A 56,020-nucleotide genomic window follows, 5' to 3' on the forward strand; every position below is an offset into this window, starting at 1 on the left:
CCCCCATCCCCTCCCGCCTGTGGGAGGGGTGCGTTACCGGACGACGTTCGGATTGCCGCCGAAATCGATTCCTACGGCTTCACCAAAGCACGCCCCTCCCGCAGGCGGGAGGGATGGGGGAGGGATAGGTGTCTCACCGAGCCCCCGATCACCAACTCAAAACGCCACCCGCGTCGCCTCCCCCGGCACATCGGTGAACAAGGCGGGTTCGGTCCCGGTCATCCACACCTGCCCCCGCCCCGCCAGCCGCTCGAACAGCGCCGCGCGACGCGACGGGTCGAGATGCGCCGCCACCTCGTCCAGCAACAGCACGGGCGGCACCTTGCGCCGTTCGGTGACGAGGTCGGCATGGGCCAGCACGATCCCCAGCAGCAACGCCTTCTGCTCCCCGGTCGAACAGAGCGCGGCGGCCTGCCCCTTGGCGACATGGGTGACACGCAGGTCGGCACGGTGCGGCCCCACCAACGTCCGCCCCGCCGCCGCATCGCGCCTGCGCCCCATCGCCAGCGCATGGGCGAAGCCCCCCGCTTCCACCGCCTCCCCCTCCAGCGCCAGCGACGCACGCGCGAACACGCTCTCCGGCGCGTCGGCCAGCCGCTGGTCGAGCGCCGCCACCGCCGCCACACGCGCGGCATCGATCGCCGCACCATGCTCGACCATCCGCGCCTCCAAGGCGCTCAGCCAGTCGGGATCGACCGGCTCTTCGCTGGCGAGCAGCCGGTTGCGCTCGCGCATCGCCGCGTCATAGCGGGTCGCGTGCATCCCGTGCGCGGGGGCGAGCGCCATCACCAGCCGATCGAGGAACCGCCGCCGCTCGGACGCGGGCTCGACGAACAGCCGGTCCATCGCGGGGGTTAGCCACAGGACCGACAGCCAGTCGGCCAGCGCATTGGCGCTCGCGCCCGCGCCTTGCACCCGCACCACCCGCCGCTCCGGTGCGGAGGCAAGCGCGCCGGTCGCGATCTCGACCTCGCCATCCAGCGTGGCGGCGACCCCGAACCCGCCCTTGCCCCCCTGCCGCGCCATCGCCGAAAGCGCCGCGCGGCGCAGGCCCCGGCCCGGGGCGAGCAACGACACCGCCTCCAGAACATTGGTCTTCCCCGCGCCATTCTCGCCGGTCAGCACGACGAACCCCGCGCTCGGAAAGAGCGCGAGGTCGGCGTGATTGCGGAAATCGGTGAGGACAAGGCGGGTGAGCATTGCATCCGCCTTAGAACATCCTCCCCGGTACGGGGAGGGGGACCGCCGCGAAGCGGTGGTGGAGGGGGGGGTAGCCGCAAGGGACGTCCTATGCGGAAGCCCCCCTCCGTCAAGCCTTCGGCCTGCCACCTCCCCGTGCCGGGGAGGATGGGAATTACACCCGCATCGGCATCAGTACGTAGAGCGCGGGCGCCTTGTCATTCTCGCGGATCAGGGTCGGCGCGGCGGCGTCGGCCAGGTGGACTTCCACCAGGTCGCTGTCGATCTGCCCCAGGATGTCGAGCAGATAGCGGCTGTTGAACCCGATCTCGAAGCCCAGCGAGGTGTATTCGCCCGGCACCTCTTCCGACGCCGTGCCGTTTTCGGGGCTGGTCACCGACAGGGTGATCCGGTCGCGGTCCAGCGCCATCTTCACCGCGCGGGTCTTTTCCGTCGCGATGGTCGAGACGCGGTCGACGCCCTGCATGAACGCCTTGGGGTCCAGCTTCAGGATCTTGTCGTTCGCGGTCGGGATGACGCGGCTATAGTCCGGGAAGGTGCCGTCGATCAGCTTGGAGGTCAGGATCGCCTGGCCCAGATCGAAGCGGATCTTGGTCCCCGACAGCGACACGCCGACCGAGCCGTCCACCTCATCGAGCAGCTTGCGCAGTTCCGCGACGCACTTACGCGGCACGATCACGTCGGGCATCTCCTCGGCACCGTTCGGGCGCTCGATGGTGACGCGCGCCAGGCGGTGGCCGTCGGTGGCGGCGGCCTTCAGCACGGGCGCGCCATTATCCTCGGCCACGTGCAGGAAGATGCCGTTGAGGTAATAGCGCGTCTCTTCGGTCGAGATGGCGAAGCGCGTCTTGTCGATGATCTGCTTCAGCAGTTCGACCGGCAGTTCGAACTGGGTGGGCAGTTCCCCTTCCGCGATCACCGGGAAATCGTCGCGCGGCAGGGTGCCGAGCGAGAAGCGCGCGCGGCCCGCCACGATGGTCATGCGCCCCTCGGCGGCGGTCAACTGGACCTGCGCCCCCTCGGGCAGCTTGCGCGCGATATCGAACAGCGTGTGCGCCGACACGGTGGTCGAGCCCGGCTGGTCGACCGCGGCGGCAACGCTGTCGTTGATTTGCAGGTCCAGATCGGTCGCCATCATCCGCAACTGGCCCTCGGCCGTTGCCTCCAGCAGCACGTTGGAGAGGATCGGAATCGTGTTCCGCCGCTCCACCACCGACTGGACATGGCTCAACCCCTTGAGCAGCGTTGCGCGTTCGATCGTCGCCTTCATTTCCTGATCCCCCGCCGGAACGACCGCATGGCCGGAGTCCGATAGTGATAAATGGCCTTGGTTCCTACCCGCCAAGAAGGGGCCGAAGCAAGGCTTCGACCCCTCCATCACTGGTAGTAAAACCACCGTTAATGTGGAAAAGAATTCCGGCTCAGAAGCGCAGGCCCAGTCCGGCGAGTAGCTGGTGCCGGTTCGGGTTGATGCCGACGCCGTCCATTTCGTCATAGTGCGAATAGCGATATTCGCCCTTTACGAAGGTGTTGGGGCTGATCGCATATTCCAGACCGGCACCCAGGCGATAGCCGCCGACTTCCTGGTCGTTGGACGTGGTGACGCCCGCCGTGGTGTAGCGCGCATCGAACTTGGCGTTGGTGTAGCCCGCCTTCAGATAGCCCATGGCGACCGGCGAGATGACATAGCCGACCCGCGCACCGGCATAGAGATCGCGGCCCGCGCCCAGGCGAAATTCGTCACCGGGGACGCGAATGCCGTTGCTGCGCGTGTCGGAACTGGAACCGGTGATCTCGCCTTCCGCGCCCAGGATGACGGGTCCGGCGGCGATGTCGTACCCGATGCCCGCACCATAGAGCACACCGTCGCTCGAGCTCTTGTCCTGGCCCTGGCGATCGTTGAGGCTGTCATAGCCGATCAGGCCTTCGACGCGGAAACCCGTAAAGGGCTGGCCCGTGGTCGTCTGGGCGGCGGCGGGCACCGCGGCGGCGAGAGCGGCCGAGGTCGCCAGGGCGGCGAGCATGAGCTTACGCATAACTTACTCCGTTACTGTACAGGCCGCCGTTACGATGGCGGTCGCAGGCTCAATGGCGGGAAAGCGCGGCCGTTGCATGAACCTCAGCTAAACAGGAAAAAGCGTTGCATCCGCGCAACAGCCGCGACAGGGATAGGGCCATGCCGATGCACGCACCCCCGCCCCCGCAGCCGGACCATGTGCGCCGAGGCCGCGACTTCATCGCCCGGCATGGCGAGACGGTGTTCAACCGGATCGGCAGGATCCAGGGGGACCGCACCGATCTCCACACCCCGCTGACCCGGCGCGGCTTCGCCCAGGCGGAGGTATTGGGCGAAGTGCTGCGGCACCATCTCGGCGAATCGCCCGCATTGACGTTATGGTCCTCACCCACCGGCCGCGCGCTCCAGACGCTGGCGGTGATCGCCGAGCATCTGGGGCTCGACTGGCATAGGACGACCCATGATTCGCGGCTGATCGAACTCGGATTCGGCAGTTGGGGCGGACAGGTCTTCGCCGACCTCGCCGCCATCCATGGGCCCATCGTCCATCCGCACGGCATGGCGGTCGGCGCACCCGATGGTGAAAGCTATGCCGCGATGGCGGCCCGGTTGCGCGGGTGGATGGCGGATACGCATGACCATGACGGCGACCGGCTGATCCTGATGCATGGCCTGTCCAGCCGGGTGCTGCGCGGGTTGATGCTGGGCTTGGCGGACGATCCGCTGTGCGGCGTGCCGGTGGCCGAGCGCTTGCCGCAAGGGTCGATCGTGATGATCGAGGCGGGCCGCGAGACGCTGATCCACCGGGCCTCGGCATGAGGCGGCTGGCGCTGGTCCTGGCTTTGATGGCCACGCCCGTGATCGCGCGCGAGACGATCGGAATCTACAAGGGCTGGGGCGCGTTTCGCGATCCCGACCGCTGCTATGCCATCGCCAAGCCGGTGCTGGCGAACGGACGGACGGACGGTTTCGCCAGCGTCGGCACCTGGCCCGCCCGCCGCCTGCGCGAATCCTTTCACCTGCATCTCAGTGCGCCGCGCGACCGGGCCGCGTCGGTCACCCTTGCGATCGGCGAACGCCGCTTTCCGCTGGTGGGCGGGGAACGGGATGTCTGGCCGCCCGATGCCGCGACCGACCATGCGCTGGTCACGGCGATGCGTTCGGGCCGGAGCATGAGCGTATCGGCGGTCGATCCCCGCCACCGCCCCTTTGCCGACACCTATGCGCTGGCGGGCGCGGCGGCGGCGATCGATGCGGCGACCCTGGCGTGCGTGGCGGGCTGACGCCCATTCCTCCCCGGCACGGGGAGGATAGAAATCGTCGCGATTTTGCGCTATGGGCACGCGATGCAGACAGTTTCGGCCGCCCCCATGCCCATCCCCGGGCACATCGATCCCGTGCCCGTGCCGCGTGGCGTGCAACCGCGCCCCGATGGCCGGGTGGACCTGATCGGCCTGACCAAGGAGCAGTTGCGCGAGGCGCTATTGTCGGCGGGCATGGAGTTGAAGCAGGCCAAGCTGCGTTCCAAGCAGATCTGGCACTGGCTCTATAATCGCGGCGCGACCCGCTTCGCCGACATGACCGACATCGCCAAGGCGCAGCATCCCTGGCTGGAGGAACGCTTCGTCATCGGCCGTCCCGAGGTGGTCGAGGCGCAGGTGTCGAGCGACGGCACGCGCAAATGGCTGCTCCGCTCGCCCGACGGGCAGGATTACGAGATGGTGTTCATCCCCGACGCCGATCGGGGGACGCTGTGCGTGTCGAGCCAGGTCGGCTGCACGCTGAACTGCCGCTTCTGCCACACCGGCACGATGCGGCTGGTCCGCAACCTGACCGCGGGCGAGATCGTCGGCCAGGTCATGCTGGCGCGCGATTCGCTCGGCGAATGGCCCAGCCAGCCCGAGGGGCGGATGCTGACCAATATCGTCATGATGGGCATGGGCGAGCCGCTCTATAATTTCGACGCGGTGCGCGATGCGCTGAAGCTGGTGATGGACGGCGACGGCCTGGCACTGTCCAAGCGTCGCATCACCCTGTCGACCAGCGGCGTCGTCCCGATGATGGCGCGCGCGGGCGCGGAGATCGGCGTGAACCTGGCGGTGTCGCTCCACGCCGTGACCAAGGACGTGCGCGACGAACTGGTCCCGCTCAACAAGAAATACGGCATCGAGGAGTTGTTGCAGGCCTGCGCCGATTATCCGGGCGCGAACAACGCCCGGCGCATCACCTTCGAATATGTGATGCTGAAGGACAAGAACGACTCGGACGCCGATGCGCACGAACTCGTTCGCCTGCTGCGGCATTACGACCTGCCCGCCAAGGTGAACCTGATCCCGTTCAACCCCTGGCCCGGCGCCGATTACGAATGCTCGACCCCGGAGCGGATTCGTCGCTTCTCCGACATCGTGTTCGAGGGCGGCATCTCCGCGCCCGTCCGCACTCCGCGCGGTCGGGATATCGACGCCGCCTGCGGCCAGTTGAAGACCGCCGCCGAGAAGAAGAGCCGCGCGCAACTGGACCGCGAGGCGGAGGAGAAGTTCGCGGCTTTGGGGTGAGGCCCCTCCACCATCGCTGACGCGATGGTCCCCCTCCCCAAGCCGAGCCTGGGGAGGATTTAAAGAAGACCGTCATTCCTCCCCAAGGTCGGCTTGGGGAGGGGGACCGCCCGGCGAAGCCGGGTGGTGGAGGGGCACCCCTACCCACTTGCCCCCCGCCCCCGCCTGGGGCACGGAAACGCGTAACCATGCGTTACCGCCCGCAATGATCGACTGGACCTTCCTCGCCCTCGCTGCCGCCGGGGGTTTTCTCGGCGGCGCGATGAACGCGCTGGCGGGCGGGGGCAGCTTCTCGACCATGCCGACGCTGATCGCGCTGGGCCTGCCCTCCACCGTCGCCAACGCCACCTCGAACGTCGCGCTCCAGCCCGCCGCGATGGCGAGCGCCTGGGCCTATCGTCATGGGCTGGAGCCGGTGATGGGCGTGACGATGCGGCGGATGGTCGCTATCACGATGATCGGCGCGTTCCTGGGCAGCGCCCTCCTCTTCTTCACATCGCCGCGCGCCTTCGACCTGATCGTGCCCTGGCTCCTCTTGACCGCGACGCTGGCGATCGCGGGCGGACGCCATGCCTCGGACTGGCTGGCCCGCATCGCCCGGCCGGGGCCCCGCGCACTGATGGCGGCGCAGGGGGTGCTGGGCGTCTATGGCGGCTATTTCGGCGGCGGCATCGGCATGATGCTGACCGCCGCCTGGGGCTTGCTCTCGGGCCGCGATCCGGCGCAGCTTGCCGCCCCGCGCACGCTGATGCTGGCCACCGCCAATGCCGCGGCGACCCTGGTCTTCATCGCCACGGGCATGGTCGCCTGGGCGCAGTGCCTGCCGATGCTGGCGGGCGGCATAGTCGGCGGATGGAGCGGCGCGCTGGTCGGGCGCAAGCTGCCCGCCGGATTGATCCGGGGCTGGACGCTGCTGCTGACCACGGTGACGACGGCGGTGTTCTTCTACCGGGGCTATGCGTGACGCAGCCGAACGACCGCCGCCGAAGGGCGTCTCAATCCGGCCGCCGCATCTCGAATCGCGCCGCCTCGGTCACTTCGAAATAATCCACCGGTCCGCCACCGCGCAGGATGGGGCGGGCGCGGGCGGTCTGGTAGATACCGTCCGTGATCATCTCGGCGGCGATGTGGATGCCGACCGCCTCGCCGATGACCAGCAACTGGTCGAGTTCGCGGCCTTCCTTGGTCTCCAGCCGGATCAACTGGGTCAGGCGGCATTCGAACGACACCGGGCTGTCGGCGACGCGCGGCGCGGCGACCAGGCGACCGTCCTCCGCCGTCACCCCCGCGAGGGCGAATTCGTCGATCTCCGCCCCCACGGCGGCGGCACTGGCGTTCATCGATTCGGCCAGGGCCATGGTCGCGAGGTTCCAGGTGAAGACCTTGGTCTCCGCGATATTGGCGACCGAGTCCTTCCACCCTTGCGACGAAAAGCCGATCAGCGGCGGGCGGTAGTTGAAGACGTTGAAAAAGCTGTAAGGTGCCAGATTGTTGACGCCCGCGCTCGACCGGCTGCCGATCCAGCCGATGGGCCGGGGCGCGACGATCGCGTTCAGGGGATCGTGCGCCAGCCCATGGCCGTTGACGGGTTCGTAGAAATGCCAGTTCTGGGTCATGCCTGGGGATCACCGAAAGGGAGTGTGGATGGAAGCGCCAACGCCGCAAGAGCCTCAAAGGCCCCGATCGCCGATGGTCATTCGCCGTCACGGCGTGGTGACGCGGGTCTGGCACTGGGTCAATGCGGTGGCGGTGCTGATCCTGCTCGGCTCGGGCCTGGGCATCTCGAACGCGCATCCCCGGCTCTATTGGGGACGCTATGGGGCCAATTTCGATCCGGCCTGGGCGACCCTTCCCCATTTCCCCGCATGGATCACGATCCCGGCCCGCTACAATCTCGCCATTTCACGCCGCTGGCATCTGTTCTTCGCGCTGGTGCTGGGGTTCGGACTGCTCGCCTATATGATCGGCGGCCTGCTGACCCGGCATTTCCAGCGCGACCTGCGGATTCGCGGGCGTGAGCTTCGCCCCGCCATGCTGTGGGGGGATTTCCGGCGGCATCTGGCCTTCCGCTTCCATGACGAGCATGATCCGCGCCGCTACAACCTGTTCCAGAAGCTGAGTTATGTGCTGGTCCTGTTCGTCGCGCTGCCTCTGGCGATCCTGACGGGGATCGCGCTGTCGCCGGGCATGAACGCCGCCTGGCCCTGGGTGCTGGAGATATTGGGCGGGCGGCAATCGGCGCGGTCGATCCATTTCATCACCGCCAGCGCGCTGGCCTTGTTCACCATCGTCCATCTCGTGCTGGTCATCCTGGCGGGCGCGGGCAACGAAATGCGGTCGATGATCACCGGCCGCTGGAGGATTCCCGAATGATCGGCCGCCGCGCCATCCTGACCGGCGGGGCCGGGCTGCTCCTCGCGGGGTGCGATCGGATCGTCGAACAACCGACCGCGCGCAAGATCCTGTTCGCGGGCGAGGATATGCAGAAGGGGCTGCAACGCGCGCTGACCAATCGCGGCGCGCTGGCCCCCGAATATCGCCGCGACCAGATGTCGCCCTATTTCCGCACCAACGGCACGCGCGATCCGGGTACGCCCGCATATGCCGCTCTGCTCGCCAACCGGTTCGAGGATTGGCGACTGAAGATCGGGGGGCTGGTCGGCAATCCCCTGTCCCTCTCGCTCAGGCAGATCGGCGCGTTTCCCGCGCGTCGCCAGATCACCCGCCACGACTGTGTCGAGGGGTGGAGCGCGATCGGCGAGTGGATGGGCCCGATGCTGGGCAATGTCCTGAAGGCCGCGCATATCCGCGACCGGGCCCGCTATGTGGTCTTCACCTGCGCCGATTTGTACGGTGGCCAGCCCTATTATGAATCGCTCGACCTGATCGACGCCTTCCACCCCCAGACGATCCTTGCCTGGGGCATGAACGGGCGGATGCTGGATGTCGGCCACGGCGCGCCGCTCCGCCTGCGGGTCGAGCGGCAACTGGGCTACAAGCACGCGAAATATCTGATGCGGATCGACGCGGTCGAAAGTTTGGCCAACATAGGTTTAGGCAAGGGCGGATACTGGGAAGATCACGTCGATTATGACTGGTATGCCGGGATTTAAGACACTAGTCGGTGCCATATGGCGCTGATCGATCTCTTTCTGTCGCGCGCGGTCCGCAAGGGCCGCCTGACCCTCACCCATCATGACGGCAAGGTCCGCGAGTTCGGGACGCCCGAACCCGGCTATCCCGATGTCGCGATCCGCTTCACCGATTCGAGGGTCGCGGGGCAGATCGTCCGCAACCCGGCGCTGGCGGCGGGCGAATCCTTCATGGACGGCCGCCTGGTGGTCGAGAAGGGCGATGTCCGCGACCTGGTCGAACTGCTGACCGCCAATGACAAATGGGAAGCGGGCCGGGCGAACCTGAACCCGTCGCGCTTCGTCCGGGCGGCGGGCGCGATCAAGCACCGGATCGACCGGATCAACATGGAGCGGCGGTCGAAGAAGAACGTCGCGCACCATTACGACCTGTCCGCCACGCTGTACGAACTCTTCCTCGATACCGACAAGCAATATAGCTGCGCCTATTTCACCGATCCCGCCAACGATCTGGAGCGGGCGCAACGCGACAAGAAGGCCCATATCGCCGCCAAGCTGGCGATCGAACCGGGGATGCGGGTGCTCGATATCGGCTGCGGCTGGGGCGGCATGGCGCTCTACCTGCACCAGATGTGCGGCGCGGAAGTGCTGGGCGTCACCCTGTCCGAAGAGCAGTTGAAGGTCGCGCGCGCCCGTGCCGAGGCTTTGGGCGTGTCGGACAAGGTGAAGTTCGAGCTGATCGACTATCGCCGGGTGGAGGGGCGGTTCGACCGCATCGTCTCGGTCGGCATGTTCGAGCATGTCGGGCCGCCGCAATACCGGACCTTCTTCCGCAAGTGCCGCGACCTGCTGACCGAGGACGGCGTGATGCTGCTCCACACCATCGGGCGGCTGAACGGGCCGGGCGTCACCGACGACTGGACGACGAAATATATCTTCCCCGGCGGCTACAACCCCGCTCTGTCGGAGATCGTGCGGGCGCAGGAGGGCTTGCGCATGTTCCTGACCGATGTGGAGGTGCTGCGCTGCCATTATGGCTGGACGCTGGATATCTGGTACGACCGGACCGTGGCGGCGAAGGACAAGATCGTCGCGCTCTATGACGAGCGCTTCTATCGCATGTGGCTCTTCTATCTCGCGGGCGCGGGGGCGGCGTTCCGCAATGGCGGCCTGTGCAACTATCAGGTGCAACTGACGCGCGGCCGCCTGTCGGTGCCGGTCACGCGGGATTATATGTACGAAGGCGAACGCGCGCTGCGGGACCGGTAAGTCCTCCCCTGCAAGGGGAGGGGGACCGCCGCGAAGCGGTGGTGGAGGGGGGCTTCCTCATAGGATGTCCCTGGTGGCGAGCCCCCTCCACCAGCTTCGCTGGTCCCCCTCCCCGTGCCGGGGAGGATCGGTCAGGCTCGGAGCCGCCGGATATCCAGCACATCGACCCCGGCGAGCGTCACCGGGCCGAAGCGGCCATCGACTTCCGCGACGATCCCCTCGGCGGTCGAGCGCACGCGGGTCCAGGGGATTTCGCGCACCGCCATGCGGCGGCCCTGGAGCTTGATCGCCGCGACGCGACCGTCCTGCGCCACCGCCAGCGCGCCCTGGCCATCGGCACCGACCACCGCGCCGGATACCGCAAAGCCCTCCAGCGCGGCTTCGGCCGCCGCCGCGACATCCTCCGGCGCGCCGAGGCGGCGGTTGCGGCGGCGGCGGACCAGCCAGCCGATCCCGACTCCGCCCAGCACCGTTCCGGCCCCCAGACCGGCCAGCGCCCAGCCCATCACGGCGCCGGTGATCGGCAGGATCATCCCGCCGCGCCCGACAGGGCTTCGAGCGTCGGCCGAAGACCGGACAGGTCGTACCCCGCCCCCTCGGCCTGCATCACGATCAGGGTCGGGTTGCGCCCCGCCTTGGCTGCCGCCAGCGCCCACAGGTTGCAGCTTCGCGTGCCCGACCGGCAATAGGCGAGCACCGGCCCCTTGGCCTCGACCAGCGCCTGGGTCATCTGGTCGACCATCTCGTGGCTGAACCCGCCCGGCGTCACGGGGATCGCGGTATAGGCCAGCCCCTGATCCTCCGCCGCCGCGCGGATCGAGTCGCCATTGGGCTGCCCCGGCTCCTCGCCATCGGGGCGGTTGTTGACGATGGCGGTATAGCCCGCCGCCTTGATCGCCGCGACATCCTCGGGGCGGATCTGGGGGGCGACGGCGACGCTTTCATTGAGTGGGCGGATCATGCGACTCACCTATTCAAAGGGCCGTTTCACCGCAACCGGTGCCGAGCCATCTTCGTCAGGAAAAGACGCATCAATCGGTGCTTGGCTCCGATGGCATGGGAACATCCCGCGCTCCCCCACGTCTGATCCGCAATGGATTTTCGCAGGAGCCGGGCGCCATGTCGCTGATCGATCGTCGCCAGGGGCTGTGGGGCCTGGCCGCGCTGGGCGCCGCCGCCGCCGTACCGCTCGCCTGGCGCCGGGCCCAGGCCGCCGCCGCCGGCCCCACGACGCTGGCGGTCGTGGAAAAGGGCGCCGGGCGCGTCGCCTTCTACAGCGTGCCCGAAGGGCGGCGGCTCGGCACCATCCCGCTCGGCGCGCAACCGCATGAGATGGTCGCCGATCCCGCCCGCCGCTTCGCCTATATCGGGGGATATGGCGTCCAGGGCTGGCAGTTCGCGGGCGAGGGCGGGCATCAACTCTGGGTGATCGATCTCGTCGAACGACGGCTGGTGCGGACCATCGACATGGCACCGCATCGCCGCTGGCACGGCATGCGGATGGATGCGCGAGGCCGCCTCTATGCGCTGTCCGAGAGCGACAGCCTGCTGGCGCGATTCGATACGCCCGCCACCGCCGAAACCCCCGACCGCATGATCCCGGTCGGCGGCGCGCGCAGCCATTATTTCGTGGTGAAGGCCGATGGCACCCGCGCCTATGTCGCCGACACGATGAGCGGCATGGTCATCATGGTGGACCCCGACGATGCCAGCTTCGCACCCGTCAAACAGCATATCGGCACCGCGCCCGAGGGTCTGGCGCTCAGCCCCGACGAGCGCACCCTGTACGTGATCGACCGTCCGGCGGGCGTGCTCCACGCGCTGGACGCGATTACGCTGCGCCCCCGTGCCCGCACGACGCTGCGTGGCGAGGCGGTGCGGGTGATCGTCCAGGCCGATGGCCGCCTGATCGTGTCCAACCCGGCGGACAAGAGCCTGACCCGCCATTCGCCCGCCACGCTGAAGGAGGAAGCCAGGCTTCCCCTGCCCGCCGCCGCACCGGGGCTGAACCTGTCGGCGGGAGGGTCCATCCTCTATGCCGCGCTGGACGACGACCGCATCGCGATCGTCGATCTGGCGACCTGGCGGATCGTCGGCGGCTTCGCGACCGGCGACGCGCCGGATACCGCCGTGCTTCTGTAATGGCACCGGCCCTTTGCCTTCGCGCCGCTTTACGGTAGCGGTAAGGCGATGGCTGCCAAAATCTCCTGCGATGTCGCGATCATTGGTGCAGGCCTGGCCGGCGGCCTGATCGCGCTGGCGCTCAAGGCGCGGCATCCCTCGCTCGACGTGCGGCTGGTCGATGCGGGCGAGACGATCGGCGGCAACCATCTCTGGTCCTTTTTCGGCAGCGATGTGGCCACGGCCGATCGCTGGATCGTCGAGCGGCTCGTGGCGCATGGCTGGCGCTGCTATGACGTGGCCTTTCCGGCGCATGCGCGGACACTGAACCAGACCTATTATTCGATCGAAAGCCACCGACTGGACGCCGAGGTCCGCCGCGTGCTGCCGCCCGAAGCCCTGATGCTGGGCCGCAAGGTGCTGTCGGTGACCGCGACTGCCGCCGTCTTCGCCGATGGCGACCGGGTGGAGGCGACCGGCGTGATCGACGCGCGCGGCGCGGGCGACCTGTCCTCGCTGTCCTGCGGATGGCAGAAATTCGTCGGCCAGGAACTCCGCCTGACCCACCCGCATGGCAGCGAGCGGCCGGTGGTGATGGACGCCACCGTCAAGCAGATCGATGGCTATCGCTTCGTCTATACCCTGCCCTTCGCCGAGGATCGGATTTTCGTCGAGGACACCTATTATTCGACCTCGTCCGAGCTCAATCGTCGCGCCATCGTCCAGCGGATCGAACGCTATGCCGAGGCGCGGGGCTGGGAGACGGTGGAGGTAGTGCGCGAGGAAGCGGGCGTGCTGCCCGTCGCGATGGGCGGCGACTTCGACAATTACTGGCGCAGCGGCGGGGCCAGGACGCCCAAGGCCGGGATGCGCGCCGGGCTGTTCCACCCGACCACCGGCTATTCGCTGCCCGATGCGATCCGTATGGCGGCGATGCTGGCCGAGCGGCGCGATTTCGCCGGGGCGGACCTGCACGACGCGACCTATCGCATGGCGCGCGCCGCCTGGGACGCGCGAAGCTTTTACCGGATGCTCGACACGATGTTGTTCAAGGCGGCGGAGCCGGATGAGCGATACCGCGTTCTGGAGCGTTTCTATCGACTTCCGCCCGACCTGATCGGGCGATTCTATGCGGGGCAATCGACCATGGCCGACAAGGCACGAATATTGACCGGACGGCCGCCGGTGCCGATCCTGCGCGCCATCGCCGCGCTGCGGGGTCGGTCATGAAGAGCGCGGTCGTCATCGGATCGGGCTTTGGCGGGCTGGCGCTGGCCATCCGCCTGCAATCGGCGGGCGTGCAGACGACCATCGTCGAGGCACGCGATAAGCCCGGCGGGCGCGCTTATTATTGGGAACGCGACGGCTTCACCTTCGACGCCGGCCCCACCGTCATCACCGATCCGGCCTGTCTGGAGGAACTCTGGGGCCTGACCGGTCGGTCGATGTCGGAGGATGTGAAGCTCGACCCCGTCAGCCCCTTCTACCGGCTCAACTGGGTCGACGGCACCAATTTCGATTACAGCAACGACGACACCCAGCTCCGGTCCGAGATCGCCAAGCTGAACCCCGACGATATCGCGGGCTATGGCAAATTCCTCGACTATGCGGCGGGCGTGTATCGCGAGGGCTATGAGAAGCTCGGCCATGTCGCGTTTCTCGATTTCGCCTCGATGATCAAGGCCGCGCCGTCGCTGATGAAGTATCAGGCGTGGAACTCGGTCTACGCCATGGTGTCGAAATTCGTGAAGTCGGAAAAGCTGCGCCAGGCGCTGTCCTTCCACACGCTGCTGGTCGGCGGCAATCCGATGACGACCAGCGCCATCTATGCGCTGATCCACAAGCTGGAGCGGGACGGCGGCGTCTGGTTCGCGCGCGGCGGCACCAATCGCCTGGTGGCGGGCATGGTCGCGCAGTTCGAGCGGATCGGCGGCGTCCTCCGCCTCGGCGATCCCGTTACGCGGATCGAGACGCTGGGCGACCGCGCGACCGGCGTGGTCACGAAGAGCGGCCTGACCATCCAGGCGGATGCCGTCGCGACCAATGCCGACATCATGCACAGCTATCGCGACCTGCTGGCCGACAATCGCTCGGCCCGGCGGACGGTCAACTCGCTGGAGCGCAAGCGTTATTCGCCGTCGCTGTTCGTCGTGCATTTCGGGATCAAGGGCGCGTGGCCGGGTATCCCGCACCACATGATCCTGTTCGGCCCCCGCTATAAGGGCCTGCTGACCGACATTTACGACACCGGCGTGCTGTCGGAGGATTTCTCGCTCTACCTCCACCACCCGACCATCACCGATCCGAGCCTGGCGCCCGAGGGACATTCGACCTTCTATGCGCTGGCCCCCGTCCCGCACATGGGCAAGTTCCCGATGGACTGGGACGAGGTCGGGCCGATCCTGGAGAAGCGCATCCTTGACGAGGTGGGCCGCCGCCTGATCCCCGATATCCATGAGCGGATCGTGACCAAATTCCACTATGCGCCCTCGGACTTCGCGACCGATCTGAACGCGCATATGGGCTCGGCCTTCTCGCTGGAGCCGATCCTGACCCAAAGCGCCTATTTCCGGGTCCACAATCGCGACGATTCGATCCCGAACCTGTATTTCGTCGGCGCAGGCACGCATCCCGGTGCGGGTATTCCGGGCGTGGTGGGCAGCGCGAAAGCCACGGCGGCACTGATGCTGGAGAGGAAGTAGGCCCCCTGCTCCGTTCAGCCTGAGCGAAGTCGAAGGCCAAGGGATGACCTTTCCCCGTGTCCCATGGGCGAGCCCGTCGCGTGGCCTTCGACTTCGCTCAGGCTGAACGGGGGGGATAGGAAGTTGGCACCGTCCCACGGATCGATCCGGGTGTTCCCACCATGCCTCGGCGTCTATCACGGCGTTGGACTCAAGATGATCCTGGGCTGGACCGCCGTGGCGCGGATCGCATTCGGTTCGGCAAATCCGGTTGCGCTGCCGCTGACGCCCTTTGCTCGGCGGAGGATCACGCCAGCAGCGCGTCTTCCTCTTCCGCCTGCTCCACCTCGGCGGCCTGGCGGGCCCACATCTCGGCATAGAGGCCGCCTTTGGCCAGCAATTCGCCATGGGTGCCGCGCTCCGCCACCCGGCCGTCGTCGAGGACGACGATCTGGTCGGCATGGACGATGGTCGACAGCCGGTGCGCGATGACCAGCGTGGTCCGCCCGCGCTCGATCGCCTGGAGCGTCGCCAGGATATCCGCCTCGGTTCGGCTGTCGAGCGCGCTGGTCGCTTCGTCCAGGATCAGGATCGGCGGGTTCTTGAGCAGGGTGCGCGCGATGGCGACCCGCTGCTTCTCGCCGCCCGACAGCTTCAGCCCGCGCTCGCCGACGCGGGTGGCATAGCCCTGGGGCTGGCGTTCGATGAAGTCGGCGATCGCCGCGCCCTTCGCCGCCCGTTCGACCTCGGCCTGGTCCGCGCCCTCGCGGCCATAGGCGATGTTGTAGCCGATCGTGTCGTTGAACAGCACCGTGTCCTGCGGCACGATGCCGATGGCCGCCCGCAAGCTGTCCTGCGCCACGTCGGACACCGGCTGGCCATCGATGGTGATCGCGCCCTCGCTCACGTCGTAGAAGCGGAAGAGCAACCGCGCGAGCGTCGACTTGCCCGCGCCCGAAGGCCCCACCACCGCACAGGTCGTGCCCGCCGGAATGTCGAGGGTCAGCCCCTTCAGGATGGTCCGCTCCGGGTCGTAACCGAACACGACATGGTCGAACCGGACATGCCCGCCCGTCACCCGCAGCGGCGGGGCGCCGGGGGCGTCCACCACTTCGGCGGGCGTGTCGATCAGGTCGAACATCGCGCCCATGTCGATCACCCCCTGGCGGATGGTGCGATAGACCATGCCCAGCAGGTCGAGCGGCCGGAAAAGCTGCGACAACAGGGTGGAGACGAACACCACGTCGCCGGGCGAGGCCGCGCCCCGGCTCCATTCGCGCGCGACCCAGGCCATGGCGAAACCCAGCATCAGGCTGGTGATCGCCGCCTGCCCGACATTGAGCCAGGCGAGCGAGTTTTCCGACTTGGTCGCCGCGCGGGCATAGGCGGCGACGCCATTCTCATAGCGCCGGGCTTCCCGTTCCTCGGCGTTGAAATATTTGACCGTCTCGAAATTCAACAGCGAGTCGACCGCGTGCGCCACTGCGCCGGTGTCGAGATCGTTCATCCGGTTGCGCAGCGCATTGCGCCAATCGGTCACCTTGCGGGTGAAGATGATGTAAAGGACTACCATCACCAGCGTGGTGACGACCAGCACCGGCCCGAAGCTGCGCCCGAAGATAGTCAGGACCAGCGCCAGTTCCAGCACCGTCGGCGCGATGTTGAAGAGCAGGAAATAGAGCATCGTGTCGATGCTCTTGGTCCCGCGCTCGACCACCTTGGTCACCGCCCCCGTGCGCCGCTCCAGATGGAAGCGCAGCGACAGGCGGTGAAGATGACGGAACACGTCCGCCGACAGCCGCCGGGTCGCGTCCTGCCCGACCGTCTCGAACACCGCATTGCGCAGATTGTCGAACAGCGTCGTCCCGAACCGCGCCGCCGCATAGCCGATGACCAGCAGGACGACGAGCATCACCGCGCTGCGGTCGCCCCCCGCCATCCGGTCGATCGCAAATTTCAGCGTATAGGCCGCGCCCAATACCTGAATCAGCTTGGACACCACGACCAGCGCCATCGCCGCCACGATCCGCACGCGCAAGGCAGGGGCTCCGGCGGGCCAGAGATAGGGGAGGAAACGGCGAAGCGTCGGGATCAGCGGCCGGTCAGGCGTACCGGCGGTGGAGTCGAGTGGCGGCATGTCCCCCCCATGTCGGCGGATCGGGGGCGAAGTTCAATGGGGGAGCGTTTGCGGGCCGTATCGCTTGCGGCCCTGCCCTCCCCCAGCCCCTCCCGCCTGCGGGAGGGGAGTTTTGTGGGAATTATGGTGATCGTTTGCCTCTGGCCGCTCCCCTCCCGCAAGCGGGAGGGGCTGGGGGAGGGTTCTCGCCACAAGCGACACCCTCCCGAGTTCACCCCCTTACAACCCCTTCACATACTCCGCGCCATGCTTCAGCTGCGCGGTCGAGCCCTTTAGCGTGTCGCCGATCGGCTCCGCCCGCCCGCCAAGGCAGGGCGCGAGGAAATTCTCGGCCACCGCGTTGAAGGCGATGTTGTTGGCGGGCCGCGCAAAGCCGTGGCCTTCGTCGGGGAACAGGACATAGGTGACGGGGATGTTCTTCGCCGCCATCGCCGCGACGATCTGGTCGCTTTCCGCCACATTGACGCGCGGGTCATTGGCCCCCTGCCCGATCAGCAACGGCTTCTTGATCCGGTCGACGAAGGTCAGCGGCGAACGCTCCTTGAGCAGCGCGCGGCCCTCTTCGGTCGTGGGGTCGCCCATCCGCTTGTAGAATTGCTGCTTGCCCGCTTCCCAATAGGGCGGGATCGTCTTGAGCAGAGTGAACAGGTTGGACGGCCCGACGATGTCGACGCCGCACGCGAATTTGTCGGGCGTGAAGGTCAGCCCCGCCAGCGTCGCATAGCCGCCGTACGAGCCGCCCATGATCGCCACCTTGTCGGGCGTGGTGACGCCCTGCTTCACCGCCCAGTCGACCGCGTCGATCAGGTCGTCATGCATCTTGCGGCCCCATTGCAGGTCGCCCGCCGAGATGAAAGTCTTCCCGAAACCGGTCGAGCCGCGATAATTGACCGACAGCACCGCATAGCCGCGATTGGCGAGCCACTGGTGATAGCTGTTATAGCCGAACCCGTCGCGCGCCCAGGGTCCACCATGGACGAACAACACCATCGGCACCGGCCCGGTCACGCCCTTGGGCCTGGTCAGATAAGACACCAAAGTCAGCCCGTCGCGCGCGGGGATTTCCACCGCCTCCATGGGCACGAGCGGCGCATCGGCCAGTTCGGGGCGGCTGACGTAAAGCTGGGTCAGCTTTTTGCCCTTGCGATCGTATAGCCAGGTGGAGGCGGGTGCGGTGACGGGATCGAATGTCACCAGCCATTTGTCATCGGCATCGGTGCGCGACCCGATCGAGAATTCGCCCTTGTTCTGCGCCTTCAGGAAAGCGAGGTCCGCCTTCACCGCGTCACCGACCGGCACATAGTCGCGCTTGAGGTAATTGACCGAATAGGCTTCGACACGCCCGGTCTTGGGATTGAACAGCCCGCCGCCGACATCGGCCTTGGGGCTTTCGCCGATCACCGCCATCTTGCCGCTGCCCATGTCCTGCGCCATCAGCGCGGCGGTGTTCCGGCCCCGGCTGTCCATCCAGTAAAGCGTCTTGCCGTCCACCGTGAAGCCGAGCGGCGAGGTGGTCAGCGAATCGTCCAGCCCGAACTGCACGACCGGCGTCGCCTCGACGGTGGTGCCGTTGACGCGGTAATAGTCCGAACCGCCATCGGGCCGCGCCTTGGCCGCCATCCGCAAGCGCAACTGGTCGTCGGCGAGGAACCCGGCATAGCCGTCATTCTGCATCACCTTGGTCAGCGCGCCGGTGGTCAGGTTCAACTCGTACACGTCATGCCAGCGCGGATCGCGATTGTTGACGCCGACCAGGATGCGGTCCTTGATCGTCTCGCTGGTGCCGATGATTTCGACGCGGGTCTTCTCGAACGGGGTCAGCGCCTTTTGCGCGCCGGTCGCGACGTTGACGCCGTAGAGCAGGAAATTCTCGTCGCCGCCCTTGTCGTTGACGAACAGGATCGACTTGGAGTCCGGGGACCAGAAGGTCTGGCGGATCGGTCGCGCCTTCTCGGCGGTCAGCGGCCTGGCCTGATCGGGCGTCGCGATCGGCGCGACCCAGACGTTGAGCACTCCGTCGCGCGGCGCGATATAGCTGATCCATTGGCCGTCCGGGGAAAGCTGTCCGCCGATGCGGGTCGGATTCCCGAACAGCTTGGTCCTTTCGATCAGCGGCACGTCCGCCGCCATCGCCGATTGCGCCACCATCAGCGCGGCCCCCGCCGCGAGCAAAGCCTTGAACCCCATCTCATGCTCCCATCATGAACTGTGTTGGTGGAGCATGACAGTCCCATCTCTACCCGGCAAGCGCAAAATCGGAACAACCCGCCGCACCCTTGCGTTCTGGAAAACAAGTGGAGGCGGTTAAATGGAACCGATTTTCTATGTGATGGCGATCCTCGGCTGCGGCGATGGCAGCGTCGATTGCACCGAAGCGCGGATGGTCCCCGCCCGGTACGAAACCATGGCGCAATGCCGCGCCGACCTCGCCAACCGGATCGCCGCCAATACCGATGTGCCCTATCCGGTGATCGGTGCGGATTGCCGCCGCATGGGCGCGCAGATGGCGAAAGCGGAGCGGAAGCCGTCCAGAGGGTAATCCCCTCCCCCGTTCAGCCTGAGCGAAGTCGAAGGCCAAGGGAAACCCTCGCGGCAAGGGTCGTAGCGTACGCTTCGACTTCGCTCAGCGCGAACGGGGCTGGGGATTGTCACGCCCGCCCCACTATCCGCCTTCGTCTCGACGGCAAAAACTATCGCGGCCGCATCCCTTGGCCTTCGACTTCGCTCAGGCCGAACGGAGGGGGTGGAGCCTATCGCGGCCGCGTCCATAGCGCCGGATCGCGCGGAGTGATCGTCATCTTGTCCCGCCGCGCCGCCAGGACACTCGCACCGGCCATGAAGCGCAGCTTCTCGGCCTTGCTGGTGCCGACCCGGCTGTCCCAGGCCCCTCGCCCGCGCCGCGCCACCTTGCGCCCGATCGCGCCATAGATCGCCGCCGCCGACAGCACCGCCCAGGCCGAACGATAGGATAGCGCGGGCACCCCCATCCGCGCACTCGCCTCGAACCGGGCCGCCTGGTCGGTCAGGCGGCGGGCCAGCGCGCTCAGGCCGGGCCGGTGCGAGGGCGCCATGATCGCGTCGGGGGATATGCTCTTATAGGCCAGCCACTCGCGCGGCAGATAATGCCGCCCCGCGCCCGCATCCTCGGCAATGTCGCGCGCGATATTGGCAAGCTGGAACGCCATGCCCAGGTCGCAGGCGCGGTCGAGCGTCGCCTCGTCATCGGGCGCGACCCCCATCGTCACCGCCATCATGCAGCCGACCACGCCCGCGACATGATAGCAATAACGATAGAGATCCTCCTCCGTCTCGGGCCGCCAGTCCTGCGCATCCAGCCCGAACCCGGCGATCAGGTCGCGCGGCCAGCGATGCGGCATGCCCGTCTCCGCCGCCACGACGCGCAACGCGTCGAAGGCGGGGTCGCCGACCACCTGCCCCGCCAGCGCCATTTCGGTCTTTTCGGTCAACTCCGCCAAGCGCGCGGGCGCATCGGCCACGCGGGTCATGCCATGGCCATGATCCTGCCCATCGGCGATATCGTCACAGCGGCGGCACCAGGCATAGAGCAGCCACGCCCGCGCGCGCGTTTCGGGATCGAATAGCAGGCTGGCTGCCGCGAAACTCTTCGAGCCCTTCGCGATCGACGCCCGCGCCGCCGCCACCAGCGCGTCGCGCTCGGTCGGGGCGGCGGTGTCGCTCACAGATCGCCCGCGTTCATGCGCACGATGGGCTGGGTCGGCACATGTTCGGTCATCTTCGCCAGCAACCCGTCGAGCGTCGTATCGACGATCAGCAATTCGCGGTGCTGCGGCCGGAGGAAGCCGACCTCGCCCATCTTCTCCCAGAAGGCGACGAGATGGTCGTAATAGCCGCCCGTGTTGAGCAACCCGACCGGATCGGCATGATAGCCGAGCTGCGCCCAACTGAGCGCTTCCCACAATTCGTCCATCGTGCCGGTGCCGCCCGCAATGGTGATGAAACCGTCGGACAGGTCGGTGAACGCCTTCTTACGCTCATGCATGCCGGGCACGACATGGAGTTCGGTCAGGCCGCGATGCGCGACCTCCGCATCGACCAGCGCCTGCGGGATGATGCCGATCACCTCGCCACCCGCCGCCAGCGCCGCATCCGCCACCGCACCCATCAGGCCCAGCCGGCCACCGCCATAGACGACGCCGATGCCGCGCTCCGCCAGGCCGCGTCCGACGCTACGAGCCGTTTCGATGTAAAGGGGATCGCTGGGGGTCGCCGACCCGCAATAAATGGCCAATCGCTTCATGCGCCATGCGCTAGGCCAAGCCGCCGGACGGAACAAGCGGGCAAGCGCCCCGCCACGCCCGTCGCGCGTCGATTATGGAAGGGGCGACGCGGGCGCAGCCGCCCCCTCCTGAAATCACTTGCCGCGCAGCGTATTCAGCAGCGCGATACCCAGCACGCCGCCCAGCGCCGCCGAGGCATAGGGGCGATCCTTCACGAACTGGCGCGCCTGGTCGATCAGCGGGCGGACGGTCTGGTCGATGCTGGTCTTGGCATCGCCGAACGCCTTTTGCGTCTTGCCGCTCAACTGTTCACCCTTGCCCTCGGCCTGCATGGTCTTGTCGCCCATGGCCGTGCCGATGCCTTCCTTGACCTTGCCGCCAAAATTGGTGGCAGCACCATCGATCGTGTCGGTGTTCATGAAACATCTCCTCTTGGGGATCAGGGATGATGGAGATTGGAAACCCCGCAGGACGCCGATGTTTCCCGGCCATCGTCGCGGGAAAGGCGGCAGGACCGAAAGCCGAGCCCCTTTCCCCGCCCCCGCCCGGACGCTACATGCACCCCGATGGTCGCCGACCCCCTTGCCAAGCTCCACGAAGTTTTCGGGTACAGCCAGTTTCGCGGCGTGCAGGAACAGGTGGTGGACCGTGTCCTGAACCGGCAACGCACATTGGCGGTCATGCCGACCGGGGCGGGCAAGTCGCTCTGCTATCAGTTGCCCGCCGTGATGATGGACGGATGCTGCGTCGTGGTCAGCCCGCTGATCGCGCTGATGCACGACCAGTTGCGCGCGGCCGAGGCGGTCGGCATCCGCGCCGCCACCTTGACCAGCGTCGATCAGAATCGCGGCGAGACGATGGCCCGCTTCCGCGATGGCCGGCTCGACCTGCTCTATGTCGCGCCCGAACGTGCCTCGTCGGGGCATTTCCGCGAGTTGCTCGCCTCCGCGCCGCTCAGCCTGTTCGCGATCGACGAAGCCCACTGCGTCAGCGAATGGGGGCACGACTTCCGCCCCGATTACCGGCTGCTCGAACCGTTGATGGATGCCTTCCCGGAGGTGCCCCGGCTCGCGCTGACCGCGACCGCCGATGCGCATACCCGCGCCGACATCGCCAAGCAGTTGGGCATTCCGGTCGAGGGGATGATCGTCTCGGGCTTCGACCGGCCCAATATCCGCTATGCGATCAGCCCCAAGGCCAATGTGAACCTCCAGATCGCGCGGGTGGTCGCCGACACGCCCGGCCCCGGCATCGTCTATGCCCAGACGCGCGCCGCGACTGAGAAGCTGGCCGAGGCGCTGGCGCGGACCGGCCGCCCGGTGCGCGCCTATCATGCCGGGCTCGACCCCGCCGTGCGCGCGAAGAACCAGGCCGATTTCGTGGCGAGCGAGGACATGGTGATCTGCGCCACCGTCGCCTTCGGCATGGGGATCGACAAGCCCGATGTCCGCTTCGTCGCCCATGCGGGCCTGCCCAAGTCGATCGAGGCCTATTATCAGGAGACGGGGCGCGCTGGGCGCGACGGCGATCCTTCGGTCGCGCATCTCTTCTGGGGCGCCGACGACTTTGCCCGCGCCCGGCAACGCATCGCCGAGGTCGAACCCGAACGTCAGCCGGGCGAGCGGGCGCGCCTTTCGGCCCTGGGTGCGCTGGTCGAGACGGGCGGGTGCCGCCGCCGCATCCTGCTGCGCCATTTCGGCGAGGAGCTGGCGGAGGATTGCGGCAATTGCGACAATTGCCTGGGCTCACCCGATGCGGTGGATGCGACCACCACCGCGCAGAAATTCCTCTCCGCCGTGTTCCGCACCGGCCAGATGTTCGGCGCGGGCTATATCGAGCAGGTGCTGACCGGCCAGTCGACCGAGCGCAGCCTGATGAACGGGCATGAGGCGCTGTCGGTGTGGAACATCATCGACGGGGACGAGGTCGCGCTGATCAAGCCGGTCCACCGCGCGCTGCTGCTGCGCGATGCGCTGCGCACCAATCATCATGGCGGGCTGGAGTTCGGCCCCGCCGCCCGCGCACTGATCAAGGGGGAGGCGCGGCTGTCGCTGGTGGTGCCGCCCAAGCGCGAGCGCAAATCCCGCCGCACCGCGCCGGTCGCCGCCAACCCCGCGGACAATCCGCTGTTCGAGGCATTGCGCGCCAAGCGCCGCGAACTGGCGCAGGAGGCGGGGGTGCCGCCTTATGTCATCTTTCACGACTCGGTGTTGCGCGACATAGCGGCGCAGCGACCGAACAGCCGTGCCGCGCTGTCGCTGCTGTCCGGCATCGGGGCGCGCAAGCTCGATGCCTATGGCGAGGCGTTTCTGGCGGTGATCCGCGAAATGGGATAGTAACGGCTGCGTCATGACTTTTACCAGCCCCGCCCCGACCCTGACGACCGAGCGGCTGACGCTGCGTGGCCATCATCCCGACGATCTCGACGCGCTGGCGGCGATGTGGGCGGACCCCAGGGTCTACGCGATGATCGGCGGCAAGCCGCGTCCGCGCGAGGAGGTTTGGATCCGGCTGCTCCGCTCGATCGGGCAGTGGACCGCGTTCGGATACGGTGCTTGGGTAGTCTGCGACCGCGCGACCGGCGAGATTCTAGGCGATATCGGCCTCCTCGAGTCGCGACGCGCGATCGTGCCCGAACTCACCGTGCCGGAGACAGGCTGGGCGCTGGCCGCCGCCGGGCATGGCCAGGGCTATGCGGTCGAGGCGATGCGCGCGGTGCTCGACTGGGCGGATGCAAAGGGTTTGGCGCGGACTTGCTGCATCATCGATCCGGGAAATAGCGCCTCGATCCGGCTGGCGGCAAAGCTGGGATATGGCGCGCCGGTCGAGGGGATCTATCACGAGCGACCGATCCTGATCTTCCATCGGGGCTGATACTCCCCTTCGCGCCGAGCACAGTCGAAGCACAAGGCTATTTGTGGATAGGATCGGGCATGGGCTTCGACTGCGCTCAGCCTGAACGCAGGGTGGAAGTAGAGTTCGCGCGGAGGCGCGGAGAGGAAGCGCCCGGCCGACAGGTCGCTTCTCACCGGCGACGGTGCGGCAAGGTGCAACGTCGAACGGACACCTGACGCCGCCGCACGGGCAAACCTCTCTGCGCCTCCGCGCCTCCGCGCGAACAAAAGGCCGCCTATCCGACGATCACGGTTCAAGCCCCGCCTCCGATAGGGTACAGTCCCGCCCGTGACGCTTGCCCTGATCCTGTCCGCCATCGCCATGACGCTGATCGTCGGTGTCCGCTATCTGCTCGCCTCGGGGGCGTTCGCGCTGGCGACGCGGGCGCGGCATCCCGATCTTTATGCCGGGCTCGACCCGCAGATCCGGCGGGAGATCGCCTGGAGCCTGGCCTCCGCCGCCATTTACGGCATTCCCGCCGGGATCGTTGCCTGGGGATGGCAGAATCGCGGCTGGACCCGGATCTATGCCGACGTCCATGCCTATCCGCTCTGGTATCTGCCGGTTTCGGTGCTGCTCTATCTGATCGCGCACGACACCTGGTTCTACTGGACGCATCGCTGGATGCACCGCCCGGCGATCTTCAAGCGCGCCCATGCCGTCCATCATGCCAGCCGCCCGCCCACCGCCTGGGCCGCGATGGCCTTTCATCCGATCGAGGCCGTGACGGGGGCTGTGGCCATTCCGCTACTGGTCTTCGTGATTCCGATCCATGTCGGCGCACTCGGCTTGGTCCTGACGATCATGACCGTTATGGGCGTCACCAACCATATGGGGTGGGAAATCTTTCCCCGCTTCATGTGGCAGGGGCACCTGGGGGGGTGGCTCATTACCGCAAGCCATCATCAACGGCATCATGAGCAATATGGGTGCAATTATGGACTCTATTTCCGCTTCTGGGATCGACTCTGCGGGACCGACCGGGGACTCGGCGATTTCGCGCGTCCCCATGCGCAGGCCGCGCGTCGCGCTTCTGTTACTGGCCGCCCTGCCGTTGATGAGCACCGCGCCGGTTAGCCGGCTGGACATCGGGATCGACAATCTGCGCTCGGGCAAGGGGATGATCCGTCTGTGCCTGACCGCCGACCCGGACAATTTCCCCGCCTGTGTCGACGATGCCCGAGCGATGACGCGCTCCGTCCCCGCAGGCCAGAAGGCCTTGCACCTCGACGGCCTGCCGCACGGCGATTACGCCGCGGCCGTCATCCATGACGAGAACGGCAACGCCAAGCTCGACACGCTGGCGGGCATTCCGCGCGAGGGCTTCGGCTTTTCGCGCAACCCGGCGATCCATTTCGGCCCGCCGCGCTTTACGGCGGCCCGCTTCAGCCTGGATTCTGTGGCCGAAACACAACAGATTCGGATGCGTTACATTTTCTGAATGACGGAACCGGAGCGAAATCCTCACCCTGGCGTTCCATTTCGGATAATTCATTCAGGGAGTTTTCCGTCTTGCGCCTTTTTCCGCGCGTAATCGCCCCGCTGATCGCCACGGGTGCGCTGTCCCTGTCGCTGCCCGCCTGGGCGCAGGATACGACCGTTTCCAGCAACCCCGCCGCCGCCGAAATGGCGGGGCAGATGGGCAAGAACACCATCACCGTCGGGCTCGGCGCGGCCTATCTGCCGGATTATGAGGGGTCGAACGACTATAGCCTCTCCCCCGCGCCCGCCGCGCTGGCCTATATCGACGGGCACACCATCACGCTGATTGGCAATCGCCTTTCGGTCGACCTGATCGGCGACAAGAACAACCGCGAGTGGGATTTCCAGGCGGGTCCGATCGGCGTCGTCAATCTGGACCGCACCGCCCCGTCGCGGATCGACGATGCCCGCGTCCGCGCGCTGGGCAAGATCGGCGCGGCGGTGGAACTGGGCGGCTATGTCGGCATCGGCAAGGTCGGCGTGGTCACCAGCCCCTATGACCGGCTGTCCGTCTCGGTCAGCTATCGCCATGACGTGACCGGGGTGCATGACAGCGGCATCTGGCAGCCTTCGGTCAATTACTTCACGCCCCTGTCGACCAAGGCGGCGGTCGGCCTGTTCGCCACCGCCGAACATGCTGGGCGCGGCTATGCCCGCCGCTATTTCTCGATCGATCCGAACCAGAGCGTGGCGAGCGGCCTGCCCGTCTACAACGCGCGTTCGGGGTGGAAGGACTGGTCGGTTGGCGGCCTCGCCACCTATTCGATCACCGGCAATTTGCTGAAGGGGTGGAAGCTGGTCGGCGGCCTGACCTATGGCCGGATGGTCAACGACTTCGCCGACAGCCCGATCGTGTCGCAGGCCGGTTCGCGCAGCCAGTGGCTGAGCGCGCTGGGGGTCGCCTACACGTTCTGAACCCTATCCTCCCCGGCACGGGGAGGGGGACCATGCGAAGCATGGTGGAGGGGGATCGCCGCACAGGCTGTCCTATGAGGAAGCCCCCCTCCGTCAGGCCTTCGGCCTGCCACCTCCCCGTACCGGGGAGGATTTCTCACTCCTGCGGGCATTCCCCCGGCTGGGTCACCGGCGCGCCGCCCATATACCATTGGCTGCGGTCGCCCATCGTCTCGCGATCGTGATAGCAGACCCGCGCCTTGGACGATTGGGTGTCGATCTCGACCGTCCAGTTGTTGTCCGAACAATCATGCGGGGTGCAGCCATGCGCCGCGATCCCTTGTTCCCCCCGGCGGAAGATCGGCACCGTCACCGCGCCGCGCGACATGATCCGCTGGATCAATTGCTGATTGCCCACCGCGTCGTGCAGCGCGCTCGCCACCTCGGTCCGGTCGAAAAAGGCTACGCCGTCGACCGCGTCGTTGGGATAATGGCCGATATAGGCGGTCAGCGGATTGACCTGCGCCACCCCCGCCACCGGCGTGGGCCGCGCGGTGCCGGGCGGGGTGAAGTTGCCCGGCGCGACGTCCGAATCCGCATCCCCTTCCCGACTGCCACAGGCCGCGAGCGCCAACAGGGCCATGGGGGCAAGGAAGGCAAAGCGGCGCATCTCTCTCTCCTGAAAACAATCGCTTTTGACGGGAACGCTTTGACCGCATGGCCGGTTGCCAAGGCGATGACAGCCGCGCCCTCCCCTGATTCCGACCTGTCCCGCTTCGTCGAGGCCCAGGCGGACAGCTTCCCCGCCGCATTGGCCGAACTGCGTGTCGGGCGAAAGCAAAGTCACTGGATGTGGTTCGTCTTTCCCCAGATCGCCGGTCTCGGTCGCAGCCCCACCGCGCGATATTATGCGATCCGGGACGCGGGCGAGGCGCGGGCCTATCTGGCGCATCCGATCCTCGGCCCCCGCCTGCTCGAAGCGATCCGTACCGTGATCGCCGCGCCCGGATCAGCGGGGGCGGTGTTCGGCGGGATCGATGCGATCAAGCTGCGCTCCTCGCTGACCCTGTTCGCCGCCATCGCCGATGACCCTGCGCCCTTTCGCGAAGGGCTGGACCGGTTCTTCGACGGGCAGGCCGACGACGCGACGCTGGCGAAGCTCGACCACCCCGCACCGTGACTCGGGGGGGGGGGGCGAGCCTCGCTACGGTCACTTGATGGTGACGGGCCCCGGGCCGGTCACGCTGGCCGACTGATCGGCGGTCAGCACGATGGTCCACTGAGTGCTGTTGTCGCACACCGCGTTCCAGCTCGGGTTGCCGTTGACCAGGGCGGCTTCCTTCATCGCGGTGACCGACTGGCAGCTCGCGCCCGAAGGCCCGGCATCGCGGATCGCACGGAACAGCACGCCGCGCCGCTGCCCCTCGGGCAGGTCGCGGATCTTTGTGCCTAGCGCGTCGGCACTCATCACATTGCCGGTGGCGGCGACCGCCGCGGTGTTGTTGGCGGGCTCGGTCGAGGAGCCGCATGCCGCCAGCGGCAAGGCGGCGGTCATCACGGCGAGGGTGATCGTCGAACGTTTCATGATCATGGTCCTCCAATAGGCTCAGCGGCCGGCGGAATGACGACCGTATCGGGTGCATAACGATTATCCGCCAAGCCGGTTGCGCGCCAATCGCACCGGGGGCAAGAGGATGCGATGAGCGACATCCGACTGGACCCAAGCTGGCTGGCCGTCCTGCGCGACCAGTTCGACGAGCCCTATATGAAGGCGCTCAAGACCTTCCTGGCGGACGAGCGCGCCAGCGGGCAGCGTGTCTTCCCCCGCCCGTCCGAATGGTTCCGCGCGCTGGACCTGACGCCGCTGGATCAGGTGCGCGTCGTGATCCTGGGGCAGGACCCCTATCATGGCGAGGGGCAGGCGCATGGCCTGGCCTTTTCGGTCCAGCCCGGCGTCCGCCCGCCGCCCAGCCTGGTCAATATCTACAAGGAGATGGCGACCGATCTGGGCATCGCGCCGCCCTCCCATGGCCTGCTCGACCATTGGGCGCGGCAGGGGGTGCTCTTGCTCAACTCCGTCCTGACCGTGCGGATGGGCCAAGCCGCCTCGCATCAGGGGCGCGGGTGGGAGCGGTTCACCGATGCCGTGATCCGCGCCGTCGCCGCCAAGCCCGAGCCGGTCGTCTTCATCCTGTGGGGCGCCTATGCGCAGAAGAAGGCGGGCTTCGTCCGCGAAATGGGCGGCGGGCGGCATTGCGTCCTGACCTCGGTCCACCCCTCGCCTTTGTCGGCGCGGGGCGGCTTCTTCGGCTCGAAGCCCTTTTCCAAGGCCAACGCCTTTCTGGTCGAGCAGGGCCGCGAGCCGATCGACTGGGCGCTGCCGCCGCTGTCCTGATCTGTAATCATACTGGCTTCAATTGCCGCGAGGGCGCATAGGGGCCGCCATTCCACCGATGCGATGAGGATCAAGCGCGATGGCCGACGACGAATATGTGTATGACGAAGCGACCGGCGAATGGATCAGCGCCGCTGACGCCGCCGCCAAGGCTGGCGCGGGCAGCGACGATGACGCGGTCGTGGTGCGGGACTCGGTCGGCAACGTCCTGAGCGACGGGGATCAGGTGACGCTGATCAAGGACCTGACCGTCAAGGGCGCCGGCCAGACGCTGAAGCGCGGAACCCTGATCAAGTCGATCCGCCTGACCGGCGATGCGCAGGAAATCGACTGCAAGTTCGACGGGATCAAGGGGTTGGTGCTAAGGGCGGAGTTTGTGCGGAAGCGGTGAGTTCGACTTTAACCGAACATTCCCCCAGCCGCCCGCTTCGGTTCAACAATGTGCCTTTCGGCGAGTACCTCGCGCCATATCGAATAGGTTTCATCAATCAACTGCGATAGCTCTGCCAATGAATATAAATCATCGTCGTTAACCCACGACTCACTGATAACTCGTTCTTCTTTTCCCTGCGGAAAACGAAGAACGAGAAGATTTGAATCAAAAAAATCCGGATCAGCCAATCGAATCTGCTGATGCATCATAGAAAAAACGAACTTGCGGGCCCGTACCGTTAAACCATTAGTCCGACGATAATCTATAAATAGAAAGGTATTTCTTCCATTTACCTGAAAGAAAAAATTCTCCCAGTACCGAACAAGCCCCAGTGAACCAATAGCCATTGAAGGCACTACACGCTCAACTGCGCCACTCGATTTTTGCCGATACCAATGATCAAAGAGATCGACAACCTCCAGACAGCTCTCTTGCTGCTCGTCGCATCTGCAACGCCTGCTAACGATCTCTTTGATCTTCTCCATAGAGGGGCGCGGTGAAATTAATCCCAGCGGGTTAGCCGGATTAGCAATATTGAAATTTTGAGACCGTGCTGGCTCGTATGACCAACTGCCGCCACCAGAATTGAAAGATTGAAGTGCTCGACGCTTCATTGCCGCAGAAAGCGGTGCGATCCGAGCTAAATCAGTCTCCGGCAAACGGCGAAGCTTCATCCAATCCCTCGTTCTCCTGCGAAGGCTGCAAAGCAACCTTCAATCTTCCGAACGCCTTGATCGTCAGATCATCGTCGATTCGGTTACCTACTGTAGCACCTGTTTTTGCTTTGTTCCAGACAATAGACCATGCCCCCCCCGGAACGTGGGACAAACTTATCAACTGGCTAGGCGAAGCATGCCCCATAACATGCATAAGATGCTCAATATGTCTGACGGCAAGCGGATCCGCTAGCTCCGGCAACGATGATGAGATTCCTGTGAAAGGATCGGTGCGCTGGATCAGAGAGGTAATTTCATTTCTACCGTAATGCTTCAAAGCATCATAGATCGATCGGCATACCGGGCCAAATTCCCACGCCTCAAAAACGCCGCGAACTAAAGGACGCCGATGATGAACCAGAAAAGCTGCATGTGCAAAGTAAAGTAGCTTTTGCACCGAAACGTTGCGTATGGGCACCCCCATACGCTGCGCGCACGCAATTATTGCGTTGGCCACAACGCGAGGATCATGCCCCATCGTATCAGTATTGTTTGGCATGGCACCCATCGGCGGGCGCATGGGTCATGCGCGCCCGCAATGTCAACAGGCTAGAAGCTCACTGTGGCCCTTATGTGGCCACGTTCACTCCGCCGGCAGGTAAACCTCCCCGCCCTTCTCGCGGAACCGTTCGCTCATTTCCTGCATCCCCGCCTCGGCATCCTCTGCCGCGACGAAGGTCTCCACCGGCGCGTTCTGCTTCGCCGCGAACTCCCGCACTTCCTGCGTGATCTTCATCGAGCAGAATTTCGGGCCACACATCGAACAGAAATGCGCGGTCTTCGCACCCTCCGCGGGCAGGGTCTGGTCATGATACGATTCCGCCGTGTCGGGATCGAGCGACAGGTTGAACTGGTCGCGCCAGCGGAATTCGAAGCGGGCGCGGCTCAGCGCGTCGTCGCGCATCTTGGCGGCGGGATGCCCCTTGGCCAGGTCGGCGGCGTGGGCGGCCAGCTTGTACGTCACCACGCCGACCTTCACGTCGTCGCGGTCGGGCAGGCCCAGATGCTCCTTGGGCGTGACGTAGCAGAGCATCGCCGTGCCGTACCAGCCGATCATCGCCGCGCCGATGCCGCTGGTGATATGGTCGTATCCCGGCGCGATGTCGGTGGTCAGCGGCCCGAGGGTGTAGAAGGGCGCCTCGCCGCACGCCTCCAGCTGCTTGTCCATATTCTGCTTGATCTTGTGCATCGGCACATGGCCGGGGCCCTCGATCATGACCTGCACGTCCTGCGCCCAGGCGCGCTTGGTCAGCTCGCCCAGCGTGTAGAGCTCGGCGAACTGCGCCTCGTCATTGGCATCGGCGATCGCGCCGGGGCGCAGGCCGTCGCCCAGCGAATAGGCGATGTCATAAGCCTTCATGATCTCGGTGATCTCGTCGAAGCGTTCGTAGAGGAACGACTCCTTGTGATGCGCCAGGCACCATTTCGCCATGATCGAGCCGCCCCGCGACACGATGCCGGTCACGCGCTTGGCGGTCAGCGGAATGTACGGCAGGCGCACGCCCGCATGGATGGTGAAATAGTCGACGCCCTGCTCGGCCTGTTCGATCAGCGTGTCGCGGAAGATTTCCCAGGTCAGTTCCTCGGCGATGCCGCCGACCTTCTCCAGCGCCTGATAGATGGGGACGGTGCCGATCGGCACCGGCGAGTTGCGGATGATCCACTCGCGCGTGTCGTGGATGTTGCGGCCCGTCGACAGGTCCATGACCGTGTCCGCGCCCCAGCGGATCGACCAGACCAGCTTGTCGACCTCGGAGGCCACGTTGCTGGCGACCGCCGAATTGCCGATATTGGCGTTGATCTTGACCAGGAAGTTGCGGCCGATCGCCATCGGCTCGGATTCGGGGTGGTTGATGTTGTTGGGGATGATCGCCCGGCCGCGCGCCACTTCGTCGCGGACGAATTCGGGCGTGACGTAATCGGGAATCGCCGCGCCGAAGCTTTCGCCGTCGCGGGCATATTCGCGCAGCATCTCGCGGCCCAGATTCTCGCGGGTCGCGACATATTCCATTTCCGGCGTGATGATGCCTTGGCGGGCATAGTGCATCTGGCTGACGTTCATGCCGGGCTTGGCACGCAAGGGGCGGTTCAGTCCGGTGCGCGGGAATTGCGGTACGCCGCCCGAACGGTCGGGGCCGAGTTGTCCGTTATCCTCGGGGCGGATTTCGCGGCCGTCATAGGCCTCGACATCGCCGCGCCCCTCGATCCACGCGCGGCGGATCTGGGGCAGGCCCGCCATGATGTCGATCCGCGCTGTCGGGTCGGTGTACGGGCCGCTGGTGTCATAGACGCGCAAGGGCGGTTCGCCCGAGGACGGGTCGAGATGGATCTCGCGCATCGCGACGCCCAGCGGTCCGACATGAATCTTCTTCGAGCCACGAATGGGGCCGGTGGTCACGCCTATTGCGCTGCCCGCGGGGGGGATCTCGGTCTTTACGGGGATATCTGCCATAGTCGTCCACTCCATGCGGAGGAAACGGACCATGAGAGATGGGGCCGCTCCCTCCCTACGCCGGTGTCAGCCGGATCAGGTTCAGCGGGTCGGGGGCTCTTGCCCCCCTCTCAAGCGCAGGCCAGCGCTCCCCCGGGGATGGACGCAGCATAAGCGGTTTCGCGGCGGATAAGAAGGGGTTTTGCTAGGCCGCGCCATGACCCGCCCGGATAGGGGCACGGCGCGGCGACAAAAAAACCCCGACCGGCCAGGGGACTAGGGCCGATCGGGGCAAGGACCGTGAAGAGGATCGGCGCTTATCCGCTGGCGGCGCTGGTCCGGACGTTGCCGTTCAGGCCGTTGGGGAAGAAGCCGCCGCCGGTCACCGCCGCCTTGTTGAGATAGACGACGTTCAGCACCTGGCCGGGCGTGCGGGCAAAGGCGATCGCATTGGAATCGGCGGGAACGATGTTCGCCACCTGCGTGCCGTTGACCGTCGCGACGATGCCCTGATCGAGATCGGTCGAGCCGTCCAGGCTGTCACGCGCGTCGGAGATCTGTCCGGCGGCGGTGGTCAGCCCCTTGCGATACAGGACCGAGCGGACGAGCCCGGCATGATAGGCCTCCGCCGCATGGATGCCCGCCGCCGCCTCGATATAGGTCTTGTTGGTCAACAGGGTGACGCCGCCCATATAGGCGGTCACCCCGACATCCTCGAAGATATAGGCCGCGAGCAGGAAATTCTCGTCCGAGGCATAAGGGTCGAAGGTCGCGTCCGCCGCGATCACGCCCGCGGCACGCGCCGCCGCGGTGAAGGCGCCATTGGCATCGCCCGACAGGTTGATCGCCGGTTGCGCCACCGCCGAGGTGCCGAGCGCGGAGCGCAGGAAGTTAACGTGCGCGATCTCGTCCAAGGCGATCTCACGCGCATATTGCGCGACGATCGGGTCCTTGAACGCGACCCCGCGCGGCTGGCCGCTGGTCCCGGTCGCGACCGCCCCTTGGGTGCCCGTCCCCGTCTGGAACGACGCGGCGAGGCCCGTATTGAAGGCGGCATAGCTGTAGAATTGCGCTTCCAGATATTCGAGTTGGAGCGCGAAGTTCAGCACATCGGCATCGGTGACCGACCCGGTCGGGCTGGCGGTCGGCGTCGGGGTGGGGACGACGATCACGTCGTCATCGTCATTGTTGCAGGCGCCCAGCATCGCCAGTCCGCCCACGGCCCCCGCTCCGGCGGCCATGCGCATGAAACGGCGGCGATCGGCCCGGCGCTTGGCCGAGGCTTCGTCAATGACATCGAGAATGAAGCGTTCTTCGCTCATGATGATAATCCTCTCGAAACGAGGAAAAAGGGATCAGTTCGCCGCACTGGCGCGCAGGGTGCCGTTCACGCCCGCCGGGAAGAAACCCCCGAGCGTCGCCGCCGCATTGTTCAGATAGACGATGTTGAGCACCTGCTGCGGCGTCCGGCTGAACGCGATGCCGTTATTGTCGAGCGGCACGATGTTGGACACCAGCTGACCGTTGACGGTCGTCTGCGCGATCCCCTGGTCGAGGTCGGTCGAGCCGTCGAGGCTGTCGCGGGCGTCCGAGATGCGGCCTGCCGCAGTGATCAGCGAGGGCTGCGGGTTGTTCATGTCATAGCCCAGGCCGTAGAGCGTCGTGCGAACGATCGCGGCATGATAGGCCTCGACCGCCAGGATGCCCGCCGCGGCCTGGAGGAAGGTCTTGTTGCTGATCAGCGGCGAGGCGCCCTTATAGGCGGTCACGCCGACATCCTCGAAGATATAGGCGCCCAGCAGGAACGCGGTCGGCGAGGCATAGGGGTTGAAGGTTTCGGTGGCACCGACCACGCCCGCCGCGCGCGCCGCCGCCGTAAACGGACCATTGGCGTCGCCGGAGATGTTGATCGCCGGTTGCGCGACCGCCGCACTGCCCAGCGCGGTGCGCAGGAAGGCGACATGGGCGGCCTCGTCGGCGGCGATCTCTCGCGCATATTGGCCGATGATCGCGTCGTCGCTGTTGCCGGTGGCGAAATTGACCTGCGCGCCGCCGGTCACCGCACCCTGGTTGCCCGTGCCCGTCAGCTGGCTGGCGGGGAGGCCCGCGCCGTTGGCGGCATAGGCATAGAATTGCGCCTCGAGATATTCGAGGTTCAGCGCGAAGTTCAGGATGTCGGTATCGGTGATCGCCGCCTGTGCCCCGGCCTTGCTGGTCAGGGTGAAGGCGGTCGCTCCGGCAGCAGCCGCTCCGACCGCGAGTTTGAAGAAATCGCGCCGCAGATTGCGGCGCTCGGCCCGCGCGTCGAACGCATCGAGCAGTTGTGCGCTTTCCGTCATCATGCTCCTCCCTAAAGGAACCAAGATGAGCTCTTCTGTATTTAGGTAACCGTCAGAAGAGCTCACAAAGGGGCATGGCCGAGAACTTTATTGATCTAGGTTTTCAGCCGGACCATGAAGCGAAACGTCATCCATCCAAAAAAGACGCAGCTTTTTTAAAAAAAGCGTTTTGCCGAAAATCTTATGCTGACAGTCCGGTCATGGCGCGAGACGGACCGATTGCGCCTCGGCAAGATAGACGGCGAACAGGTCGTCCGGGTCGCTCCACTGCGCCACCGGAGTCCAGCCGCCCGCACGCAACAGTATCTTGGCATCGCGCGGGCCATATTTGTGGCTGTTCTCGGTATGGATCGTTTCCCCCGCCGCCATGGCGAAGGGGCGCCCCTCGATCGTGAAGTCGACGTCCCGCTCGGCGGCAAGGTGCATTTCGATGCGCGAGCGGTCGTCGTTCCACACCGCGCGGTGGCGGAAGGCGTCGACCGGGATGGTGCCGTCGAGCTCGCGATTGATCCGGTCGAGCAGGTTGCGGTTGAACGCCGCCGTCACCCCCTGCGCATCGTCATAGGCGGGAACCAGCACCTCGCTCGACTTGGCCCGGTCCATCCCGATCAGCAGCATCGCCCCCTCGCCCAGCGAGCCGCGCATCGCGCGCAGCAGGTCGGTCGCCATGGCCGGGGTCATGTTGCCGATGGTCGATCCGGGGAAGAAGCCCAGCTTGGGCGCATCCGCCACCATCGCGGGCAGGGTCAGCGGGCGCATAAAATCCCCCTCCAGCGGATGGATGGGCAGGTCCGGGAAGGCCTGTTGCAGGTTGCGCGCGGAATCGCGCAGAAAATCGCCCGAAATATCGATCGGCACATAGGCGGACGGCTCGACGCAGCGGAGCAACACCGGCGTCTTGGTCGACGAGCCCGATCCGAATTCGACCACCGCGCGCCCCTTGCCGACATGCCGGATCAGATCGGGGCAGATGGTCTTCAGGATCGCGGTTTCGGCGCGGGTCGGGTAATATTCGGGCAGGTCGGTGATCGCCTCGAACAGCTCCGATCCCTTGCGGTCATAGAACCAGCGGGCGGGAATGGCGCGCGGACGACGCTCCAGCCCGGCCAGCACATCGGCGCGAAAGGCGGGGTCGGCAAGGGACATCTGACCGTCCTCGATCTCGGGCTTCAGCATGGTTACAGGTCCTTTGCCAAGCGGACGCCGGTGAATTGCCAGCGCTGATGGGGATAGAAGAAGTTGCGATAGCTGGCGCGGGCATGGCCGCGCGGGGTCGCGCAACTGCCGCCGCGCAGGACGAACTGCCCGTTCATGAACTTGCCGTTATATTCGCCGACCGCGCCCTCGACGGCACGGAAGCCGGGATAGGGGCGATAGGCGCTGCCGGTCCATTCCCAGACATCACCGAAAAAGGCCGGGCCTTGCGGAGCGGGGCGCGGCTCGATCGCGCCGGCGGCGTCCATCTGGTTGCCGCCGGAGGCGTCGTGCGCGGTCGCCGCCGCTTCCCATTCCATCTCGGTCGGCAGCCGTGCGCCCGCCCAGGTCGCATAGGCATCGGCCTCGTAGAAGCTGACATGGGTGACGGGCGCGGCGGGGTCGATCGCGCGCCGCCCGTCCAGCCCGAAGCGGGTCCAGCCGCCGTCGCGCTCTTCCCAATAGAGCGGCGCAGCGATGCCCTCTCCCTTCACCCAGGCCCAGCCGTCGGACAGCCAGAGGCGCGGATCGCGATAGCCGCCATCCTCGATGAAGCGCATCCATTCGGCATTGGTGACGGTCCGGTCGGCGACGGCGTGCGGATGGAGCAGCGCGTCGTGGCGCGGCCCCTCGCAATCGAAGGCGAAACCTTGTCCGTCATGGCCGACCTGCACGATCCCCTGCCGCCCTTCGATCCAGCCGATCGCCCCCGGCATGGCGACCGGCGTCTTGGGCCGGGGCGCGTAGAGCGCAGGTTCGAGCGGATTTTCGGAGAAGAGATGCAGGATGTCGGTGACGAACAATTCCTGATGCTGCTCCTCATGATGACACCCCAGCGCGACCAGTTCGAGCGCCGCCTCGGGCAGATCGGGCATCGCCGCCAGCAGGGCGGCATCGACATGCGCCCGATACGCCCGCACCTCGTCCAGCGTCGGGCGGGTGATCATCCCCCGGCGGTGCCGTGCATGGCGCTTCCCTTCCGCCTCGTAATAGCTGTTGAACAGGAACGGGAAGCGCGGGTCGTGCAGTTGATAGCCCGGCACATGATCGCGCAGTACGAAGGTTTCGAAGAACCAGGTCGTGTGCGCCATATGCCATTTGGCGGGCGAGGCGTCGGGCATGGACTGCACCGTCGCATCGGCGTCGGACAGCGGCTCGGCCAGCGACAGGGTCAGCCCCCGGACCGCGCGATAGCGGGATGCCAGTCGAGGGGCAGGCGTCGGCGCCGTCGCGGAGGACGGGACGATAGTCGGCATTCGGGTGCTCCCCGGATTGCGGGGAACAGCGACCGGCCCCTTACCGTGTCGTTCGCACCCCTCCTGGAACCCAAAGAACGTCCGACGCGCCGTTTTGGTTCACCGCGCGCGCGGCGACGAACAGCCAGTCCGACAGACGGTTGAGATAGGCGAGCGCGGACGGGTTGATCGCCTCCTGCTCGCCCAGCGCGACCCCAGCCCGCTCGGCGCGCCGCGCGATGGCGCGCGCCAGATGCAGATGCGCCGCCGCCGATGTGCCGCCGGGCAGGATGAAGCTGGTGAGCGGCGACAGCGTCGCGTTCATCGCGTCGATCTCCACCTCCAGCCGCGCGACCTGTTCGGGCAGGATACGCAGCGCCCCCTCGATCTCCCCCGGCGTGGCGAGGTCGGCGCCCAGGTCGAACAGATCGTTCTGGATGCGCGTCAATTGCTCGTGAAGCGTCCCCTCGATCGACAGCAGCGCGACGCCGATCGCGCTGTTCGCCTCATCCACCTCGCCGATCGCGACCATGCGGGGCTCGGCCTTGGACCGGCGCGATCCGTCGACCAGCCCGGTGGTGCCCGTATCGCCGGTGCGGGTGTAGATTTTCGTCAGCTTGACCAAGGAATCAGTTCCGCCCCGCCATGAACAGCAAGAGCACGACGACGGTGATCGCCAGCGCCTGGAAGAAGATGCGCTGCTGCATCATCCGGTTGGACTTGAGCTGCGACGCGGTCGGCCCCTCGCCCTTCGCCTCGGCGGTCGCTTCCTGAAGGAAGGAGATGATGCCACGCACCAGCGCGACGACGGTGGCGATCATCGCGGCGATCAGCAGGATCACGAGAAAAGTGCTCATGCCCGAAGCTTACGCCTCCCCCAGCCGAAATCCAGCGGGAAGCATATTGCGGCGCAGCGCATCCGCCAGCGCGCGGCCGTCCACCCCGTCCTCTCGCATCGCCGCCAGCGCGGGCGCGCCGTGGCGCTTGGCCAGACGCTGGCCGTCCGCGCCGACGATCAGCGGATGGTGGTAATAGAGCGGCGTCGCCAGGCCCAGCAGTGCCTGGAGCAGCCGGTGGACATGAGTCGCCTCGAACAGATCGACCCCGCGCACCACGTCGGTCACGCCCTGGGCCGCATCGTCCACCGTCACCGCCAGATGATAGCTGGCGGGCGCATCCTTCCGCGCAAGGATGACGTCGCCATGGCTCAGCGGATCGGCGACGACTGCACCCGCCCGTTCGTCATGCCAGTCCAGCGGGCCTGCCAGCGCCGCCGCGCGCGCCATGTCGATCCGCCAGCCATGCGGCTCCGCCATCCGCGCGGCGCGCTCCTCGGCGGACCGATGACGGCAGGTGCCGGGATAAATGGGCGTGGGTCCGTGCGGCGCGGACAGGCTGGCGGCGATCTCGGCGCGGGTGCAGAAACAGGGATAGAGCAAGTTGGCCAGCCGCGCCTGCGCCGCCGCATACAGGTCCAGTCGTTCGGACTGGAAGGACAGATCGTCCCATTCCAGGCCCAGCCATTCCAGATCGCGAAGAATCGCCTCGACATGCTCGGGGCGGCTGCGGGTGCCGTCGATATCCTCGATCCGCAGGAGGAAACGGCCGCCCCCCGCCCGCGCCAGATCATGCGCGCGCACCGCCGACAGGGCATGGCCCAGATGCAGCCGCCCGGTCGGGCTCGGCGCGAAACGCGTCACGGGTCGCACTCCGCTCATCGCCCACCCCCTTGACCGCGATTCCCGTCCCATGCTGTCATAGCCATGTCACGCTGCTGGGCGAAAGGCGCAGCAGTACCGCGAAGGGAGGAGCTGTGTTTCATCCCGACTTGATCCGACACCCGGACTCCTGTCCGGCTCTCGTGCTGAACGCCGATTATACGCCGCTGTCCTATTATCCGCTGTCGGTCTGGCCCTGGCAGACCGCGGTGAAGGCCGTGTTCCTCGACCGGGTGGATATCGTCGCCCATTATGAGCGTGAGGTGCGCAGCCCGACCGCCAAGGTCAAGCTGCCCTCGGTCATCGCGCTCAAGCAATTCGTGAAGCCGTCGCAATTCCCGGCCTTCACCCGCTTCAACCTGTTCCTGCGCGACCGCTTCTCCTGCCAATATTGCGGATCGCACCGCGACCTGACCTTCGACCATGTCATCCCGCGCGCGCAAGGCGGGCGGACGACCTGGGAGAATGTCGTCACCGCCTGTGCCCCCTGCAATCTGAAGAAGGGCGGGCGCACCCCGCGCCAGGCCGCGATGCCGCTGCATATCGAGCCGATCCGCCCGACGAATTGGCATTTGCAGGAACATGGCCGCAGCTTCCCGCCCAATTATCTGCATGAAACATGGCACGACTGGCTGTACTGGGACGTTGAGTTGGAAGCGTAACGAAGCTGGGAGTGTCGAATGCGTGCATGGGCGATGGGCCTGGGGCTGACGGCGTTGATGGCCGCGACCACCGCCTGTGGAAAGAAGGAGGAAAACCGCGCCGAGGCCGATCGCGCCGCCGCCAAGGCCGGGTTCGTGCCGCCCTCCGTGACGTCGCGGGTCGATTTCGGCGGCATGATGGCGCGCCGCTTCCGCGAACTGGATCGCGACGGCAACGACATCATCACGCCCGATGAAATGCCCAGCACCAATTCCCGGCTGTGGGAACTCGACCGCAACAAGGACGGCGAGATCACCGAGAGCGAATTCTTCGAGGGGATGCTCGCGCGCTTTGACCGGATGGACCTGAACCGCGACGGCACGGTGACGTCGGAGGAACGCGAAGCCTCGCGCACCGAACGCCCCGCCACGCCGAGCAATCCGGTCGCGACGGGCGCGGGGGCGCCAGGGAATACGAATTAAGAGTATCAACTCATCGTCTGTCGGCGCGGATTTTCAGCAGCGATGCCCGACAGCCCGGAATTACGGACCTCACACTTGTCGGGCTCGCACGATGCCGCCTTCGCCACGCCGCCAAGCCCCGTGAAACGCAACTACCGACACGCATTGTCGAATAATATTATACCAAAATTACGCACGGCAATCGGTTGACGCCCAAGCTATTGCGTTGCAGCAATGGCGCCCATGACGACCTTGCCTCCTATCGCCAACAATGCCGACATCCGCTTTCTGGGCGCGCAACTGGGTGACGTGATCCGCCGCTATGGCGGCGATGCGCTGTTCGAGGCGACGGAGGCCATTCGCCGCGCCTCGGTCAATCGCCACCGCGGCCTGGGCGACGATGCCGAGGTCGATCTGCAACTGGAAAAGCTGGCGCTGGACGAGACGCTGGATTTCGTGCGCGGCTTCATGCTGTTCTCGATGCTCGCCAATCTGGCCGAGGATCGCCAGGGCATCGCGCGCGAACCCGGCACCGACATTGCCGAGGTGCTGGCGACGCTGGCCGACAAGGGCATCGACCGCGAGGCGGCGATGGAGTTGTTGGCCCGTGCCCTCGTCGTCCCCGTGCTGACCGCGCACCCCACGGAGGTGCGGCGCAAGAGCATGATCGACCACCGCAACCGCATCGCCGAACTGCTGGCGATGCGCGATGCGGGCCGCGACGTGACGCCCGATGGCGATGATGTGGAGGCCGCGATCGGCCGCCAGATTGCGCTCCTCTGGCAGACCCGTGTGCTGCGGCGCGAGCGGTTGTACGTCACCGACGAAGTGGAGACGGCGCTGTCCTATCTGCGCGACGTGTTCCTGCCGGTGCTACCCGCCTTGTATCAGCGCTGGGACAAGGCGTTCGGCGCGCGCGTGCCCGCCTTCCTGCGGCCCGGTTCGTGGATCGGCGGCGACCGCGACGGCAATCCCTTCGTCACCGCCGAGTCGCTGACCACCGCACTCGCCCAGGCGGCGGACGCGGTGCTGACCCATTATTGCGAGGCGGTCCACGCGCTGGGCGCCGAGCTGTCCATCTCGACCGAACATGCCGAGGTGGACGCGGCGGTACTGGCCTTGGCCGATGCTAGCGGCGACGATGCGCTCAGCCGCTCGGACGAGCCCTATCGCCGTGCGCTGTCGGGCATCTATGCCCGCCTCGCCGCGACCCATCAGAAATTGACCGGCAAGGCCCCGCCGCGTCCCGGTCGGCTGACCGGCGAGCCCTATCCCGATCCCAAGGCGCTGCGCACCGATCTGGTCGCGATCGCGCGCGGGCTGGCGGCCCGCGGTGACGGGGCGCTGGCGAGCGGCGGTGCGCTGGGACGGCTGATCCGCGCGGTCGAGACCTTCGGCTTCCATCTGGCGACGCTCGACCTGCGCCAGAATTCCGCGGTGCATGAGCGCGTCGTCGCCGAACTGTTGAAGGTCGCCGGGGTCGAGGCGGATTATCTGGCGCTGGACGAGGACGCCCGCGTCGCGCTTCTCCGCCGCGAACTGGCCAATGCCCGACCGCTGTTCAGCCTTTATGCGGACTATTCGGACGAAACCCGCTCCGAACTCGCCATCGTCCAGGCCGCCGCCGACGCCCATGCGACATATGGGCCGAAGTGCATCACCAACTATATCGTCTCGATGGGCAAGTCGGTCTCGGACCTGCTCGAAATCAACCTGATGCTGAAGGAGTTCGGCCTTTACCGCCCCGGCGAGCCTGCCACCGCCGCGATCATGGCGGTGCCCCTGTTCGAGACGATCGAGGATCTGGAGGCGGGCCCCGAGATCATGCGCGCCTATTTCGGCTTGCCCGAAATCGCCGCCATCGTGCGGGCGCGAGGGCATCAGGAGGTGATGATCGGCTATTCGGACTCGAACAAGGATGGCGGCTACCTGACCTCCACCTGGTCGCTGTCCAAGGCATCGAGCGCGTTCCGCCCTGTGTTCGAGGAGGCGGGCGTGCGGATGCAGTTGTTCCACGGGCGCGGCGGTGCGGTGGGGCGTGGCGGCGGCAGCGCCTTCGCCGCGATCCGCGCCCAGCCGCACGACACGGTGCAGGGGCGCATCCGCATCACCGAACAGGGCGAGGTGATCGCGGGCAAGTACGGCACGCGCGACTCGGCGCTGACCAATCTCGAGGCGATGGCGTCGGCGACCCTGCTCGCCAGCCTGGAGCCGGACCAGTTGTCGGCCGCCGACAATAGGCGCTTCACCGCCGCGATGGAGGAACTGTCGGCCACCGCCTTCACCACCTATCGCGACCTGGTCTATGGCACCGAGGGTTTCCGCACCTTCTTCCGCCAGATGACCCCGATCGCCGAGATCGCCGGACTGAAGATCGGCAGCCGCCCGGCCAGCCGCAAGAAATCCGACGCGATCGAAGATTTGCGCGCCATTCCCTGGGTGTTCAGTTGGGCGCAGGCGCGCGTCATGCTGCCCGGATGGTTCGGGGTCGGCACCGCGATCGCCCGGTTCGAGGACAAGGCGATGCTCGCCGAGATGGCGAAGAACTGGCCCTTCTTCGCGGCGACCCTGGCGAATATGGAGATGGTGCTCGCCAAGTCGGATATCGGCATCGCACGCCGCTATGCCGGGCTGGTCGAGGACGACACGCTGCGGAACGGGATATTCGGGCGCATCCATGATGGCTGGCATCGGGCACGCGACGGATTGCTGACCATCACCGGCCAGACGCGGCTGCTGTCCGACAACCCCGCGCTGGAGGCGTCGATCCGCCTGCGCCTGCCCTATATCGAGCCGCTCAACCTGCTCCAGATCGAACTCATGAAGCGTCACCGTGCGGGCGAGGACGATCCCCGCATCGGCGAGGGCATCCTGTTGTCGATCAACGGCATCGCCACCGCGCTGCGCAACAGCGGGTAGCGGTCTTGACCGATTTCATCGTGCATTATGAAGGCGGCCTGGCCTGCCGGACGGCGCATCCCGACTCCGGCGCGGTGCTGGTCACCCATGCCTCTCGGGAACTGGGGGGAAGCGGCGAGGGCTTTTCGCCGAGCGACCTGTTGTCGGTGTCGCTGGGCGGTTGCGTGCTCAGCATCATGGCGATGGCGGGGCGCGTCGCGGGACTGGAACTGGCGGGCGCGACGGCGACCGTGACCAAGGAGATGGGCAACGCCCCGCGCCGGATCACGACGCTGGCGGTGACGGTGCGCGTGCCCGGCATGTTCGATGCGGCGCAAAGGCGCAGGCTGGAGGCGGCGGCACAGGCCTGCCCGGTTCACGCGGTGCTGGGCATCGACGCGCCGATCAGGATTGTCTGGGAGGACTGACGAAGGGGAGCGTCGGCCATGTCGGGATTCACCCGTCGCGCTCCGCCTCCGCCTCGGCCATGAGCGTCGCCATGGCCCGATCGCCCGGGTCGGAGGACGCCGCCAGCCCGGCGATCACGCCCTTGCGATGGGGCGCGGGGTGGTGCTGGGCGATCTTCCACACCCCATCCCACCGCGCGACCTTCAGGATCAGGCCGACGATCCCGCGTTGCAGCCCCTGAATGGACCCCGCGGGCGCATCGTCGAGCGACCAGGGATCGCTGCGTTCCGCCTCATGCGCCTCGGTCAGCCGGGCCAGATGCGCACTCAGCCATGCCGGGTCGTGCGTGGCCGATAACGCCCCATGCGCCTGGACCGTGACGTAATTCCAGGTGGGCACGACCTTCCCATGCTCGCGCTTGCCCGGATACCAGCCGGGATGGACATAGGCATGCGGTCCCTGAAAGATCGCCAACGCCGCGCAACCCTTCTCCGCCAGCCGCCACAGCGGATTGGCACGCGCGACATGCCCCTCCAGCACCCAGCCCTCGCCGTCCCGTATCGCCAGCATCGGCAGCGACACCGCCTCGGGCGCGCCGTCGCGCACCACGACGAGCGAGGCGAGGCCGATGGCTGCGATAGCCTCCAGCAACACCGCTTCGCGCGTTTCCCGAAACGGGCGCGGCGGGTAGCTCATGCCAGAGCCAGCGCGGGTTCGCCGCGCTCATGCGCCAGCAGCCATTGCTTCACCGCCAGCCCTCCCGCAAAGCCGGTCAGCGTGCCGTTCGCGCCGATCACCCGGTGGCAGGGCGTGACGATCGACAGCGGATTGCGCCCGTTCGCCGCCCCCACCGCGCGCGACGCCCCCGGCCGCCCGATCGCGGCGGCGAGCGCGGCATAGCTGTGCGTCTCGCCGTAGGGAATGGCGTTCAGGCCGGTCCAGACGCACTTCTGGAAGTCGGTGCCGACAGGATCGAGCGGCAAAGTGAAATCGCGCCGCCGACCATCGAAATACTCGCCTAGTTGCCGGACGGCCTCGGCCAGGATGGCATGGGCGGGATCGCTGCGCCGTTCGGGCAAGGGCACGCGACCCGCCCGCTCTTCGGCCCAGAGGACGGCGCGCAAGCCGCGTTCGCTCGCCACGAGGGTCAACTCGCCCACCGGCGAGGCCATGGTGCATTCGCTCAACATGGCGCGACCTTATCGCATCATGGACGACGATGCGTCCCGCTTCTTGCGGTCAAACCTTGAAGAAGGGCGCGGCGATCTCCGGCGTGACGCGGAGCAACCGGCCCGTCGCGCGGTCGATCAGCGCCCAGGTGGTCACCGCCTCCACCTTCACCTGCCCATCCGCGCCCAGAAAACGGACATGCCGGTCGAACCGCGCGCCCTTGGGCGGGTTCGGCACCCAGGTTTCGGCGGTCACCGTCTCACCCATGACGACATTGCCGCGATAGTCGATCTCGTGCCGGGTCACGACCCAGACATGGGCGGCGACATGCTCCGGCGGGGCGACGGCTTCCCAATGGGCGGTGGCGATCGCCTGAATCCACTGGACCCAGACGGCGTTGTTCACATGGCCCAGTTCGTCGATATGCTCAGGCGCGGCGGTGATCTGGATCGAGAAGCGGCTCATCCCTGTTCGTTCGGCTCCCTGTATCTCTGCCACAGCGCGCGGACGCCCCAACCTATCGCGGCGGCGACCATCACCAGCGCGGCGGCCATCAGGATATGGCGCGGACTGGGGCGGTAGCGCGCGGCAAGCTCCTGAAACGCCTCGCCGAACAGATAACCGATGCCGGTGAAGATCGACGCCCAACATGCGGCGGATGCGGCGTTGACCGCGACGAACAGCCGGGTCGACACCTTGCTGGTGCCCAAAGCCACCGGGCTGATCGTGCGCAGGCCATAGAGGAAGCGGAAGGCGAAGATGAAGCCGACCGGATAACGCTCCATCATATGGGTCACGCGCGCATAGACCCGCCTTTTGCGCAGCTTGCCGATCCAGCGCCCGTCGCGCGACCTTCGGCCGATGGTGAAGAAGATCTGATCGGCGACGAACGATCCGATCGCCGCGGCGATCAGCGCGGCGGGCCAGGCGACCAACCCCTGATGCGCCAGGATGCCGCCGGTGACGACCGCCGTCTCCCCCTCCAGCCCCGCGCCCAGCGCGATCGCCGCGACGCCGAAACGTGCGACGATCGCCTCGATGCTCAGGATTCGACTCCCATCTGCCACAGGACGAAGGCATGTTCCTCCGCCCCTTCGCGCAAGGATTCGAACCGGCCCGACTTGCCGCCATGGCCCGCGCCCATATTGGTCTTGAGCAGCAGCAGGTTGTCGTCGGTCTTGGTCGCGCGCAGCCGGGCGGCCCATTTGGCGGGTTCCCAATAGGTCACGCGCGGATCGTTCAGCCCGCCGGAGATGAACATCGGCGGATAGGCTTGCGGCTTCACATTGTCATAGGGGCTATAGCTGCGGATCAGTTCGAAGGCCGCCTTGTCCTCGATCGGGTTGCCCCATTCGGGCCATTCGCCGGGCGTCAGCGGCAATTCGGCATCCATCATCGTGTTGAGCACATCGACGAACGGCACGTCCGCGATCACCGCGCCCCAGAGTTCGGGGTCGGAATTGACCACAGCGCCCATCAACTCGCCCCCCGCCGAGCGGCCCGCGATGGCGATCCGGCCCGCCTGGGTCCAGCCGCCCTCGATCAGCCCCTTCGCCACATCGACGAAGTCGTGAAATGTGTTGGTCCGCTTCTCCAGCTTGCCGTCCAGATACCATTGCTGGCCCAGATCGTCGCCGCCGCGAATATGCGCGATGGCATAGGCGAAACCGCGATCGAGCAGGCTCATGCGACCGGTCGAGAAGCCCGGCGGAATCGCATAGCCGTAAGCGCCGTAAGCATAGAGGAACAGCTTGCCCGACCCGTCGCGCGGGAAGTCCTTCGGATAGACGATCGACACCGGCACCAACGTTCCGTCGCGCGCGGCGATCTTCAGCCGCTCGGTCCGGTATTTGTCGGCATCATAGCCCGAGGGGATTTCCTGCACCTTCAGCACGGTCATCCCGCCCGTCGCCACGTCATAGTCATAGACGGTGCCCGGCGTGACCATCGACTCATAACCGAGCCGCAACACCGACACGTCATACTCGGGATTGTCGCCCAGGCCCGCCGTATAGCTTTGCTCGGGAAACTCGATCCGCTGGGGCACGGTCGGCGTGTCGTAGCGATGGATGGCGATCCGGTCCAAACCGTCCTCGCGGCCCTCGACCACGAAGAAGTCCTTATAGCACTCCACCCCGGTCATATAGAAATGCGGGTCCGGCCCGATCAGTTCGTGCCACTCGCCGGGATTGTCGATCGAGGCCGTGCACAGGCGGAATTGCGGGTCCACATCGTTGGTGTGGATGAACAGCGTGCCGTCATGCTCGTCCACATCATATTCGCGGCCTTGCCTGCGGGGCGCGACCAGGATCGGTTCGGCAAAGACATTGTCGCTGGGAAGCAACCGCACCTCGCTGGTGACATGGTCGCCGGTCGCGATCACGATCCAGTTGCGTGCGGAGGTTTCGGCAACGGCGACGCGATAGCCTTCGTCATCCTCGTGGAACAGCTCGACATCATCCGCGACCGCCGTGCCCAGCCGGTGGAAGCGGGCATTGTCGGTCCGCCACTGCGCATTCGCCACGCCGTATAGGAAACCGCTATCGTCCGCGACCCAGACGATCTCGGACAACATGCCGGGGATGATATCGGGCAGATGCTCGCCGGTGGTCAGGTCCTTGACCCGCACCTCGAACCGTTCCGAACCATTGTCGTCGATCGCATAGGCGAGGTAACGGCCATTGTTGCTGATCGAGAAGGCACCCAGCCGGAAATACTCCTTGCCCTCGGCCAGCGCCGGTTCGTCGAGCAGCAACTCGTCCGGGCCGCCCGCGACGGGCTTGCGCCACCATTTGCGATATTGGCCGCCGGTCTCGAACGCGGTCCAGTAGAGCCAGTCGCCATCCTTCTGGGGCACGGAGGATTCGTCCTCCTTGATCCGCCCCTTCATCTCTTCGTACAGCCGGTCGATCAACGGCTGGCGCGGGGCCATGACCGCCTCGAAATAGGCATTTTCCGCCTCGACATAGGCGAGCACGTCCTTGTCCTCGACCTCGGGATAAGCGGGGTCTTTCAGCCAGGCATAGGGGTCTTCGATGGTGATCCCGTGCGCGGTGAAGCTGTGGGCACGGGTTTCGGCAATGGGCGGAGTCAGCGCGGGGCGTTCGGTCATCGCCCGGATGTAGCTAGGGTTACGTCCTGTCGGAAGGGGGTCGAGCGGTTTCCTCATACCCTCTCCCCAACCTCCGTTCAGCCTGAGCGAAGTCGAAGGCCATGGGAATCCTGTGCGGCGATGGGCGGTACGTGCACTTCGACTTCGCTCAGTGCGAACGGAAGATGGGGTACAACCCTTCTGGCTCGACGATGTGCGAGGGCGGGGCTAGACCGCGATCACTCTCCCATCGCTGCCAGGTCTTGCCATGCCCCATTCCGCCCGCCCAACCACCCGACTGGCCGCCCTCCGCGCCGAATTGGCCGCGCAAGGGCTGGACGGCTTCGTCGTGCCGCTGACCGACGAGCATATGAGCGAATATGTCGGCGACTATGCGCAGCGCCTGGCCTGGCTGACCGGCTTTGGCGGGTCGGCGGGGACGGCGGTGGTGCTGGCGGACCGGGCGGCGATCTTCACCGACGGGCGCTATACGCTTCAGGTGCGCGAGCAGGTTTCGGGCGAGGATTACGCCTATATCCCCGTGCCACAGGACAGCGTCGCGGGATGGCTGGGGCGCGAGGCGTCGGCGGGGCAGCGGATCGGGTACGACCCGTGGCTGCACACCCGCCAGCAGGTCGCCGACATGACCGCCGCGCTGGCCGACCGGGATGCGGAACTGGTCGCGGTGAGCGCCAATCCGATCGACGCGGTGTGGACCGATCGCCCCGCCCCCTCCCCCGCCGTGCTGAGCGTGCAGGAGGATGCGGTGGCGGGCGAAAGCTCGGCGGCCAAGCGCGCGCGGATCGGCGAATGGCTGGCCGAGCAACGCGCCGATGCGGTGGTGCTGTCGGCGCTGGATTCGATCGCCTGGGCGCTCAACGTGCGCGGCACCGATGTCGCGCACACGCCGGTCGCTCTGTCCTATGCGATCATCCATGCGGACGGCGAAACCGACCTGTTCGTATCCCCTGAGAAGATCACGCCCGAGGTGCGCGCGCATCTGGGCAATGCGGTGCGCCTGCACGAGCGCGCGGCGTTCGAGGGCTATCTGACCGGCTTTGCAGGCCAGCGCGTGGTCGCGGACCCCGAGCGCGCGGTGGCGGCGATCGCGCAAGCGCTGGAGGCGGGCGGGGCCAAGGTGCTGGGCTTGCGCGATCCGGTGGTGCTGACCAAGGCGATCAAGAACCCCGCCGAAGTCGCCGGGCACCGCGCCGCCTCTGTGCGCGACGGGGCGGCGATGGTGAAGTTCCTCCACTGGGTCGAGCGCGAATGCCCCAAGGGCGGGCAGACCGAATTGTCGGCAGCCGCCAAGCTGCTGTCGTTTCGCGAGGCGACCGGCCTGCTCAAGGACACCAGCTTCTCGACCATCTCCGCGACCGGCGCGCATGGCGCGAGCCCGCATTATCACGTCACCGAGGAATCGAACGCCGCGATCGAACCGGGGCAGTTGTTCCTGATCGACTCCGGCGGCCAATATCAGGACGGCACCACCGACATCACCCGCGTCATGCCGATCGGCGAGCCGACGGCGGAAATGCGCGACCGCTTCACCCGCGTGCTCAAGGGGCATATCGGCCTCGCCACCGCCGTCTTCCCGGATGGGACGTTGGGCGGGCATCTGGACTCGCTGGCGCGGCGGCCGCTCTGGGAGGTCGGGCTGGACTATGCGCATGGCACCGGCCACGGCGTCGGCGCCTATCTGTCGGTGCATGAGGGGCCGCAGCGGATCGCCGCGCCCAACTATCCCGGCGGCGCGGCGATGGAGCCGCTACGCGCGGGCATGATGCTGTCCAACGAGCCGGGTTATTACAAGGCGGGCGAGTACGGCATCCGCATCGAGAATCTCGTGCTGGTCGAGCCGCGCGAGATCGCGGGGGCGGACCGCGACATGCTGGGCTTCGAGACGCTGACTTTGTGTCCGATCGAGCGGACGTTGATCGTGGCGGAGTTGCTGACAGCGGGGGAGCGGGACTGGCTCAACGCCTATCATGCGCGGGTGGCAGAGGTTCTGGCGCCGGAGCTGGAAGGGGCGGATCGCGACTGGTTGCTGGAGAAGTGTGCGGCGATCTGATTTTTGTTCACGCGAAGCCGCGATGACGCGAAGAAGAAAAGAAGATTTGGTTCGCGCGGAGGCGCGGAGACGCGGAGATGTCTCGCCCGCCGCGCCAGCGACCCTCTTATCTCAGGCGGTGACGAATAGAGGGCGCTGCGCGCGGCATACCCTCTCTGCGTCCTCTGCGCCTCTGCGCGAACAAACCTTCTTCTCCGCGCCTCCGCGTCTCCGCGCGAACCAAAACTCTTCGCGTCATCGCGGCTTCGCGTGAACAAAAACGCCGCGCGGGAGGGGCCTCCCACGCGGCATTTTGCGCACCTCATGCGACACAGAAACTGGACCCCGGCCTTCGCCGGTAAACAGTTAGCGCCCGAGGAGCACGCGCGCCTGCCCAGCTATCTGGGCCAGCATCGCGGCATTGGGTTGGGCGGCCAGACGCGCCCGGTCGATCACCGCCTTGAACTGGCCGACCCGTGCGGCGTTGCGCTCCAGCCACGCCTCGACCGCCGCTTCGGGATCGGTCGCGCCCGCACGGCCCAGGAAGTCCAGCCGCTGCTGCTGGAAATCGCGTGCGAGGCCAGCGATGAGCAACCGCTCCCACGGATCGCTGGGATTGATCCGCGCCGCCTGGCCCTGTGCCCAGTCCAGGCCCAGCGCCTGGCCCAGACGGGTAAAGGCATGGGTCAGCCGCGTCTCGTCGAGCGACAGCCGCTGGCCCAGATCGGCCAGCCCCACCGCGCCGTCGAGCTCGGACACCCGCACCACCCGCGCCGCGAGATCGGCCGGAGCCCCCGCCTCTTCCAGCGTGGCAACGACACGCGCGCTCTGCGCCTTGGCCTCGTCGCGAAGCAAGGCGGGCGTTTCCGCCGCCAGCCGCGCGATCCCCGGCTGCAACCGCTCCAGCGCCGCGCCGGGCGCGGTGCCGGCAGGCATGGCGCGTAGCAGGTCGGCGATCTGCGAGCGGGTCGCGCGCGCCACCTCGTCGAACAATCCGATACGCGCGGCCTCGGGCATCGCCGCCGTCTCGATCGCGGTCCACAAGGTCGGCAGATCGAACAGCCGCTCGACCACGACGAACATCGCCGCGATGTCGGCCATCGCCGCACCTTCCTCCTCCGCCAGTTCGAACGGGTGGAGGATGCCCAGCCGGTTGACGATCCGGTTGGCCAGCTTGGTCGCGACGATCTCGCCACGCAGGCGATGCTGGTCGATCGCCTCGCCGAACTGCGCCTGCATGGCGGGCGGGAAGGCCGCGCGCAGATCGGGGAGAAGCTCGCCGTCCAGTGCCAGCGGGCTGGTCTCGATGGCGTCCTGCAAGGTCAGCTTGGCCGTCGCCAGCAGCACCGCCAGTTCGGGCCGGGTCAGCGGAATGCCGTCCTGCCCGCGCCGGAGCAGCACGTCATTGCTGCCCAGCCCCTCGACCGCGCGATCCAGCCGCCCGGCGCTCTCGAAGATTTCGATGACGCGGACGTAACTCGGCATCGCGCCCGCGCCATCCGCCTCGGCGATCGACAGGCCCAAGGTCTGGAGCCGGTTATCCTCCAGCACCAGATGCGCCACGTCATCGGTCATCGACGCGAGCAACCTATTGCGGTCGTCCTCCGCCAGACGCCCCTCGATCATCTCGCGGTTGAGCGCGATCTTGATGTTGACCTCGTTATCCGAACAGTCGACGCCCGCCGAATTGTCGATGAAGTCGGTGTTGATCCGCCCGCCACGCTCGGCAAAGGCGATGCGCGCGGCTTGCGTGACACCCAGATTCGCACCCTCGCCGATGGCGATGACGCGCAGATCCTCGGCATCGACGCGCAGGCGGTCGTTCGCCGGATCGCCGACCTGGACGTTGTTCTCCGCCGCCGCCTTGATGTACGTCCCGATGCCGCCGAACCAGAGCAGATCGGCAGGGGCCTTCAGGATTGCCGAGATCAGCGCAGTCGGCTCCAGCGACGTCGCGGTGATGCCCAAGGCCTCGCGGATTTCGTCCGACAGAGGAATGGTCTTGGCCGAACGCGGGAAGACGCCACCGCCCGCCGAAATCAGGCTGGTGTCGTAATCCGCCCAGCTCGACCGGGGAAGCGCGAACATGCGCGCGCGCTCGTCCCAACTCGCCGCCGGATCGGGGTTCGGGTCGAGGAAGATGTGGCGGTGGTCGAACGCGGCGACCAGCTTGATCGCCTTGGACAAGAGCATCCCGTTGCCGAACACGTCGCCCGACATGTCGCCGCAACCGACCACGCGGATCGGCTGGCTCTGCACGTCGATGCCGCGCTCGGCGAAGTGGCGCTGGACCGAGACCCATGCGCCCTTGGCGGTGATGCCCATCGCCTTGTGGTCGTAACCCTGGCTACCCCCGGAGGCGAAGGCGTCGCCCAGCCAGAAACCGCGCTCCAGCGCCAGCGCATTGGCGACGTCGGAGAAGGTCGCGGTGCCCTTGTCGGCGGCGACCACGAAATAGGGGTCTTCGCCGTCCAGCACCCGCACGCCGTCCGGGTGCACCACCGCGCCCTCGACGATATTGTCGGTGATCGACAGCAAAGCGCGGATGAAGACGCGGTAGCTTTCCTTGCCCTCGGCGGCCCATCCGTCGCGGTCCGTGACCGGCGACGGGAGTTGCTTGGGATAGAAACCGCCCTTGGCACCGGTCGGCACGATGACCGCGTTCTTCACCCGTTGCGCCTTCATCAGCCCCAGGATTTCGGTGCGGAAATCGTCGCGGCGATCCGACCAGCGCAAGCCGCCACGCGCCACCGGCCCGGCGCGCAGGTGAATGCCCTCGACCCGCGGGGAATAGACCCAGACCTCACGCCACGGCAGCGGCGCGGGCAGGCCCGGAATCCTATGGCTGTCCAGCTTGAACGCCAGCGCTTCCCTGCCAGCCTCGGCAAAGGCGTTGGTGCGCAACGTCGCCGCGATCATGTCGCGGAAGCTGCGCAGAATACGGTCGTCGTCGATGGCCGACACCGCATCCAGCCCGGTCGCGATCGCGGCATCGGCGGCGGCCATGTCGCCCGTCGCCTTCGGGTCATGCGCCGCCGTGAACCGCTCGATCAGCGCGGTCGCCAGCCTCGGCGCGCGGCGCAGCGCATCGACCACGGTGGTCAGCCCGTAAGGCAGTCCCGCCTGCCGCAGATAGCGGAACCAGGCGCGGAACAGCACCACCGCCTGGGGGCTCAGCCCCACATCGACGATCAGCCGGTTGAATGCGTCATTCTCCGCCGCGCCCTCCAGCACGGCGGCAATCGCGCCCTCCAGCACCGCCGCGCCCTTGGGCTCGGTGGTCGCCTCGGTTTCGACGATGAAGTCGTGGACGAAGGGATCGGAATCGTCACGCAGCCGTGTCGGCAGTTCGCCGATCACGCGAAAGCCAAAATTCTCCAAGACCGGCACCGCGTCCGACAGGGCCAGCGCGCCGTTCAGCTTGTAGATCTTGAGCTGGCGATCCTGCCCCGGTTGGACCGGGAAGAGGCGGACCGAACGGCTGCCCTCATTCTCCAGGCTCGACAGGCGCAGAATATCCGCCGCCGCCTCGCCCGCATCGCTGAGGTTGCGATAATTGGTCGGGAAGGCATTGGCCCAGCGCAGCGCCAGACGGGCCGCACGGGGGGCGGGCACCTGTTCGGCCAGCGCCGCCTCGACATCGGGCATCCAGCCGCGCACCATCTTGCGCAGCCGCTCGGCCAGCGCCGCCGTATCCGGCAGGCGGCCATCCTGGCGCAGGTCGATGGTATAGCGGATCAGCGCGACGACGCCGTCCTCCAGCGCGATCGACCAATTGAGCAGCGATCCGTTCGCCGCCTCGCCCAGCATGTCACCGATGGCGACGCGCCGCGCGGTGGTCAGTTCGTCGCGCGGCAGCCAGACGAAGGCGAACAGATGCCGCTGCAACACCGAGCGGATCAGCACCAGTTCGGGACGCGGCCGGTCCGCCAGCGACATGGCGGTCAGCGCGAGCGTCTCCAGCGCCTCGGCCGGGAAAGCCGTGACCAGATCATGCGGCAAGGCGGTCAGCGCATGGGTCAGCGCCTTGCCGGTGTGGCCGCGCGGATCGAAGCCGAACTTGGCCTGAAGCGCCGCCAGCCGCGTGCGCAGCACCGGCACCTCGTGCGGGGGGCTGGCGAGCGCGGCGCTGGTCCACAGACCCGCATGGATCGACAGACCGACGGGGCGACCGCCCTGGATGATCGGCACCAGCACCAGATCGAGCGGCACCGAACGGTGCACGGTCGAGATCGCGTTGGACTTGAGCAACAGCGGCGCCGCGCCACCTTCCACGAAATAGGCCAGCGCCCGCTGCCGCGACGTGTCGGCCAGCAACGGCACCTTGTGCGGCGTCCGCGCCACGCCCAATGCGGGGGCGTCGCGGCCATCCTCATACCATGTCTCATGGCCGAGCAGCGTCAGCTTGCCGCTCAGGAACCACAGCAGCAGCGCCGCGCCCTCGCCATTCTTCTCGCCCAGCGTGGTGGCGTCGGCGGCCAGCGCATCCTGCAACCCCGACCAGTCGGTGACGGCGGCGCGGACATCGGCCAGTACGGCGCGCAGATCGTCGACCAGCCCGCGCCGGTCGCGCGCATCGGCGCGTTCCATTTCCAGATAGATGAAGGATTCGGACTTGCCGCCCGCGCCGATCGCCTGAAGCTCGCCCTCTGCGTCGCGGGTCACAGGCAGGACGGGGTGGATCACCCGGTCGATCGCGATACCGTCCGCGCCGACCATGGCGGCGATCGAATCGACCAGGAACGGCATGTCGTCATTGACGATGGCCAGGCGCATCCGGCGATGCGTGTCGTCGCCCGATATCGGCTCCAGCGCGATGGAGGGCTCTCCGGCCGCGCGCCGCTGCGCCACCCCCGCGACGAAGGCCGCCGCAGCCGCCACCTCCGCGGGGCCAAACCCCTGCAACTCCGCCGGAAGGGCGCCCTGGGTCAGCCGCGCGGCAATCGCGTCGGCCATGGGATGCGACATATTCGGTGCCATGGACGCTAGTCCTAGGCCCGGCGTCCGCGCCGCTCAACCCTTTGCAACCCGAGAAAAGATGTTGCGTCGCAGCGCAATTATCCGCGCGTGGCGCGCAATACCCTTTCGGCCAACCGGGCATCGCCGCTGACCGAACCGGTGATCGCCACGCCGCCTTCGACGCTGACATGACCGACCAGCACCATCGGCGTTCCGGGCGCGGCATCGGTCGCGAAATCGACATGCCCGATGACCGGGGGCTCGGCCAAAGCTTTGGCGGACGGTGGATTCCACAAGTCCTCGGCGGTCCCTTGCGCCACCGGTGCCGGCGCACGGCTCGCGGATTGAAGCAGCGCCGAATCGAGCGTCGCCTGCAACAGCGGATCGGCCAGTTCCTTCCAACTGACCACTCCGTGCACGAAATCGATCATCAGCCCGTCGGACGAATAGGGTAGCAGGATGCCACGATAGAGCGTGGTCCGCCCCCGTCCGTTGATGAACTCGGCCTCGAACCCCGCCGGGGCCTGATCGATCAGGATCCGGTCGCAATGCCCCGTCAGCCGGGCGAGCAGCGATCGTTCGGGAAGGTCGGCGACGCGCTTGACCGGTCCCGCCATGCCGCACTCCTCGCGCAGCGCCTGGCCGATATAGGCGATGGCCGGATCGCGCCGGTCGCCACGAAAGTCGAGCAGGACGGAATTGGCCGCGAAATCCCCCATCGCGTCGGCTTCGAGCGCCCCGATCACCGGGAACCGCGCATTCCCCAGCAACGACGCCCAATGGTGATAGGCCCGCGCATGCAACCGTCGCTCGACCCCGCCGAGGTCCAGAAGCACATCATCGCCTCGATCGACCCCATCGCTCCCGACCGATACGGTATCGGGGTGCGGGGCGCTGCTCATGACTGTCTTCCTGGCCATGCTCCGGTCATGCCCGCCTATAGTTAACCCCGGGTAAAGATCGCAAAGACGCTTGCCAGCCCCCCAACGACCTGTTAAGCGCGCCCACCTCGACCGGACACCAGCCGGTTCGATCGACGGGCCGCTTTAGCTCAGCTGGTAGAGCATCGCATTCGTAATGCGGGGGTCACAGGTTCGAGTCCTGTAAGCGGCACCACTTCCGGTCAAAACCGGGCACCATGGATACGGCGGCATCGGCGCCCCGGACGACCGCACTTTCCAGCGCCGCTTTGCTGCCCTGGATGTGGATGGTTTCGTTGTTCACGCGGACGGCGTCGATCAGCAGCCGGACATAGGCTTTGCGCAGCGCCGGGTTTCC

55 protein-coding genes, 1 tRNA gene and 1 riboswitch (1 of these 57 cut by a window edge) are annotated in these 56,020 nt (G+C 66.7%); of the genes, 25 read left to right on the forward strand and 31 right to left on the reverse strand.

The window, feature by feature from the left end; translation table 11 throughout:
- Positions 1–156: 156 nt before the first annotated feature.
- From recF to SM191_RS11265, 3 genes are all read right to left on the reverse strand, one after another.
- A complete protein-coding gene (gene recF, locus SM191_RS11255) occupies positions 157–1,200 on the reverse strand; it encodes a DNA replication/repair protein RecF (RefSeq protein ID WP_341506279.1) in 1,044 nt (347 codons plus the stop codon).
- 154 nt (positions 1,201–1,354) lie between these two features.
- The gene (gene dnaN / locus SM191_RS11260; protein ID WP_341506280.1) at positions 1,355–2,470 is read right to left on the reverse strand and encodes a DNA polymerase III subunit beta; all 1,116 of its coding nucleotides are present in this window, start codon (positions 2,468–2,470) and stop codon (positions 1,355–1,357) included.
- A 151-nt stretch (positions 2,471–2,621) separates the two neighbouring features.
- The gene (locus SM191_RS11265; protein ID WP_341506281.1) at positions 2,622–3,236 is read right to left on the reverse strand and encodes an outer membrane protein; all 615 of its coding nucleotides are present in this window, start codon (positions 3,234–3,236) and stop codon (positions 2,622–2,624) included.
- A gap of 140 nt (positions 3,237–3,376) precedes the next feature.
- On the opposite strand from SM191_RS11265, the gene SM191_RS11270 reads away from it, so the two are divergent.
- The 4 genes from SM191_RS11270 (at position 3,377) to SM191_RS11285 (ending at position 6,736) form a co-directional block, all read left to right on the forward strand.
- Positions 3,377–4,036: a histidine phosphatase family protein gene (locus SM191_RS11270; protein WP_445949847.1), complete on the forward strand. Its 660-nt coding sequence runs from the start codon at positions 3,377–3,379 to the stop codon at positions 4,034–4,036.
- Entirely contained in the window at positions 4,033–4,500 is a 468-nt protein-coding gene (locus SM191_RS11275; protein ID WP_341506283.1) for a hypothetical protein, read from the forward strand. Before SM191_RS11270 ends, SM191_RS11275 begins: the two co-directional genes overlap by 4 nt.
- 87 nt (positions 4,501–4,587) lie before the next feature.
- Positions 4,588–5,772 (forward strand): 23S rRNA (adenine(2503)-C(2))-methyltransferase RlmN, encoded by a 1,185-nt coding sequence (gene rlmN, locus SM191_RS11280; RefSeq protein WP_420854072.1) that lies wholly within the window; start codon positions 4,588–4,590, stop codon positions 5,770–5,772.
- A 205-nt stretch (positions 5,773–5,977) separates the two neighbouring features.
- A complete protein-coding gene (locus SM191_RS11285) occupies positions 5,978–6,736 on the forward strand; it encodes a sulfite exporter TauE/SafE family protein (protein ID WP_341506285.1) in 759 nt (252 codons plus the stop codon).
- 31 nt (positions 6,737–6,767) lie between these two features.
- Here the strand turns inward: SM191_RS11285 and SM191_RS11290 are convergent, their stop codons facing one another.
- Complete coding sequence (locus SM191_RS11290) at positions 6,768–7,388, reverse strand: flavin reductase family protein (RefSeq protein ID WP_341506286.1); 621 nt, start codon at positions 7,386–7,388, stop codon at positions 6,768–6,770.
- A gap of 73 nt (positions 7,389–7,461) precedes the next feature.
- Between SM191_RS11290 and SM191_RS11295 the strand changes: the two genes are divergently transcribed.
- Genes SM191_RS11295 through SM191_RS11305 form a run of 3 tightly spaced genes read left to right on the forward strand, consistent with a single transcriptional unit; the run spans position 7,462 to position 10,133 of the window.
- Positions 7,462–8,145, forward strand: coding sequence for a cytochrome b/b6 domain-containing protein (locus SM191_RS11295; RefSeq protein WP_341506287.1), 684 nt, complete (start codon positions 7,462–7,464; stop codon positions 8,143–8,145).
- On the forward strand, positions 8,142–8,885 hold the full coding sequence (locus tag SM191_RS11300) for a molybdopterin-dependent oxidoreductase (protein WP_341506288.1): 744 nt from the start codon (positions 8,142–8,144) through the stop codon (positions 8,883–8,885). Before SM191_RS11295 ends, SM191_RS11300 begins: the two co-directional genes overlap by 4 nt.
- 18 nt (positions 8,886–8,903) lie before the next feature.
- Positions 8,904–10,133, forward strand: a complete 1,230-nt coding sequence (locus tag SM191_RS11305; RefSeq protein WP_341506289.1) for a cyclopropane-fatty-acyl-phospholipid synthase family protein — start codon at positions 8,904–8,906, stop codon at positions 10,131–10,133.
- A gap of 131 nt (positions 10,134–10,264) precedes the next feature.
- On the opposite strand, the gene SM191_RS11310 is transcribed toward SM191_RS11305, so the two are convergent.
- Both SM191_RS11310 and SM191_RS11315 read right to left on the reverse strand, forming a co-directional pair.
- The gene (locus tag SM191_RS11310; protein ID WP_307002864.1) at positions 10,265–10,666 is read right to left on the reverse strand and encodes an LPXTG cell wall anchor domain-containing protein; all 402 of its coding nucleotides are present in this window, start codon (positions 10,664–10,666) and stop codon (positions 10,265–10,267) included.
- Positions 10,663–11,094 (reverse strand): TIGR01244 family sulfur transferase, encoded by a 432-nt coding sequence (locus SM191_RS11315; RefSeq protein WP_267432832.1) that lies wholly within the window; start codon positions 11,092–11,094, stop codon positions 10,663–10,665. The genes SM191_RS11310 and SM191_RS11315 overlap by 4 nt, the downstream gene beginning before the upstream one ends.
- Positions 11,095–11,252: 158 nt before the next feature.
- Here SM191_RS11315 and SM191_RS11320 point away from each other — a divergent pair, with 158 nt between their 5' ends.
- Genes SM191_RS11320 through SM191_RS11330 form a run of 3 tightly spaced genes read left to right on the forward strand, consistent with a single transcriptional unit; the run spans position 11,253 to position 14,956 of the window.
- Positions 11,253–12,275, forward strand: a complete 1,023-nt coding sequence (locus SM191_RS11320) for a YncE family protein (RefSeq protein ID WP_341506290.1) — start codon at positions 11,253–11,255, stop codon at positions 12,273–12,275.
- A 48-nt stretch (positions 12,276–12,323) separates the two neighbouring features.
- On the forward strand, positions 12,324–13,484 hold the full coding sequence (gene crtY, locus SM191_RS11325; protein ID WP_341506291.1) for a lycopene beta-cyclase CrtY: 1,161 nt from the start codon (positions 12,324–12,326) through the stop codon (positions 13,482–13,484).
- Positions 13,481–14,956, forward strand: coding sequence for a phytoene desaturase (locus SM191_RS11330; protein ID WP_341506292.1), 1,476 nt, complete (start codon positions 13,481–13,483; stop codon positions 14,954–14,956). The genes crtY and SM191_RS11330 overlap by 4 nt, the downstream gene beginning before the upstream one ends.
- A gap of 286 nt (positions 14,957–15,242) precedes the next feature.
- Here SM191_RS11330 and SM191_RS11335 read toward each other — a convergent pair whose 3' ends face one another.
- Together SM191_RS11335 and SM191_RS11340 are read right to left on the reverse strand one after the other, a co-directional pair.
- Entirely contained in the window at positions 15,243–17,072 is a 1,830-nt protein-coding gene (locus SM191_RS11335; protein ID WP_341506293.1) for an ABCB family ABC transporter ATP-binding protein/permease, read from the reverse strand.
- A 219-nt stretch (positions 17,073–17,291) separates the two neighbouring features.
- A complete protein-coding gene (locus SM191_RS11340) occupies positions 17,292–19,259 on the reverse strand; it encodes a S9 family peptidase (RefSeq protein WP_341506294.1) in 1,968 nt (655 codons plus the stop codon).
- Positions 19,260–19,380: 121 nt separating this feature from the next.
- On the opposite strand from SM191_RS11340, the gene SM191_RS11345 reads away from it, so the two are divergent.
- Entirely contained in the window at positions 19,381–19,611 is a 231-nt protein-coding gene (locus SM191_RS11345; RefSeq protein WP_341506295.1) for a hypothetical protein, read from the forward strand.
- Positions 19,612–19,822: 211 nt separating this feature from the next.
- Here the strand turns inward: SM191_RS11345 and SM191_RS11350 are convergent, their stop codons facing one another.
- From SM191_RS11350 to SM191_RS11360, 3 genes are all read right to left on the reverse strand, one after another.
- Positions 19,823–20,773 carry a phytoene/squalene synthase family protein gene (locus tag SM191_RS11350; RefSeq protein ID WP_341506296.1) on the reverse strand — a complete coding sequence of 317 codons (951 nt, stop codon included), beginning with the start codon at positions 20,771–20,773 and terminating at the stop codon, positions 19,823–19,825.
- On the reverse strand, positions 20,770–21,351 hold the full coding sequence (locus SM191_RS11355) for an LOG family protein (RefSeq protein WP_307002875.1): 582 nt from the start codon (positions 21,349–21,351) through the stop codon (positions 20,770–20,772). Before SM191_RS11355 ends, SM191_RS11350 begins: the two co-directional genes overlap by 4 nt.
- 114 nt (positions 21,352–21,465) lie before the next feature.
- The gene (locus tag SM191_RS11360) at positions 21,466–21,750 is read right to left on the reverse strand and encodes a CsbD family protein (protein WP_341506297.1); all 285 of its coding nucleotides are present in this window, start codon (positions 21,748–21,750) and stop codon (positions 21,466–21,468) included.
- A 147-nt stretch (positions 21,751–21,897) separates the two neighbouring features.
- Between SM191_RS11360 and recQ the strand changes: the two genes are divergently transcribed.
- The 5 genes from recQ to SM191_RS11385 all read left to right on the forward strand — a co-directional run bounded on the left by recQ (position 21,898) and on the right by SM191_RS11385 (position 26,623).
- Positions 21,898–23,667 (forward strand): DNA helicase RecQ, encoded by a 1,770-nt coding sequence (recQ, locus tag SM191_RS11365; protein ID WP_341506298.1) that lies wholly within the window; start codon positions 21,898–21,900, stop codon positions 23,665–23,667.
- A gap of 13 nt (positions 23,668–23,680) precedes the next feature.
- A complete protein-coding gene (locus SM191_RS11370) occupies positions 23,681–24,205 on the forward strand; it encodes a GNAT family N-acetyltransferase (protein ID WP_341506299.1) in 525 nt (174 codons plus the stop codon).
- Between the two features lie 342 nt (positions 24,206–24,547).
- Positions 24,548–25,303 (forward strand): sterol desaturase family protein, encoded by a 756-nt coding sequence (locus SM191_RS11375; RefSeq protein ID WP_341506328.1) that lies wholly within the window; start codon positions 24,548–24,550, stop codon positions 25,301–25,303.
- Complete coding sequence (locus SM191_RS11380; protein ID WP_307002883.1) at positions 25,284–25,667, forward strand: DUF2141 domain-containing protein; 384 nt, start codon at positions 25,284–25,286, stop codon at positions 25,665–25,667. The genes SM191_RS11375 and SM191_RS11380 overlap by 20 nt, the downstream gene beginning before the upstream one ends.
- A 71-nt stretch (positions 25,668–25,738) precedes the next feature.
- The gene (locus SM191_RS11385; protein ID WP_341506300.1) at positions 25,739–26,623 is read left to right on the forward strand and encodes a MipA/OmpV family protein; all 885 of its coding nucleotides are present in this window, start codon (positions 25,739–25,741) and stop codon (positions 26,621–26,623) included.
- A 136-nt stretch (positions 26,624–26,759) separates the two neighbouring features.
- Here the strand turns inward: SM191_RS11385 and SM191_RS11390 are convergent, their stop codons facing one another.
- Positions 26,760–27,272, reverse strand: coding sequence for a hypothetical protein (locus tag SM191_RS11390; RefSeq protein ID WP_341506301.1), 513 nt, complete (start codon positions 27,270–27,272; stop codon positions 26,760–26,762).
- A gap of 66 nt (positions 27,273–27,338) precedes the next feature.
- Between SM191_RS11390 and SM191_RS11395 the strand changes: the two genes are divergently transcribed.
- Positions 27,339–27,782, forward strand: a complete 444-nt coding sequence (locus SM191_RS11395) for a DUF1810 domain-containing protein (protein WP_341506329.1) — start codon at positions 27,339–27,341, stop codon at positions 27,780–27,782.
- Positions 27,783–27,812: 30 nt separating this feature from the next.
- On the opposite strand, the gene SM191_RS11400 is transcribed toward SM191_RS11395, so the two are convergent.
- Entirely contained in the window at positions 27,813–28,187 is a 375-nt protein-coding gene (locus SM191_RS11400) for a hypothetical protein (protein ID WP_341506302.1), read from the reverse strand.
- A gap of 114 nt (positions 28,188–28,301) precedes the next feature.
- Here SM191_RS11400 and ung point away from each other — a divergent pair, with 114 nt between their 5' ends.
- Both ung and SM191_RS11410 read left to right on the forward strand, forming a co-directional pair.
- Positions 28,302–28,997, forward strand: a complete 696-nt coding sequence (ung, locus tag SM191_RS11405) for a uracil-DNA glycosylase (protein WP_341506303.1) — start codon at positions 28,302–28,304, stop codon at positions 28,995–28,997.
- Positions 28,998–29,076: 79 nt separating this feature from the next.
- Positions 29,077–29,388, forward strand: a complete 312-nt coding sequence (locus SM191_RS11410) for an alkylphosphonate utilization protein (RefSeq protein WP_341506304.1) — start codon at positions 29,077–29,079, stop codon at positions 29,386–29,388.
- 8 nt (positions 29,389–29,396) lie between these two features.
- Here the strand turns inward: SM191_RS11410 and socB are convergent, their stop codons facing one another.
- From socB to gluQRS, 10 genes are all read right to left on the reverse strand, one after another.
- Positions 29,397–30,104 carry a type VI toxin-antitoxin system SocB family DNA replication inhibitor toxin gene (gene socB / locus SM191_RS11415; RefSeq protein WP_341506305.1) on the reverse strand — a complete coding sequence of 236 codons (708 nt, stop codon included), beginning with the start codon at positions 30,102–30,104 and terminating at the stop codon, positions 29,397–29,399.
- Positions 30,076–30,666, reverse strand: coding sequence for a type VI toxin-antitoxin system SocA family antitoxin (gene socA / locus SM191_RS11420; protein WP_341506306.1), 591 nt, complete (start codon positions 30,664–30,666; stop codon positions 30,076–30,078). Before socA ends, socB begins: the two co-directional genes overlap by 29 nt.
- Positions 30,667–30,729: 63 nt before the next feature.
- Positions 30,730–32,598, reverse strand: coding sequence for a phosphomethylpyrimidine synthase ThiC (gene thiC / locus SM191_RS11425; protein WP_341506307.1), 1,869 nt, complete (start codon positions 32,596–32,598; stop codon positions 30,730–30,732).
- Between the two features lie 48 nt (positions 32,599–32,646).
- Positions 32,647–32,737: riboswitch (TPP riboswitch) on the reverse strand.
- A gap of 157 nt (positions 32,738–32,894) precedes the next feature.
- Positions 32,895–33,899, reverse strand: coding sequence for a ferritin-like domain-containing protein (locus SM191_RS11430; protein WP_341506308.1), 1,005 nt, complete (start codon positions 33,897–33,899; stop codon positions 32,895–32,897).
- A 33-nt stretch (positions 33,900–33,932) separates the two neighbouring features.
- A complete protein-coding gene (locus tag SM191_RS11435; RefSeq protein WP_341506330.1) occupies positions 33,933–34,916 on the reverse strand; it encodes a ferritin-like domain-containing protein in 984 nt (327 codons plus the stop codon).
- A 198-nt stretch (positions 34,917–35,114) separates the two neighbouring features.
- Positions 35,115–36,092: an L-histidine N(alpha)-methyltransferase gene (gene egtD / locus SM191_RS11440; RefSeq protein WP_341506309.1), complete on the reverse strand. Its 978-nt coding sequence runs from the start codon at positions 36,090–36,092 to the stop codon at positions 35,115–35,117.
- Between the two features lie 2 nt (positions 36,093–36,094).
- Positions 36,095–37,366, reverse strand: a complete 1,272-nt coding sequence (gene egtB, locus SM191_RS11445; protein WP_341506310.1) for an ergothioneine biosynthesis protein EgtB — start codon at positions 37,364–37,366, stop codon at positions 36,095–36,097.
- Positions 37,367–37,406: 40 nt separating this feature from the next.
- The gene (locus SM191_RS11450) at positions 37,407–37,970 is read right to left on the reverse strand and encodes a cob(I)yrinic acid a,c-diamide adenosyltransferase (protein WP_341506311.1); all 564 of its coding nucleotides are present in this window, start codon (positions 37,968–37,970) and stop codon (positions 37,407–37,409) included.
- Positions 37,971–37,974: 4 nt separating this feature from the next.
- Positions 37,975–38,202 (reverse strand): twin transmembrane helix small protein, encoded by a 228-nt coding sequence (locus SM191_RS11455; RefSeq protein ID WP_341506312.1) that lies wholly within the window; start codon positions 38,200–38,202, stop codon positions 37,975–37,977.
- Positions 38,203–38,211: 9 nt separating this feature from the next.
- Positions 38,212–39,063, reverse strand: coding sequence for a tRNA glutamyl-Q(34) synthetase GluQRS (gluQRS, locus tag SM191_RS11460; RefSeq protein ID WP_341506313.1), 852 nt, complete (start codon positions 39,061–39,063; stop codon positions 38,212–38,214).
- A gap of 95 nt (positions 39,064–39,158) precedes the next feature.
- Between gluQRS and SM191_RS11465 the strand changes: the two genes are divergently transcribed.
- The 4 genes from SM191_RS11465 to SM191_RS11480 all read left to right on the forward strand — a co-directional run bounded on the left by SM191_RS11465 (position 39,159) and on the right by SM191_RS11480 (position 43,492).
- Positions 39,159–39,725 carry an HNH endonuclease gene (locus tag SM191_RS11465; protein ID WP_042485172.1) on the forward strand — a complete coding sequence of 189 codons (567 nt, stop codon included), beginning with the start codon at positions 39,159–39,161 and terminating at the stop codon, positions 39,723–39,725.
- 18 nt (positions 39,726–39,743) lie between these two features.
- Positions 39,744–40,187, forward strand: coding sequence for a hypothetical protein (locus SM191_RS11470; RefSeq protein ID WP_307002909.1), 444 nt, complete (start codon positions 39,744–39,746; stop codon positions 40,185–40,187).
- Between the two features lie 222 nt (positions 40,188–40,409).
- Complete coding sequence (gene ppc / locus SM191_RS11475; protein ID WP_341506314.1) at positions 40,410–43,085, forward strand: phosphoenolpyruvate carboxylase; 2,676 nt, start codon at positions 40,410–40,412, stop codon at positions 43,083–43,085.
- Between the two features lie 5 nt (positions 43,086–43,090).
- Positions 43,091–43,492, forward strand: coding sequence for an OsmC family protein (locus SM191_RS11480; protein ID WP_341506315.1), 402 nt, complete (start codon positions 43,091–43,093; stop codon positions 43,490–43,492).
- Between the two features lie 28 nt (positions 43,493–43,520).
- Here the strand turns inward: SM191_RS11480 and SM191_RS11485 are convergent, their stop codons facing one another.
- The 5 genes from SM191_RS11485 to SM191_RS11505 are packed head-to-tail and all read right to left on the reverse strand — an operon-like array spanning position 43,521 to position 47,754.
- Positions 43,521–44,168, reverse strand: a complete 648-nt coding sequence (locus tag SM191_RS11485) for an FMN-binding negative transcriptional regulator (RefSeq protein ID WP_341506316.1) — start codon at positions 44,166–44,168, stop codon at positions 43,521–43,523.
- Positions 44,165–44,662 carry a methylated-DNA--[protein]-cysteine S-methyltransferase gene (locus SM191_RS11490; RefSeq protein WP_341506317.1) on the reverse strand — a complete coding sequence of 166 codons (498 nt, stop codon included), beginning with the start codon at positions 44,660–44,662 and terminating at the stop codon, positions 44,165–44,167. Before SM191_RS11490 ends, SM191_RS11485 begins: the two co-directional genes overlap by 4 nt.
- Positions 44,663–44,711: 49 nt before the next feature.
- Entirely contained in the window at positions 44,712–45,107 is a 396-nt protein-coding gene (locus SM191_RS11495; RefSeq protein WP_341506318.1) for an acyl-CoA thioesterase, read from the reverse strand.
- The gene (locus tag SM191_RS11500) at positions 45,104–45,709 is read right to left on the reverse strand and encodes a DedA family protein (RefSeq protein WP_307002919.1); all 606 of its coding nucleotides are present in this window, start codon (positions 45,707–45,709) and stop codon (positions 45,104–45,106) included. Before SM191_RS11500 ends, SM191_RS11495 begins: the two co-directional genes overlap by 4 nt.
- Positions 45,685–47,754, reverse strand: a complete 2,070-nt coding sequence (locus tag SM191_RS11505) for a S9 family peptidase (protein ID WP_341506319.1) — start codon at positions 47,752–47,754, stop codon at positions 45,685–45,687. The genes SM191_RS11500 and SM191_RS11505 overlap by 25 nt, the downstream gene beginning before the upstream one ends.
- A 247-nt stretch (positions 47,755–48,001) precedes the next feature.
- Here SM191_RS11505 and SM191_RS11510 point away from each other — a divergent pair, with 247 nt between their 5' ends.
- Positions 48,002–49,804, forward strand: coding sequence for an aminopeptidase P family protein (locus tag SM191_RS11510; RefSeq protein WP_341506320.1), 1,803 nt, complete (start codon positions 48,002–48,004; stop codon positions 49,802–49,804).
- A gap of 345 nt (positions 49,805–50,149) precedes the next feature.
- On the opposite strand, the gene SM191_RS11515 is transcribed toward SM191_RS11510, so the two are convergent.
- Positions 50,150–54,751, reverse strand: coding sequence for an NAD-glutamate dehydrogenase (locus SM191_RS11515; protein ID WP_341506321.1), 4,602 nt, complete (start codon positions 54,749–54,751; stop codon positions 50,150–50,152).
- An 89-nt stretch (positions 54,752–54,840) separates the two neighbouring features.
- Positions 54,841–55,644: a hypothetical protein gene (locus SM191_RS11520; RefSeq protein WP_341506322.1), complete on the reverse strand. Its 804-nt coding sequence runs from the start codon at positions 55,642–55,644 to the stop codon at positions 54,841–54,843.
- Positions 55,645–55,782: 138 nt separating this feature from the next.
- Between SM191_RS11520 and SM191_RS11525 the strand changes: the two genes are divergently transcribed.
- A tRNA-Thr gene (locus SM191_RS11525) sits at positions 55,783–55,858 on the forward strand.
- Here SM191_RS11525 and SM191_RS11530 read toward each other — a convergent pair.
- Positions 55,829–56,020, reverse strand: the end of a protein-coding gene (locus SM191_RS11530) for a hypothetical protein (protein WP_341506323.1). The gene runs 423 nt beyond the window's last position; 192 of the gene's 615 nt are visible here — the last part of the coding sequence; its start codon lies off the right edge, out of view; the stop codon is at positions 55,829–55,831. The genes SM191_RS11525 and SM191_RS11530 overlap by 30 nt on opposite strands.

The organism is Sphingomonas sp. 2378 (genome assembly GCF_038084995.1).
In the GTDB taxonomy this organism is placed as follows: domain Bacteria; phylum Pseudomonadota; class Alphaproteobacteria; order Sphingomonadales; family Sphingomonadaceae; genus Sphingomonas.

Bases quoted from the DNA above. Each gene is read 5' to 3' on its own strand.
- SM191_RS11410 (WP_341506304.1), top strand. From the start codon at position 29,077: ATGGCCGACGACGAATATGTGTATGACGAAGCGACCGGCGAATGGATC.
- SM191_RS11370 (WP_341506299.1), top strand. From the start codon at position 23,681: ATGACTTTTACCAGCCCCGCCCCGACCCTGACGACCGAGCGGCTGACG.
- SM191_RS11340 (WP_341506294.1), bottom strand. From the start codon at position 19,259: ATGGGGTTCAAGGCTTTGCTCGCGGCGGGGGCCGCGCTGATGGTGGCG.
- SM191_RS11470 (WP_307002909.1), top strand. From the start codon at position 39,744: ATGCGTGCATGGGCGATGGGCCTGGGGCTGACGGCGTTGATGGCCGCG.
- gluQRS (WP_341506313.1), bottom strand. From the start codon at position 39,063: ATGAGCGGAGTGCGACCCGTGACGCGTTTCGCGCCGAGCCCGACCGGG.
- SM191_RS11400 (WP_341506302.1), bottom strand. From the start codon at position 28,187: ATGAAACGTTCGACGATCACCCTCGCCGTGATGACCGCCGCCTTGCCG.
- SM191_RS11375 (WP_341506328.1), top strand. From the start codon at position 24,548: ATGACGCTGATCGTCGGTGTCCGCTATCTGCTCGCCTCGGGGGCGTTC.
- SM191_RS11495 (WP_341506318.1), bottom strand. From the start codon at position 45,107: ATGAGCCGCTTCTCGATCCAGATCACCGCCGCGCCTGAGCATATCGAC.
- SM191_RS11430 (WP_341506308.1), bottom strand. From the start codon at position 33,899: ATGAGCGAAGAACGCTTCATTCTCGATGTCATTGACGAAGCCTCGGCC.
- recQ (WP_341506298.1), top strand. From the start codon at position 21,898: ATGGTCGCCGACCCCCTTGCCAAGCTCCACGAAGTTTTCGGGTACAGC.
- crtY (WP_341506291.1), top strand. From the start codon at position 12,324: ATGGCTGCCAAAATCTCCTGCGATGTCGCGATCATTGGTGCAGGCCTG.
- dnaN (WP_341506280.1), bottom strand. From the start codon at position 2,470: ATGAAGGCGACGATCGAACGCGCAACGCTGCTCAAGGGGTTGAGCCAT.
- SM191_RS11335 (WP_341506293.1), bottom strand. From the start codon at position 17,072: ATGCCGCCACTCGACTCCACCGCCGGTACGCCTGACCGGCCGCTGATC.
- SM191_RS11315 (WP_267432832.1), bottom strand. From the start codon at position 11,094: ATGATCCGCCCACTCAATGAAAGCGTCGCCGTCGCCCCCCAGATCCGC.
- SM191_RS11265 (WP_341506281.1), bottom strand. From the start codon at position 3,236: ATGCGTAAGCTCATGCTCGCCGCCCTGGCGACCTCGGCCGCTCTCGCC.
- recF (WP_341506279.1), bottom strand. From the start codon at position 1,200: ATGCTCACCCGCCTTGTCCTCACCGATTTCCGCAATCACGCCGACCTC.
- rlmN (WP_420854072.1), top strand. From the start codon at position 4,588: ATGCCCATCCCCGGGCACATCGATCCCGTGCCCGTGCCGCGTGGCGTG.
- SM191_RS11435 (WP_341506330.1), bottom strand. From the start codon at position 34,916: ATGACGGAAAGCGCACAACTGCTCGATGCGTTCGACGCGCGGGCCGAG.
- SM191_RS11345 (WP_341506295.1), top strand. From the start codon at position 19,381: ATGGAACCGATTTTCTATGTGATGGCGATCCTCGGCTGCGGCGATGGC.
- SM191_RS11295 (WP_341506287.1), top strand. From the start codon at position 7,462: ATGGTCATTCGCCGTCACGGCGTGGTGACGCGGGTCTGGCACTGGGTC.
- SM191_RS11290 (WP_341506286.1), bottom strand. From the start codon at position 7,388: ATGACCCAGAACTGGCATTTCTACGAACCCGTCAACGGCCATGGGCTG.
- SM191_RS11515 (WP_341506321.1), bottom strand. From the start codon at position 54,751: ATGTCGCATCCCATGGCCGACGCGATTGCCGCGCGGCTGACCCAGGGC.
- SM191_RS11285 (WP_341506285.1), top strand. From the start codon at position 5,978: ATGATCGACTGGACCTTCCTCGCCCTCGCTGCCGCCGGGGGTTTTCTC.
- SM191_RS11485 (WP_341506316.1), bottom strand. From the start codon at position 44,168: ATGAGCTACCCGCCGCGCCCGTTTCGGGAAACGCGCGAAGCGGTGTTG.
- egtD (WP_341506309.1), bottom strand. From the start codon at position 36,092: ATGCTGAAGCCCGAGATCGAGGACGGTCAGATGTCCCTTGCCGACCCC.
- SM191_RS11360 (WP_341506297.1), bottom strand. From the start codon at position 21,750: ATGAACACCGACACGATCGATGGTGCTGCCACCAATTTTGGCGGCAAG.
- SM191_RS11395 (WP_341506329.1), top strand. From the start codon at position 27,339: ATGACAGCCGCGCCCTCCCCTGATTCCGACCTGTCCCGCTTCGTCGAG.
- SM191_RS11270 (WP_445949847.1), top strand. From the start codon at position 3,377: ATGCCGATGCACGCACCCCCGCCCCCGCAGCCGGACCATGTGCGCCGA.
- ppc (WP_341506314.1), top strand. From the start codon at position 40,410: ATGACGACCTTGCCTCCTATCGCCAACAATGCCGACATCCGCTTTCTG.
- egtB (WP_341506310.1), bottom strand. From the start codon at position 37,366: ATGCCGACTATCGTCCCGTCCTCCGCGACGGCGCCGACGCCTGCCCCT.
- SM191_RS11275 (WP_341506283.1), top strand. From the start codon at position 4,033: ATGAGGCGGCTGGCGCTGGTCCTGGCTTTGATGGCCACGCCCGTGATC.
- SM191_RS11490 (WP_341506317.1), bottom strand. From the start codon at position 44,662: ATGTTGAGCGAATGCACCATGGCCTCGCCGGTGGGCGAGTTGACCCTC.
- SM191_RS11320 (WP_341506290.1), top strand. From the start codon at position 11,253: ATGTCGCTGATCGATCGTCGCCAGGGGCTGTGGGGCCTGGCCGCGCTG.
- SM191_RS11300 (WP_341506288.1), top strand. From the start codon at position 8,142: ATGATCGGCCGCCGCGCCATCCTGACCGGCGGGGCCGGGCTGCTCCTC.
- SM191_RS11505 (WP_341506319.1), bottom strand. From the start codon at position 47,754: ATGACCGAACGCCCCGCGCTGACTCCGCCCATTGCCGAAACCCGTGCC.
- socA (WP_341506306.1), bottom strand. From the start codon at position 30,666: ATGCGCCCGCCGATGGGTGCCATGCCAAACAATACTGATACGATGGGG.
- SM191_RS11305 (WP_341506289.1), top strand. From the start codon at position 8,904: ATGGCGCTGATCGATCTCTTTCTGTCGCGCGCGGTCCGCAAGGGCCGC.
- thiC (WP_341506307.1), bottom strand. From the start codon at position 32,598: ATGGCAGATATCCCCGTAAAGACCGAGATCCCCCCCGCGGGCAGCGCA.
- socB (WP_341506305.1), bottom strand. From the start codon at position 30,104: ATGAAGCTTCGCCGTTTGCCGGAGACTGATTTAGCTCGGATCGCACCG.
- SM191_RS11390 (WP_341506301.1), bottom strand. From the start codon at position 27,272: ATGCGCCGCTTTGCCTTCCTTGCCCCCATGGCCCTGTTGGCGCTCGCG.
- SM191_RS11455 (WP_341506312.1), bottom strand. From the start codon at position 38,202: ATGAGCACTTTTCTCGTGATCCTGCTGATCGCCGCGATGATCGCCACC.
- SM191_RS11355 (WP_307002875.1), bottom strand. From the start codon at position 21,351: ATGAAGCGATTGGCCATTTATTGCGGGTCGGCGACCCCCAGCGATCCC.
- SM191_RS11310 (WP_307002864.1), bottom strand. From the start codon at position 10,666: ATGATCCTGCCGATCACCGGCGCCGTGATGGGCTGGGCGCTGGCCGGT.
- SM191_RS11380 (WP_307002883.1), top strand. From the start codon at position 25,284: ATGAGCACCGCGCCGGTTAGCCGGCTGGACATCGGGATCGACAATCTG.
- SM191_RS11520 (WP_341506322.1), bottom strand. From the start codon at position 55,644: ATGAGCAGCGCCCCGCACCCCGATACCGTATCGGTCGGGAGCGATGGG.
- SM191_RS11330 (WP_341506292.1), top strand. From the start codon at position 13,481: ATGAAGAGCGCGGTCGTCATCGGATCGGGCTTTGGCGGGCTGGCGCTG.
- ung (WP_341506303.1), top strand. From the start codon at position 28,302: ATGAGCGACATCCGACTGGACCCAAGCTGGCTGGCCGTCCTGCGCGAC.
- SM191_RS11510 (WP_341506320.1), top strand. From the start codon at position 48,002: ATGCCCCATTCCGCCCGCCCAACCACCCGACTGGCCGCCCTCCGCGCC.